Genomic DNA, 57,671 nt, shown 5'->3' with positions numbered 1-57,671 from the left:
AACTCCCGCAATTGCTCCAATTGTTCCTCCAATTGCAGAACCTGTTCCGGCACCTTCAGCTGCTTTTGTTCCTAGTTCAGAATGATCATCCTTGTCTGAATAATGTTTTTTTCTGGTTTCGTCAGACATGATAAGGTTTATTTCATCCTTAGTATATCCTCTTTCACTTAAATTAGCATACGCTCTTTCTATGCTGTCACGATCTGAAAACATTCCTGTTAAAACTTCACGTTTTGTTCCGTCGGGATTATGTAAATTTTCCATTTTTATATAGTTTTAGTTTGTGAATTTATTTTCACTTAAACAAAGCTCGGAAAACAGAAATAATATTATTTACACAATTTTTTCAAATCATTACATAATGAAATTCAGACTTTTGTAAAATAGAGGGTGCTTATATAGTATTACTTTAATTTAAAGAAAAGAATAGTGAGTTGAGGATAACAAAAAAAAAGGCCACAATAAAAATATGTTTTATTGTGGCCTTTTATAATGAAAAATAAGATTTTGTCTTACTAATTTACTGAAATCAATTTCACATCAAAAATAAGAACAGATCCTCCGGGAATACCTCTGTCGTCAAAAGGGCCATAACCTAAATGGGAAGGAACAAGTAGAGACCCGCTTCCGCCCGTTTTAAAATAGGGAATTCCTTCTCTCCAGCCTTGAATTACCTGATTTAAACCAAAAGACACTCCTTCTGCTTTACTTTGATCAAAAATAGTTCCATTAGAATAGTAACCTTTGTAAGCCACTGTTACATTAGAGCTTGCAGTTGGTTGAGCTCCTTCTCCGGGCTCGTTGATGATATAATACAAACCAGAATCAGTTCTTTGAGCTGTTAGTTTATTTTTGGCAATATAATCAACTATTTCTTTTTCGTTTTCAACAGTGTAATCTGTTTTTTTAGGTTCGTCGTTAGAATTGCAAGAGATAAAAAGGGTTAATGCAAGTAATGATGTTACGATGTATTTCATGATATTTTAATAATGTATTTTTTAATAGGTTAATATAATAAAATGTATTTTTTGTTTCGCAGAGATTCACAAAGAAAAAACAAAGATTCACAAAAAAAAAATTAGTGTAACTCTGCGTTTTCTTTGTGAATCTCTGTGTAATAATTCTATCCTTCAATTTTAGCAGAAAGCTCAAACCAGCGTTCTTCTTTCTGGTCTATTTTATTAATGATATTTTGTAGTTCATTTGCTTTTTTCTCGATATCAGCATCAGCAACCTTTCCGTCAGAAAATAACTGTTCGATTTTAGTTTTATCAATTTCCAGATCCTTAATTTCTCGTTCAAGTTTTTGATATTCTTTTTGTTCGTTGAAAGTTAAGTTCCCAGTCGGGTTATTTTGTTTCCAATCTTTCTTTTCGGCCTTGTTTTCTTCTTTTTGAGCAACATCAGCACTATCTTCATAAGCTCTAAAATCAGAATAATTTCCAGGGAAACTTTCAATTTCACCTTTTCCTCTAAAGATAAATAAGTGATCTACAATTTTATCCATGAAATAACGGTCGTGCGAAACAACAAGTAAACATCCTGGATAATCCAAAAGAAAACTTTCCAGAACATTAAGCGTTACAATATCCAAATCGTTTGTAGGCTCATCCAGAATTAAGAAGTTCGGATTCTGAATCAAAACGGTACATAAATACAAACGTTTCAATTCTCCACCGCTTAATTTTTCGACAAAATCATATTGTTTTTTAGCATCGAAAAGAAAACGTTCCAATAATTGTGAAGCCGAAATCATTCTGCCTTTTGCGAGCGGAATAAATTCTCCGTATTCTTTTATAATATCAATGACGCGCTGATTTGGTTTCGGATTGATTCCGCTTTGCGTATAATAGCCCACTTTTATCGTTTCACCTTTTACAACACGTCCACTGTCAAGCGGAATTGTTCCTGTAAGAAGATTTAAAAAAGTCGATTTTCCGGTTCCGTTTTTACCAATAATTCCGATACGTTCTCCACGTTGAAAATCGAAACTAAAGTTGTCCAGAATAACATGATCCTTGAATTTTTTTGAAATTTTGTGAAGCTCGATAATCTTGCTTCCCATACGTTCCATATTAATTTCAAGCTCTACTTTGTTTTCAAGACGACGACTTTGTGCTTTTTCCTTAATCAAATAAAAATCATCCTGACGCGATTTAGACTTTGTAGTTCTCGCTTTTGGCTGACGGCGCATCCATTCTAATTCTTTTACGAATAAGTTTTTGGCTTTGTCAACACTGGCATTTTCAGAAGTAATTCTCTCCTCTTTTTTCTCTAAATAATAAGAGTAATTTCCTTTGTACTGGTATAGTTTTCCGTTGTCTAATTCGATAATTTCATTACAAACACGCTCCAAAAAGAAACGGTCGTGCGTAACCATAAACAACGTGATGTTTTCTTTGGCAAAATAACTTTCCAGCCATTCGATCATTTCAAGATCCAGGTGATTCGTTGGCTCATCCAAAATCAATAAATCCGGGCGGTTGATTAAGATAATAGCCAATGAAAGACGTTTTTTTTGTCCACCCGAAAGATTTTTTACTTTAAGTTTAAAATCTTCCAGTTTCAATTTGAATAAAATCTGTTTGTATTGCGTTTCAAAATCCCACGCGTTGTGCTGATCCATTCCGTCAAAGGCTTTTTGGTAAGCTTCTTCATCGTCTGGGTTTTCAAGTGCTTTTTCGTAGGCTTCGATTACTTTTAAAGTTTCATTGTCTGAAGCAAAAATACTTTCTTCAATAGTTAACTCTTCCTGTAGATTATTATCCTGAGAAAGAAAAGCCATACGGATTCCTTTTCTCAAAACAACCTGACCTGTATCGGGCTCATCCAGACCATTAATAATACTCATAATGGTGGTTTTTCCCGAACCGTTTTTAGCGATAAAAGCGATTTTTTGGTCTTTATTGATTCCGAATGAGATGTTGTCAAAAAGCGTTCTTTCGCCAAAAGACTTCGATATATTTTCTACAGATAAGTAATTCACTTTATGAAATATGAGTTATAAATTATAAGTTATGAAGGTTTTACAAAACACAACTTTTTTGCAAAAGTAAGCTATTATATTGCTATTTGCGAATTATTTATGGAGATAGGAATTCAGAATCGGACTTAAATCAAAATAATGGATTTGTTGATGAACATTCAAAACAGGTTTTCGAACCAAAGCTTCATTAGTTAAATAATAATGCAAACCATCAGTGGTACTAATTCCTTCTATTTGATGAAAAGAAAGACCAATGTTAATTCTTCGTTTATTTCCGGACAAAAAAGCATGATCTTTAAAATCGTACAATAAATATAAAAATGGCTTTCCGAGTTTAGAGTAGCCACAAAGCACAATTAGCTTTTTTTCTTCTAAATAAGTTGCACCGGTTACCAGACCTTTTGTATCGAGGGTTTCCTTAAATTGTGCAATATGATTTCCGGATTGATTCGGTAAAACATAAATATTGGTTTTGGATGATTTCCATTGCTTGGTAAATAAGTAAATACTGTCTTTAGAAACGATAAAAGCTTCACAGTCAAAATCGTTAGTGTTTGTTTTTTTTGGAGATAAATCAGTCTGATCAATATATTTAAAAGCAATAGTTTCAATAATGGGATTTCCTTCTAAAAATGATTTTTTCTCTATTTTAAGAATGTTTAAATCAGTTCTGTTTCCTGAAGCATTATTTCCAAAATCGCCGATGTACAAATAAGAACTGTCCTGTGCGATTTCTTCCCAATCGTGATTTATTACTTTATGGAGAACGATTTTCTTTTTAATTATTCCTAGGGAATCTAATCCGTAAATCGTTTTGTCATGATCGTCATTGTGTGTCCATAGAAAGTTGTCAAAATGTATAAGCCCTGAGGTTTCTTTGATGGAATCGCTTAAACGAATTGAATGTTGAGGTTTTAAATTCAAAGAAATATATTGACAATTTCCATTATTTATAGTTGCGTTAGGATTGTAGTTTTTCGATAGAGGGTCTGTACAACCAGAGATTTGGGCTTGTAAGGGGTTAAGAGTCAGAAAGAAAAAGAAAAGGAGTTTTTCCATGTGTATTTTTGACTTGTTTATTGAATTTCAAAAGTAAGTTAAAAAGAAAAAATAAAGGCAATTTAAGAATTAAAGCTGCGTTTATCTTTATTCAAAATTTGTTTAACAAAATATTTCACTTTTTTTTGACGCACGATTTTAATTAGTAAATTATCACGTTTTAAAAGCATAAAAATAAGACATTTCTTGTTTTTGGATTTTTTGCATATATTTTAAGCTATTATTTTTGCAAAAATATAGATGAATTCTTTCAGGAGGACTCGTATCTGTTTGATTTTGAGTTTTATAGTGTATCTAGTTAATTTTGAAATAATTAGTTCCTAAAATTGTCTTAAAAGTCTAAAAATTGTCAATATATTTGCACCCAAATTGAATTTTTCTGATTTCTGGTAATGGGAGTTGGAAAGGCGAAGCCGTGCTTTGAAATTAAATGTTAAATTGAAGAAAAGTAAAAATGGACAAGAAAATTAAAATTTATATAGCAGGACATAACGGAATGGTTGGTAGCGCTATTTGGAGAACTTTGTCTGAGCAGGGTTTTACTAATTTACTTGGAGTTTCCAGTAAAGAATTAGATTTACGGGATCAAAAGGCAGTCCGTGAATTTATTGCCAGAGAAAATCCAGATGTTATTATAGATGCTGCTGCACGCGTTGGCGGAATTTTAGCCAATAATGATTATCCGTATCAGTTTATAATGGAGAATATGCAGATTCAGAATAACTTGATTGATTCCGCATTACAAAACAATATTGATAAATTTATTTTTCTAGGAAGCTCTTGTATCTATCCAAAATTAGCTCCTCAGCCTTTAAAAGAAGATTATCTTTTAACAGATACTCTTGAGCCAACAAACGAATGGTACGCTATTGCAAAAATTACTGGAGTAAAAACTTGTCAAGCTATCAGAAAACAATTTGGTAAAGATTATGTAAGTCTGATGCCAACCAATTTGTATGGTACCTATGATAATTTTGATTTAAATACGTCGCACGTTTTACCGGCTATGATCAGAAAATTTCATGAGGCAAAAGAAAATAACAATGCACCCGTAACACTTTGGGGCAGCGGAACTCCAATGCGCGAATTTTTATTTGTTGATGATATGGCTAAAGCAGTTGTTTTTGCTTTAGAAAATAAACTGCCGGATTATTTGTACAATGTAGGAACAGGACAGGATTTGACAATAAAAGAACTTGCTGAAACCATTCAAAAAATTACCGGGCATAAAGGAGAAATAATCTGGGATGCGAGCAAACCAGACGGAACTCCAAGAAAATTAATGGATGTGTCTAAGATGCATGAATTAGGGTGGAAACATCAAATACAGCTTGAAGAAGGCATTCAAAAAACGTATGACTGGTTTTTACAAAATATAGAAAAATTCAAACAAGTTAAAATGTAGAGAAATGAGAATTTTAGTTAGAAAGAAAGCCTTAGCTTGCTTCTCCGCTCAACTCAAAACTTATAACTTATAACTCAAAACTCAAAAAATGAGCACAAAAAAAGTAGCGCTTGTAACAGGAATTACAGGTCAGGACGGATCATATTTAGCCGAATTATTATTAGAAAAAGGATATCAGGTACATGGAGTAAAAAGACGTGCTTCTTCTTTTAACACACAAAGAATTGATCATATTTACCAAGATCAACATGAATCAAATGTAGATTTTAAGTTGCATTATGGAGATTTGACAGATTCAACTAATATTATTAGAATCATTCAGGAAGTACAACCGGATGAAATTTATAATCTGGGAGCTATGTCTCATGTTAAAGTATCTTTTGATTCTCCTGAATATGTTGCAAATGTTGACGGGTTAGGGACTTTAAGAATTTTAGAAGCAGTAAGAATCTTAGGCTTAGAAAAAAAGACGAGAGTTTATCAGGCTTCCACTTCAGAACTGTATGGAGGTTTGGCAGAAAATAAAAATGCAAAAGGTTTTTATGATGAAAACTCGCCATTTTACCCACGTTCACCATATGGTGCGGCTAAAATTTATGGTTTCTGGATAACAAAAAATTACCGTGAAGCTTATAATATGTTTGCATGTAACGGAATTTTATTTAATCACGAGTCTCCAAGACGCGGTGAGACTTTTGTAACCCGTAAAATTACCATGGCAACAGCTTCCATTGCAAAAGGGAAACAGGACTGCCTTTACCTGGGAAATCTTAACTCACAAAGAGATTGGGGACATGCTAAAGATTACGTAGAAGCAATGTGGAGAATTTTACAGCAAGATGTCGCAGAAGACTATGTAATAGCTACAGGTGTGACTACTTATATTAGAGATTTTGTAACGATGGCTTTTGCGGAGGTAGGAATGGAATTGACTTTTGAAGGAGAAAATGAAAGTGAAGTAGCTAAAATTGCAGCCTGTAACAATCCTTTATACCAGTTAGAAATAGGAAAGGTTGTAGTACGAGTAGATCCTGAATATTACCGTCCTACAGAAGTAGATCTTTTAATTGGGGATCCTACAAAGTCTAAAACACAATTGGGATGGGAGCCTAAATATGATTTGGCTGCTTTGGTGAAAGAGATGGTGGAGAGTGATTTGAAATTGTTTAATTAAAATTATAACTTGAATAAAGGATTCTACTTTAGAATTATTTGAGTATTAATAAAAATACTTTTGATTTCTTTATACTAAATATTTAGACAAATTAAATAGTAAATAAGATATGTTGGAGGTAGTAATGAATCATAAATGTTAAATTCGACAGGTAATAAACGTATAGCAAAAAATACATTAATTCTATATATTAGGATGTTTTTTACAATGGGTGTAAGTTTATATACATCTAGAGTGGTGTTAAATGCTTTGGGAATAGAAGATTATGGGGTTTATAGTATTGTGGGAGGGATTGTAACATTGTTTAGTTTTTTTAATAGTGCAATGACATCATCTACTCAGCGTTTTTTAGCTTTTGATATTGGAAAAAATGATTTAGAACAATTAAAAAAAACTTTTAATGCTACGCTAAATATTCACATCGCTATAGCTTTATTTGTATTAATATTGGCAGAAACAATTGGGTTGTGGTTTGTAAATAATAAATTGAATTTGCCATTAGATAGGCTAATTGCTGCAAATTGGGTCTACCAGTTCTCTATTTTAACATTTTTGTTAGGGATTCTGCAAGTGCCTTACGATGCATTGATTGTTGCTCATGAAAAAATGAATATCTATGCGTATATGAGTTTTGCTGAAGCTGGTTTAAAACTACTAATTGTTTATTTATTAGTTGTCTTTGTTTTTGATAAATTAATCTTGTATGCAGTTTTATTATTTGTTGTAACATTTATAGTAAGATCTGGACACAAGTATTATTGTAAAAGAAATTATAAGGAAAGTAAATATCAGTTTTATTATGATAAAACATATTACAAAGTACTATTGTCCTATTCCGGATGGAATTTATTTGGAAACATAGCCGGAGTAGCGAGAGGGCAAGGTGTAAATATTTTATTAAATTTGTTTTTTGGAACCGTCTTAAATGCTGCTTATGGAATTACCATGCAATTACAAGTCGCTGTACAAACCTTTGTCAATAATTTTCAGATGGCTGTAAATCCACAAATAATAAAAAATTATGCTGCAGGAAACATTGATCAGTGTAATAAATTGATTTTCCAAAGTTCTAAATTATCTTATTTTTTAATGTTAATTATTGTTTGCCCCGTAATATTTAATATTGATTTTATACTTAAAATCTGGCTAAAAACTCCTCCGGATTTTACTTCTAAATTTATAATACTTTGCTTGATAAATTTATTAATTGATTGTATTTCTGGACCAATAATGACAGGTGTGCAGGCAACTGGAAATATTAAATTTTACCAAATTATTGTTGGAACTTTAGTTTTTTTAAATCTTCCCATTTCTTTTTTTTTGTTAAAAATATATAAAAATCCAGAGCTGGTTTTTTTTACAAGTATTTTAATCTCTATTTTTTCATTGATATTTAGATTGTTTTTTTATAAAAAATATTTACAAATATCTATTTCGAGTTTTTTAAAGCAAGTAGTCTTAAAGTTATTTTTAGTCAGTTTTTTATCAATAATTATTATTTTTATGTTTAATAAATATATTTTTTTAGAAAATGAATTTATTTTGGCCTTAACAAAATTAGTTGTGATAATATTTATCATTATAATAATTATATTTTTATTAGGTATTAATAATGATGAAAGATTTTTTATCTTTAATACTATCTCAAAAAAAAAAAATGAACCAAAAGTATAGTGTCTTAGATGTTGTTAAACAAGATTTGTGCACTGGCTGCGGAGTATGTGTCTCAGAATCAAAATCAACACTTAAAATGGGATGGGATAAATATGGTTTTTTGGTCCCACAAAAAATAGATGCTTTCATAAATTATGAAAGCATAAAAGTCTGTCCGTTTAATCCTTATCCTGATGAAGAGGTTTGTGACGAAGATAAATTAGCTGTGACTTTCCTAAAAGACGCTTCTAATTATGGGCCTCATATAGGTCGTTTTGAAAATACTTATGTTGGATTTGCTAATGAATATAGAGAGACATCTTCTTCAGGAGGAATTGCAACTTATATTTTCAAGCAATTATTAGAGGATAAAATTGTGGATCATTTATTTATTGTAAAAGAGGTAGAAGGTAGTTATAAATATCAGTTTTTTAGTGATGTTAATGACATAATAAAAATTTCGAAAACAAGATATATTCCAGTAACTCTTGAGGAATTATTTAATATAATTAATCAAGTTGAAGGGAAAATTGGTGTATCTGGGGTTGCTTGTTTTATTAAAGCAATACGCCTAAAGCAGCATTATAATCCACAATTAAAGGAAAAAATACCATTTTTAGTTGGCATTATCTGTGGGGGACTTAAGAGTAGATTTTTTACGGATTTTCTTGCTAAAAAGGCAGGTATTATTTCAAATTATTCAAATCAAGAGTATCGAATCAAAGATGTTAAAAGCACATCATCTAATTATTCTTTTGGAGCATATGATTCGGAAAACGAATTTCACCAAATGAAAATGAGTACTGTTGGTGATATGTGGGGAACAGGTTTGTTTAAATCTAATGCTTGTGATTTTTGTTCTGATGTTCTTACTGAATTAGCTGATATATCATTAGGTGATGCATGGTTAGATGAATACAAATTAGATGGGCTTGGAAATTCTATAGTTATTTCTCGTTCAAAAAAAGCAGATTATATTATACAAGAAGGGATTTATAAACGAGAATTAAATTTGCAGATTTTAGATGAAAGTTTAATAATAAAATCTCAGAAAAGTAGTTTTATTCATAGACAGGATGCTTTAAAATTTAGGGTTGATGTTTTTTCGCGAAAAAGAAAATTGATTCCATTTGTAAGAAAAAGAATTTTTAAAGAAATAGATTTAATTACAAAGATAATCCAAATATTACGAATGAAAACACGTAAAAAAAGTCTAATCATATGGAAAAATTATCAGTCTTCTATTTTGTTTGATGAAAAAATGAGTAATCATCTGTTTACGTTAAAAATGATGACAAAGGTAAGTCATAAAGTTAGAGCACTTAAAGCAAAATTTAGAATTTAAATTTTAAGCTCCAGGAAATAACAAAGTATTAATATTGTATTAGGATTTGAGCGTATCTTAGATAATCTTTATAAATTAAAAAATATTAATTTATAAACAAATAGAATTAATACTATTTTCCTGAATACAATAATATAATAATTCAATATACTATAATGAAAGTTGGAATTCTAACACTGCCTTTACATAAAAATTACGGTGGAATATTACAAGCATATGCTTTGCAAAATTATTTGCAAAAAAATGGATTTGAAGTTGTATTGATTGATAGACAATGGAATGTCAGTTTTTTAAGCTTAATTAAAAAAAACGTAAAGAAGAAATTATTAATCAATTCGCACCTTGTTTCGCAAGAAATCGTTAAAAACACAACTTACTTCATAGATAAATACTTTGTTCCTAAAACTGAAATTTTAGATTCAGAGAAAAAATTAAGTAAAATTGTTACTAAACTAAATTTAGACGCTATTATAGTTGGAAGTGATCAAGTGTGGAGACTAGAATATACAGGTGATACTGCTATGAATTTTTTTCTTGATTTTGTTAAAAAAACAAAAACAAAAAAAATCTCTTATGCAGCATCTTTCGGAGAAGATGTTTGGGAACATGAGCCTGAGATAACTAATGAGGTCAAAAGTTTATTGAATAAATTTGTTGCCGTTTCTGTACGGGAAGATAGTTCAATAGAACTTTGTAAAAATCATTTTAAAGTGGATGTTAAACATCATATTGATCCTACAATGTTATTAACCAAACAGGATTACGATAAATTGATTGCGATAGAAAATGAACCCAAAAGTAAAGGAAACGTTTTAATATATATGTTGGATATTAATAGTGATCGAAAAAAAACGATTGATGCTGTAGTAGATCGTATTGGAGGATCAGCATTTTCGGTGAATGTTAAGTCTACAAATATTAATGATAAAGTTGAAGACCGGACATATCCAACAGTAACTTCTTGGTTGAGAGGTTTTCAGGATGCTGAATTTGTTGTTACTGATTCGTTTCATGGTTGTGTTTTTTCTATTATTTTTAACAAACCTTTTATTGGGTATGGAAATGTAGGTCGAGGTTTATCTCGTTTTAACTCACTATTTAGGATGTTTGGTCTTGAGAATAGATTGATTTTAAAATATAGTGATTTAAATCAGGATCTAATTTTGGAAAAAATTGATTGGAATACAATCAATTCTAAACTAGAATTATTTCGCAAAGATTCTTTGGAATATTTTAAACAAAATATTAAATAATTTCTTAATGAGTTCTCCATTAATATCTGTAATAATTCCTCTATATAATAAAGAGGATTCTATTTTGGACACTGTTAAATCCGTTTTAAATCAAACTTTTCAAGATTTTGAATTATTGATTGTTGACGACGGCTCCACTGATAAAAGTCTCACGTTATTATCCAATTATAAAGATAGCCGTATTACTATAATATCTAAAGAAAATGGAGGTGTTTCTGCAGCAAGAAATTATGGAGTAGAAGCTTCAAATGCAGAGTATGTTTTTTTTTTAGATGCAGATGACATTATAACCAAAGATTGTTTATCTCTATTTTTTGAAATGCTAAAGAAAAAGCCGGGGATTTCTTTTTTTGTAGCAAATTTTAAAAAAACATTTGAGGATGGTAAGGAAGAGATTTATTCAAAATTAAAAATAGAGGGTATTGTTAAAGACCCCATCAAGAATCTGTGGAAGAAAAATATTTTTCCGAGGACAGGATCAATGCTTATTAAAAAAGAATGTTTTTCTAATATTGGAGGGGCTTTTAAGACGGAAATCAGTATATACGAGGACTTAGAATTAATTTTAAGGCTTATGAATAATTATCAAGTATATTATTCTCCAAAGGTAGTTTTATTATATCAGTGTGAATATAATACCCTAAGTAAAAGTATCGGATTACTTTCAAAAGAATGGATTTATTACCTGAAAGACATCGGAGTAGGTTTTTACGAAAAAATGATTACTGCTGAAAATGTTTATAATATTTATCAAAAATGCAAAAGTCAGAAAGATTATGAATCAATGAAATTTATTAAAGTCAAATTCCGTAGATATTTTATTTATATTTTATTATCTATTTTTGACAGAAAAAAAATGAATATTTTAAATAAATTTCGTAGTTGGTTATAGGCTCCTCATTCTAATATTTATTTTAAAGTAATTTAGAATTTCAAAAAATTTAGTGTAATCTAATGAAACAATTTAGAAACTAGGAATGATTCATTTATTAAAAAAAATTTGCAAATATTTTTATCAAAAAATAAAATATAAAAATTTAGTGAAGTTTGATTTATCGGTAAAGATTGGTCGAAAATCCAATTTTGAGGGTATGAATAAGCTTTATCCTGAATGTTCTTTTAATGGCGATTTAGGTTATGGTTCTTACATAGGGCCAAAATCAAATTTGAATGCTAAAATTGGGAGATTCACTTCAATTGCACCTAATGTCAATATAAACGGAGGGATTCATCCTTATTCCTATCCCTATGTTTCTACAAGTCCTGTATTTGTATCTTTACGAAAACAAAATGGATGCACTTTTACTAAAGTTCAGCGTTTTGATGAATTCCGATTTGCTGATAAAGAAAAAAGATTTGCTGTAATTATTGGGAGTGACTGTTGGATTGGTGAAAATGTATTTATTGTAGGAGGTACGACTATTGGTGATGGTGCTGTAATTCTAGCAGGAGCTGTTGTTACAAAAGATGTACCTGCTTTTGCTATTTATGGCGGTGTGCCCGCTAAGTTAATAAGGTATCGATATGATGAGGATACAATAAAATTTCTTTTGGATTTTAAATGGTGGAATAAAGATGAATCTTGGTTTAAAAGTAATATAGAATTAATGTCAAATATTGAAATGCTGAAAAGTATAATAAATAATAATTTAACCTGATGGAAATTTTAAAATTATTAATATTTAATGAATTATTTAAAGAAGAGATTATCTAGGTATACAAAGTCATTGCATTATATTATTTATGCTTTTTATTTTCCACGTGATATTATATTTTGTTTATATAAATTGGGCTACTGGAATAAAACATGGAGATTTAGAAGTTTGCCGTTAATTCAAAAGCATAATTCTGCCAAAATTGTTATTGGCAAAGATTTTATTGCGTGTAGTAATCCAAAATATAATTCTATAGGAGTTTTTCAAAAAGTTATTTTAAAAGCACTTTCACCTCAAGGTATTATAACAATAGGAGATAATGTAGGTGTTTCAGGAGCAACAATTTCTGGAAGAAATATTACTATAGGTAATAATGTTTTGATAGGAAGTGGTGTTTTAATTACAGATGGAGATGCACATCCAATACATCCATATTTGAGGCATAAATCGGAGTATATTAAATTTGCTCCAATTACCATTGAAGATGATGTATTTATTGGTGCAAGAGCAATTATACTAAAGGGTGTCACAATTGGGAAAGGTTCAGTAATTGGCGCAGGATCAGTAGTGGCAACTAATATTCCTTCTATGTCTATTTTTGCGGGAAATCCAGCAAAATTAATTAGTAAGATTAAAGATGTAAGTTTTTATGAATAAAGCTTAATAAAAATAGTTACAAATTATTTACATGCTGTACTTTATTAATAATCCAACTAGGTCAAATTTATCACAAAGAAATTTAGTGATAAAATCATTACCTGTTATGATTTACTTTTTGTTATTCTTTATTGTAAATCCTTTTTTTGCAATAATATTGCTGTTTGTCTATTTATTATTTAGCAAAGAAAATAATATTATACTTAGTGCATTTGCTTGTTTTCTAACGGCTCTTTTTAATGGATTGGTTAATTCTACTAAAGTGCCCGAAAATGATTTAGTTTGGTATTTGTCTGGTTATCTAGATGCTGGTAAAATGCCTTTTTTACAATATATTTTTTCATTTGGCCTTACAGGAACAGGTAAGGAATTGGGATTTTCAACGTTTAATTATTTTTTATATTTAATTGCCGGAGATAATACCAAGTTGTATATTATTCTGTATAGTTTTTTTGCTTACAGTTTTTTGAATTTAGCAGTTTTGAAATTTGGAAAATCATTAAATATTCCTAAAGCATATGTGGTAACAGCAGTTTTTGTAATGGCTTTTACACCTTTCGTATTTACAATGTCTGCTCAATTACTGAGGCAGTTTCTCGCAGCATCTTTATTAATGTATATTTTAGTTAATAAATTGTTTTATGGTAAAAATTCTATTTTATTAATTCTTTGCATGATATTTTGCCATTCTTCTGCTATTTTTTTTGTGCCCTATCTCTTTATGCCTTTCCTAAAGAAAACTTTTTCTGTTAAAACTCTTCTTTTACTTTGTGGAATCTTTGGTATACAAATTATTGCAAGTATAGGGGCATCATTATTTAGTGGTATACCTTTACTAAAGTATGCTTTTGATAGAGCTAGTAAGAATACAGTATTTGAATTGGAACCGTTAACTCCGGCTAAAATTATCACGGTCGTTGTAATAACTATCTTGCCTTTTTATTTTATTTATTATCTGAAGCCTCTATTTAAAAATAATAAGGGGTTAGTTCATTTTTTTAACATACTTGCCATTTTAAGTTTGTTCATTTTGGCGAATTTGAGTCAGGCTGAATTATCCAGTAGATTCAATTTTTATCTTTGGCCATTTTTTCCATTCATATTTTTAATTTATGCGTGGTATTTTAAATTTGGTCCTATTCAATTACAGTCCATTATTATTTTTCTACTAGCAACTTACATCTATTATTTAGATGCTGGGACCTGGACATATAGATTAGGAAATGGTATTTTCTCCAACACTTTTTTAAATTATTTATAATCTTTATGCTTAATATTGCTGTTATTTTAACTTGTTACAACCGTAAAGAAAAAACGCTGGAATCCTTAAATGCTTTATTTGATCAAGAAGCTCTGGAGCTTCTATTTAAAATTGACGTTTTCCTAGTGGATGATGGTTCTACTGATGGTACAGCTACAGCAATAAAGGCTAATTTTCCTTTTGTATCTATCATCCAGGGTAATGGTAATCTTTTTTGGAATCAAGGAATGAGACTGGCATGGGATACAGCTAGTAAAACAAAAGATTATGATTTTTATTTTTGGTTGAATGACGATACAATTTTAGACAAAAATGCTCTATTAAATTTGTATGATACTTATCAAGAAGCTAAATTAATTGTAGAAAAGGATTTGATAATAACGGCAGCCTGTAGAGCGAAAGTGAATAGTGACACCTTTTCTTATGGTGGTAGGACTGAACAGGGGCCTGTTTATCCTAATGGAGGATTGCAATTTTGTAAATATATAAATGGTAATGCTGTTTTAATACCGAAAACTGTTTTTGAAGAATTAGGTAATTTATCTAATGATTATACTCATGGTATGGGAGATTATGATTATGGTTTACGCGCCCTGAAAGCTAATTTTAATTTGTATACGACTAAAACATATATAGCCATGTGTTCCCCTAATGAAGGAATTCCGGGATGGTGTAATCCTAGTGTACCTTTAAAAAAACGTTGGCAATTATTACATTCTCCAAGGGGATTAAATATTAAAGAATACATTAAGTTTAGAAAAAATTTTTGGGGAGTCAAGTGGATAATTTTTGCTATTAAAGCATACGTGAAAATGATCAATCCAAAATTATATCAAAAAATAGTAAAATAACAAATGACAGAATTAGCACCAATAGTCCTCTTTACATACAAACGTGTCGATACCTTAATAAAGACGATCGAAGCTCTGCAAAGAAATCATCTTGCTTTAGGGTCTGATCTTTATATATTTTCTGACGCAGCAAAAGGTATTCATGATCAGGAGATGGTTTCTGAAGTGAGAAAATATATTCATTCCATTAGTGGTTTTAAAACTATTAAAATTTATGAATCAAATATAAATAAAGGTCTTGCAAGTTCTATTATAAATGGAGTGAGTGAGGTAATGAAGAAGTATGAAAAGGTCATAGTACTTGAAGATGATCTTGTTACAAGTTCTAATTTTTTGGATTTTATGAATACCTCATTAGTATCTTATGAAAGTAATCAAAAGGTATTCTCCATTTCGGGTTACGGGCTACATGTTCGGTTACCTGAAAATTATGAATATGATGTATATTTTACACCTCGCGGGATGTCTTGGGGATGGGCAACATGGAGAAATAGATGGGAAGGTGTGGATTGGGAATTGAAAGATTTTAAAAATTTTGTTTCTAGTAAGACCGAAAGAAGGCGATTTGCTATTGGGGGATCGGATCTTAATGATATGCTTCAAAGGCAGGTGGATGGCAAAATTGATTCATGGGCTATTCGTTGGTATTTTGATCAGTTTAAAAAAAAGCAACTTACACTTTATCCTATTAAATCTAAAGTTAAAAATTTAGGTTTTGATGAAATGGCTACTCATACAAATGCTTATAATAGATATAAAATTTTATTTGATGATAGTAATAAGCGGGAGTATTTATTTGAAACTGATGTGAAAATTAATCCAGTAATTTTTAAATCTTTTAAAAGTTATTTTGGCTTCTTTTCAAGAATATTTTATGGAAGAATTGTATCTCCAATATTTAGGAAAAAACAATTTTTTTTAACATATTTTAATAAAAAGAACTTAAAGTAATAAATATATATTATTAACTTAAGTTAAATTGTTTAAAATGAGGATTTAGGGTAATATTGGATCATTAAATCTTATAAGTAATAAAATAAAAATGCTTAAAACTGCCTGTACTGTTTCTTTAAAGGATTATAATATTTATAATGCAGAATTACTGAAATATGAAATAAACGATAAAATATTAATTAATACAATTAATCAATATTCCTATTGTATAGCTGAGAAGGATGCCGAATTTAAAAAGGCACTTCAGAATTCAGATATTTTGTTACCAGATGGAGTTGGAATTGTAAGTGCTATTAAATTTTTGTACAACAAGAATATTAAAAAAATTGCGGGTGCAGATATTCATCATTATCTTTTACAGGATCTGGATAAAAAAAAGGGAAAGTGTTTTTATTTAGGCTCTTCAGAAACTACCCTTAATAAAATTGCAGAACGAATTTCTAAAGAGTTTCCTAATATTCAAGTAGATTTCTTTTCACCTCCTTATAAAACAGAATTTTCTGAAATTGAAAATAACGAAATGATTGAAAAGGTAAATGCTTTTATGCCAGACGTTTTATTTGTTGGAATGACGGCTCCAAAGCAGGAAAAATGGTCTTACAAGCATAAAAATATGCTTGATGCTAAAATAATTTGTTCAATAGGCGCCGTATTTGATTTTTATGCAGGTACTATTATCCGACCTAATAAATTTTGGGTTGACTTATCGTTAGAATGGTTTATAAGGTTGCTCAAAGAACCTAAAAGAATGTGGAGAAGGTATTTATATTTTGGTCCCGTTTTTATTAAATTAATTTTAAAGGAAAAATTTAAAAACTAATTTTAAAGTATAAATGAATCTAAGTCATAATTCTTTTTTTGTCGTAATCTAAGTGAAAATATGAAGGTTTTACAAAAATTATCTCAATATCATTTTTCTCGTTATTTCAAACTTCTTTTTGTAGTTTGGGATGTTGTGTTGTTAAATACCGCTATTGTGTTTTCAGCAATATTAAGATTTGGTAGCATAGATAAACTGTTTTTAAAAGAAGTTGAGACAGTTTCACTATTGGCTAATTTAATTTGGATAGGTTTATTGCTTTATAAAGATTCTTATCGAATTATTAGAATAGAGCGAATAGAATCTATTGTAAGAAGAACAATAAAAAAAATAATCGTCCATGCAGCCATAACTGCTATTTTTGTCGTTTTTCTAAAATATTCTGATATATCCAGACTTAGATTGGTGTTTTTTTATATTGTTTTCTTTTGTCTACTGGTGATTTCCCGTTATTTATCCATGAAAATATTAAAGTACATTAGAAAAAAAGGTTTTAATTTTCGAAAATTTATTATAATTGGAGCTAACGATACTGGTGAAAGAATGCGTAAAATCTTAGCAAAAGATCTGACCTATGGCTATCGTTTTTTAGGCTTTTTTGATGAAAAAGTAGATCCTTTTGCTTTTATATCTTCTCCTGTTGTGGGAGGATTTGATGCTATAGAAGAATACATTATTAATGAGGAAGTTGATGAAATGTATGTAGCTTTACATATTGATAATATTGCAGTTATTAATAAATTAATCCATGTTTGTGAACATCATATGGTGCGCATAAAATTTATTCCTGACTTTCAATTGTATACCAAATCTAGTAAGGTCGAAATTTCATTCTATGAAAATACACCCGTACTAATGTTTAGGCGAGAGCCTTTGGAGTTTACAGTAAATCGTTTAGTAAAAAAGACATTTGATATTTGTTTTTCTTTTGCCGTTATAATTTTGGTTTTTCCATGGCTGTTTCCGATTTTAATGTTAATTATAAAGATTGAATCTCCAGGACCTGTTTTTTTTATACAAGAGCGTTCAGGGCGCGACAACATAAGTTTTAATTGTCTAAAATTTAGAAGTATGCGTCTGAATGGAGTCGCCGATCAAAAACAAGCTAAAAAGGGCGATAGTCGAGTAACAAAATTTGGTGCGTTTATGCGTAAAACGAGTATTGATGAATTGCCACAATTTTTCAATGTTTTTTATGGGCATATGTCTGTGGTTGGCCCTCGACCACACATGGTCAATCATACCAGACAATACACTGAATTGATTAATAATTATTTAGTGCGACAATACGCAAAACCTGGTATTACAGGGTGGGCTCAGGTTAATGGTTATAGAGGCGAGACAAAGGAATTAATTGATATGAAAAATAGAGTAGAATATGATATTTGGTACATTGAAAACTGGAGTTTATTATTAGATATAAAAATAATTATCAAAACTATTTTTAATGTATTTAAAGGGGAAGAAAATGCCTATTAATTTGGTGCAAGAATGTTTTGTTTGTATAGTTTATTAAATGTAAATAAATACACTTTTAAAAATTTAAAAAAATAATGGCATAAGGTATCTTAATTCCTATATTTGCCTGTAAAATTGTAGACCTAATGAAATTGAATTTTTCTTTGATTATAAAAATAACTAGTTTTTTATCACTTTTATTTTTGTGTTTTTCTTGTGCATCAAAACGAAATATAGTGTACTATCAAAACATTGATAAAACTAACATACAGAATAACGCAAATTTTTACGAAATTAAAATCCAACCAGATGATTTGTTAATGATAATAGTTTCAGCAGAGGATCCTGAAGTAGCTAAGCCATTTAATTTAAGTACGGTAGTTGTTGGAAATTCAAGCCGACTTGACTTAGCGACAGGACAACAAACCATTCAATCTTATTTAGTAGATAGTAATGGGATGATTGAATTTCCTATAATTGGTAAACTTCATGTTGGAGGACTTACCAGAAGTGAAGTACTTAAGTTATTACAAGATAAGATAGGTATCTATATTAAAAAGCCTATCATTAATCTTCGTATTATGAATTTTAAAATTTCGTTGCAGGGAGAAGTTAATCTACCAGGAACATATTCAGTCGAATCAGAAAGAATTACATTAATTGAAGCTTTAAGTATGGCTAAAGATTTAACAATATACGGAAAAAGAAATAATATCTTGGTCATCAGGGAGGTAAATGGTGTAAAATCCTACAGCAGGGTTGATATTACTAGTGCTGATTTCATTAATTCACCGTTTTATTATCTTGCACAAAATGATGTGGTCTATGTACAACCTAATAATGTAAAGGTAAATGCTTCTGCAGTAGGCCCTAATACTTCTGTGATAATATCGGCTATTTCGATCTTGATATCGCTTTGTGTCCTGCTTTTTAAATAATACTTATAAATATAAACAATGCAAGATTTTTATAATGATGTTGAAGACGAAATCAGTGAAGTAAACCTTCGTGAATTGTTAAATAAATATTTAATCCACTGGAAATGGTTTGTGTTAAGTATTTTAATAGGCTTGTCTTTAACCTTTTTGTATTTACGTTATACTACGCCGAGTTATGAAGCTACTACTTCTATCTTAGTAAAAGATGAAAAAAAGGGAGGTATGCTTTCGGAATTATCTGCTTTTTCAGATTTAGGACTAAGTGGGGGATCTGTAAATAATGTCGATAACGAGATAGAGATTCTAAAGTCGAGAACGTTAGCAGAATCTACTGTGGAAAAACTCAATTTGAATGTTAGTCTATTTGTTGAGGGTAATGTTGTAGATCGTGATATTTATGGAATAGCTCCTATAAATGTTCGTTTTGTTAATAAGAGCGAGTTATTGATTGAGGCGAATGTAATTTTAAACTTAGATTTATTGCCTAATAATAAATTTAGTTTAGAGAATGTAATAGATGATAAGTCTACCGTTCAAAATGTTATTTTATCAGATGAAAAGCAGTTTAGTTTTGGGAAAAAAATACCTACCAGATTTGGAATATTAATTATCGATAAAACAGAATATTACGGAGGAAATGATTTTGAAAATGATAAATCAATTAAAATAGTAATTAGTCCTATTGAGAATGTCACTGCGGGTGTTAGAGATAGGTTGAAAATTGAGGCCATAAGCAAGACTAGCAGTGTAGTAAATGTTTCTATATCAGATCCTGTGAAAAAAAAGGCAGAGGATTTTCTCGATAATATGATACAGATCTATAACGAAAATGCAGCAGAAGATAAAAATTACATTTCTGAAAATACTTCTAAATTTATTGCTGGTCGATTAGCGCTAATAGCGCAGGAATTAGACGGTGTTGAGCAGGATGTAGAAAGCTTCAAGAAGGCGAATAAATTAACCGATATTGAATCTGAAGCAAAACTTTTTATTGAAGGTTCAAGTGAGTATGATAAAAAAGGAGTGGAAACTGAAATTCAGCTGAGTGTTGTTTCTTCTATGTTGGATTTCATGAAAAAGAGTACAAATTCAGATTTACTTCCTTCTAACATGATTACGGATAACGGAGATGCTTCCGGGCTTATCAGTTCGTATAATCAATTGGTATTAGATCGCAATAGAATTTTAAAGTCGGCAACAGTTGAAAATCCATCAGTAGTGAAACTAGATCAGCAGATTTCGTCGCTTAAATCTAATGTAGCTGCCAGTTTAAGACGTATGCAGGCTAATCTGCAAATTCAAAATCGTGATATAAAAAGCCAGGAAGGGATCTTGAATAGTAAAATTGGAAAAATTCCGGTTCAGGAGCGTCAGTTTAGGGTAATTGCCAGGCAGCAAAAAGTAAAAGAAGAATTGTATTTATACTTGCTTCAAAAACGGGAAGAAACGGCTATTTCATTAGCGGCGACAGAACCAAATGCACGCGTTATTGATGCAGCGAAGGCAGATAAAGATCCTGTTAGTCCAAAGAAGAAGATAATTTATCTGGCAGGAATGTTATTGGGTTTATTAGTTCCGTTCGGAATTATTTATGCTAATGATTTATTAGATACTAAAATTAAGAGTAAGTTAGATTTAGAAGGGAAAACACAAATTCCTTTTATAGGTGATGTGCCAACTTCAGAAGATATTGCTGAGTTAATAAAATCGGAGAGTCGAACCAGTTCGGCAGAAGCAATACGTATTGTTAGAACCAATCTGGAGTTTATGCTGAATAAAGTCCCTGAGGGAATAGCGAAGACTATATTTGTGACTTCGACTTTTCCATCAGAAGGTAAAACATTTATATCAGTAAATCTTGCAGCTACTTTTGCTTTGTCAGGACGAAGAGTTTTATTAATTGGTGCGGATATTAGAAACCCAAAATTTGGTGAATATATTGATGTTCCTAGTTTAGGTTTAACGAATTATTTATCAGCAAATGATAAAAATGTTCAGGACTATATTATCAAACATAATGGTTATGAGAATTTCTTTATTCTGCCTTCAGGTGTAATTCCGCCAAACCCGGCTGAATTATTAATGGGCAAAAAAGTAGATCAGCTTTTTGCAGAGCTTAAAAAAGAATATGACTACATTATTGTGGATACTGCTGCGGTAAGCTTGGTTACAGATACGATATTAATTGCTAAAAATGCAGATACTTTTGTATATGTAATGCGTGCTAATGTATTAGAGAAACGTATGCTAGGCATTGCCAATACTTTCTATAAGGAAAAGAAATTACCTAATATGTGTATAGTTCTTAATGATACCGACTCTACAAAAGGCTATGGTTATGGCTATGGTTATGGTGTAAGGGAAGAGAAAAAAGCGTGGTATAAGAAGTTATTGTCGAAATAGACAAAAGAATAGGAAGCATAAAAAAAGGGATCAATTAGTAATTGATCCCTTTTTTTATGCTTTTATAAAATTAAAATTTAAAAAACTGATTGTTAGCGATAATTTCTTTTAAGGCTGGAACATTCGAGTTCTCAATCTTTATTTTTTGCTTAAAGGAGGCAATATGGTTATTATGATGCACATCAGTACCAACAAAATCATACATCCCTTTTTTAAGAAGCTCCTCAGCTACTTTAGTAATTTCGCTTCCATAATAACCAACCACTGCGAGTAGATTTAATTGAAACAGGCATCCGGCTTTTTTTAGCTTATGATATTCATTGAAGTTTTTATGATAGAACAAATATCTTTCAGGGTGCGCTAAAACCGGAATATAACCTGCTACCTGTAAATCAAAAAGGATTTTGTACAATTGAACAGGGGCATTCATATAGGACATTTCAACCAGAACGTAATTGTCTTTTAAGGTCAATAATTTTTCATTCTGAAAATGGGTTTCAAACCAATCATCCATGAAATATTCTGCAGCAGCCTGAAATGGTATTTTGATATTTTCTCCTTCTAATAAGAGTTTTGTTTCTGCGTGTTTAGCGATAATGGCCTCTGGAGAGTTATTCCAAATGTAATGGCTGATATGCGGTGTGGTAATAAATTGAGATACGCCCATTTCCTGAAAACATTTGGCAAGTTTACTTGTGTCTCCTATTGTTTTGGCACCATCATCAATTCCTGGTAACAAATGTGAATGAATATCGACATAATTTCCAGTCAGAAGGTCCTTTAAGTACGGTTTTGATTTTAAGAATGATAACATGCTGCAAAAATAAAGAATTTGATAGGATTTTTAAGGGTAAATTGTAATGATTTTATGGTAGATCATCAGGAGGGATTTATTATCAAATTCAAAATTTGATATTTAGTCTATTATTCTATATTTGTTACTATTAATAACGTAGTATTTTATGAGAGTTAAAGAGAACTTGTATAATAAGAGGATTATTTCAATTGATGCTTTGCGAGGAATTACCATTTTTGTAATGATTTTTGTAAATGAGCTAGCCAGTGTTAAAAACGTTCCGCAATGGATGAAGCACATGCCGGCAGATGCGGATGCCATGACTTTTGTAGATCTTGTTTTTCCATCTTTCTTATTTATTGTAGGAATGTCTGTTCCCTTTGCATTTAATGCAAGATTGCTTAAAGGTGATAGCACCAAAACAATCTGGAGTCATACTTTAAAACGGGCAGTGGCATTAATTATTATTGGTGTTTTTATGGTAAATGCAGAGTATGGTTATGATGCTTCAAAAATGCTGATTGCACCTGCTATTTGGGGACTTTTAGTTTATGCAATGCCTATTCCTATCTGGAACAAATATCCTAAAGATTTTCCTATTTGGTTAAAAAACACATTGCAATATGGCGGAATGTTAGTTTTGATAGGGCTTTACTTTTTATATGTTCAGGATACTGGAGATATCGGAATGACTCCGAAATGGTGGGGAATTTTAGGGCTGATAGGTTGGGCTTACCTTTTTTCAGTAGTTTATTATTGGCTGGTTTCCGGAAGATTGTGGGCGATGATTACTTTTTTAATATTTTGTATAGCAGCAAATTCGATGAATTTAATGGAAGGATTTCTAATACAGCAATCTTCTCTACTTAGTTTTATAGCGGGACATTTGACCCACGCTTCTTTAGTTTCTGCAGGTATAATTATTTCGCTATTATTTTTTGATCAAAAAGTTGCGCCTAAAATCAATTGGTCTATAATTGGTTTTGCGGTTTTCTTTTTTGCTGCGGGCTTTTTTCTTCGTCCTTATTTTGGAATTTCAAAAATAAAAGGAACACCATCATGGACGATGATTTCAGCTGGAATTTGTACAGTCTTGTTTTACTTTCTTTATTGGTTAATGGAAATCAAAAAACAAACAAAATGGAGCAATTTCTTCATGCCCGCAGCAGCAAATCCTCTATTGATTTATATCTTACCAGGTGTGATTTATTATTTCAATTTAGCTTTCAAAATAGAAATTATACCTGAATATTTGAGAGAAGGAGTTCCGGGAATTATTTGGAGTTTAGTCTTTTCAACAATTATGTTGTTCGTGATGAAAATCTGTAATAAGTATAAAATTCAATTGCATCTGTGAGGAAGTTGTTTTTAATTCAGGTTTCAGGTTCTGGAAAACCTGAAATCTGAAACAATTTTATCTAATACGTTTAAAAGAGATTGGTCCTTCTCTTTTTTTATTATCTACAAAAGTGCCTTCCAGTGTATTTCCGTCTTCAGATAATTGTAAAGTATGGATGCCTTTTGTTGCCCAGCCTTCAATTGGTAACGTAACAGAAACGGTATAAATAATGGTATTTCCTTTTCTTGTTCCTGTTCCGCTTTCTACAAACTTTTGTCCTTTCCATTCTAAATAATGCGAAAAAATTACTTTCCCATTTTGTTCAGATATAATCGCAACTGCATTTTGAACACCAGTATTAATGTCTTCCCAAACACCATTGATGTCAATTTTTTTAGCAGTTCCTTTTTTTTGGCTAAACCCAAAGTTGGAGATCATTACTAAAAAGAAAAAAGAAAGGAAAAGTTTAGTATTCATTTTGATATTAGTTTTTAATTACAACAGATTTTATTTCCAGTGTCGCACCAGAAACCGGATTATAATTCACAAAATTAAATTTGCATAAATTATTGATATTTAAAAGTTTTCCATCAGTTAATCCGTCTTGTTTAAAGTTTTTCCATGGAATTTTTAATGTAGTAAATTTATTTGGAGAAGCCGGCAGGTCAACTCTCGGATGCGATCCTCCGTGAACACAGCCAGTTCCTTCTTTATTTCCTTCGCGGGCTTGTAATTTTATAATTTGCGTCGCTTTATAAGTAATAGTTACAAATCCTGAATTTTTGGATAGGCTTTTCGGGATAGCATCATTTGTTTCTGATGGCGTAATGGTAACATTTAATTCGATTGCTCCAACGGGATTATCTTTTGCGGTAACTTTAACTATGCCCATTTTCAAACGAGCTGAATTAATGATTTCCTGATTTTCGTTGACAGGCCCGGCGATAAACCATGTATTCGATTTTACAAGATCGATATTTTTTTCGATTATATTTTGATTGTCAAAATTTGAAGTCAAAAAGAGTATTGCTGTAAATAAAAAAGACAAACGAATCATAGTCAAAGCTTATTTTAAAAATTATTCTATCTGTCAAATATACTTTTTCTAAACGATTTTGATTTCTTTCTTTAATTATTTTCAAAATAATGTATTTGTCTTAATAAAATTTTAAATTTGTAAGAATGCATTTCTAAAAGCTTTTTAATGAATAGTTTAAAAATCAAATTTATCTGGTTTGTTTTTTTTATTTCGCCATTTTGTTATTCGCAAAATGATAGTACGGCTGTGGAGAGCAGAGATATTTTAGATGTCATTCGCAAGATTTTCAAAAAGGATGATTCAATAAGTAAGCAAAGAAAATTGGCATTTTCATTATTGCCCGTTCCAGTTGGTGCTAATAACTCAAATGGTTTGGTAGTTTCTTTTTTAACCACTTTTTATTTAGATGAGAATCATGAGACAACCAATATGTCACAGGTTTCTTTTTCACCTTATTTTAGTTTTAATAAACAATTTGTATTTCCAATTCAGTCCTATATTTATACAAAAGAAAATAAATGGAATTTTATAGGAGATTATCGTTATCTCATTTATCCGCAGCTTACTTACGGATTGGGAAATCATAATACTACAGATGAAATGTCAAATTTAGATTACCAACAATGGCGTTTTTATCAATTTGTGACCCGTAAAGTAGTTGGGAATTATCGATTGGGAATTGGGTTTCTGTACGATAACTATCAAAACATCTCTGAAGAATCTTACATTGATGAAGAAACGGACTATGTGAAATATATGAACGGAGATTTTTCAGATGAAACTTCTTTTGGTTTTGCTTTTCAGGGTCTGTATGATTCCAGAAAAAATATCATTAATCCGGAAGAAGGCTTGTACGTTGAAGCCGATTTAAGAATAAACACAAGTGGTGTCGACGGAAATAAATGGCAATCTTTATATTTTGATGCCCGAAAATACCATTCTTTCAGTAAAACGAAACATCGGGTTTGGGCTTCACGTGCCTTTTACTGGTCAACTTTTGGCGGTAAACCCCATTATCTTGATTTACCGAGTATAGGCTGGGATCGTGACGGAAAAACCGGTAGAGGTTTTACTAAAAATAGATATCGCAGCAATGCCTTGATCTATTTGGAAACAGAATACAGAACGGATATCACCAGAAATGGTTTTTTTGGAGCGGTATTTTTTGGTAATATTTCATCGGTTTCACAGTTAGATACCTATAAATTTGATAAATGGCATCCGGCTATTGGAACCGGAATCCGAATTAAATGGAACAAAAAAAATAACAGTAATCTGGCCTTAGATTACGGAGTCAGTAAAAACGATTGGTCTTTGCGATTGGGATTAACAGAAAATTTCTAACTTTCCAAAAAATCAACAGTCCAATTTTTCATGCAATTATCAGTAATTATCCTTAATTATAATGTGCGTTACTTTCTGGAACAATGCGTTTTAAGTGTTCAGGAAGCAATCAGTGCGTTGGACGCAGAAATTATTGTCATCGATAATAATTCAACTGATGATAGCTGTTTGATGATACTGGAACGTTTTCCTTCTGTAAAATTGATTCAAAACAAAGAAAATTACGGTTTCCCAAAAGGAAATAATATTGGTGTTTCTGGGGCAAAAGGAAAATACATTTGCATTCTAAATCCGGATACAGTTGTGGCGGAAGATACTTTTACTAAAATTTTGGCTTTCGCCGAAGAGCAAAAAAATCTTGGAATTATTGGCTGTAAATTAATTGATGGAACAGGTGATTTTCTACCGGAAAGCAAACGAGGAGTTCCAACACCCTGGGTTGCTTTTACAAAGATTTTCGGTTTATATAAAGTTTTTCCAAAATTGAAGCTTTTTAATCAGTATTATGCCCAACATATAGATGTGAACGAAACCGGAAAAGTAGAAATTCTGGTTGGTGCTTTTATGTTTATGCAACGCGATTTGTACCTCGAAATTGGTGGTTTTGATGAAGATTGTTTTATGTATGCAGATGATATCGATTTGTCGTACCGTGCATTGCAAAAGCAAAAGTCAAATTATTATTTTCACGAAACTACAGTAATACATTATAAGGGAGAAAGTACAATTAAAGACGAAAAATACATGAATCGTTTTCAAGAGGCAATGAATTTCTTTTATCAAAAGCATTTTAAGAAATCATGGTTTTTTAGCTTTTTCATTAAAATTGGAATTGTAGTTTTTTCATTTGTTAAAATGTTTCAGGGAAAACCAAAAACAAAATTGGCACCTGAAACGTATATTTTTTACTCTTCAAATGAAATTTTGTCTGAAAAATTGCCTTTAATTTTAAAAAATAAAGTGCAGTTTTTCGATTTCAAAAAAGAAAAAATGGTAAATTCGTGCCTTGTTTTGAGGGCTGGTAAGACGGAGATAATTTTGGATAATCACTATGTTTCATTCAAAAAATGTATCAAAATCATAGAAACTCTTAAAGATAAGAACATTACTTTTAAGATTTTCCCCAAAAATGCAAATTTTATTATTGGAAGCGATTCGCGAAACGATAGAGGGCAAATTATAAAAATCGAGTAAAAAATTATATTAAATGTAATTTATATATAAAATATTCAGTAATTTCGCAATCGGAAAATCAAAATCACCCTTGAGGTTAACAATATGGCAAGATTTGAATTAAAGCTTCCTAAAATGGGAGAAAGTGTCGCTGAAGCAACTATTACCAACTGGTTGAAAGAAGTAGGAGACAAAATTGAGGCTGATGAGGCTGTACTGGAAATTGCAACTGATAAAGTTGACAGTGAAGTGCCGAGCGAAGTGTCAGGAATCTTAGTTGAACAATTATTTGGTAAAGATGATTTGGTTCAAGTAGGACAGACTATTGCAATTATTGAAACTGAAGGTGATGTTCCGGCTGCTGTTGTGGTTGAGGAAACTACTACTCCAACAGAAGTTGCGGAAATCGAAAAAACAATAGAAGCAGCTCAGGAAACTGTGGCAGCGCCGCAAGATTTTTCAGGATCTGACAAATTCTTTTCTCCTTTGGTGAAAAATATTGCGAAAGAAGAAGGGATTTCAATTGCTGAACTTGATAGTATTCAGGGTTCAGGAAAAGATGGCCGCGTTACAAAAGAAGATATTTTAAAATATATAGAAGATCGTAAATCTGGTGTCGTAACTCCAAAGGTTGCTGAACCTGCAAAAACGGTTGAACCAGTAAAAGCTGCAGAACCAGTTGTTCAAAAAAGCCAGCAAGCTGTTCCGGTTTCTGTAAATGGAGGTGATGAAATTATCGAAATGGACAGAATGCGTAAACTGATTTCAGGATACATGGTAGCTTCTGTGCAAACTTCAGCTCACGTACAATCTTTTATTGAGGTTGATGTAACGAATATTGTAAAATGGAGAGAGAAAGTTAAAACGGCTTTCGAAAAAAGAGAAGGTGAGAAGCTGACTTTTACTCCAATTATGATGGAAGCGGTTGCAAAAGCATTGAAAGATTTCCCTGGAATGAATATTTCTGTTGATGGCGATTATATCATCAAAAAGAAAAATATAAATTTAGGAATGGCAGCAGCTTTACCAAACGGAAACTTAATTGTACCTGTAATTAAAAATGCAGATCAGTTGAATCTTGTTGGAATGGCAAAAGCGGTTAACGATCTAGGAAATCGTGCAAAAGCTGGAAAATTAAAACCAGACGATACACAAGGCGGAACTTACACGGTAACAAACGTTGGTACTTTTGGGAGTGTTTTCGGAACGCCAATTATTAATCAGCCGCAAGTTGGTATTTTAGCACTTGGTGCAATTCGTAAAGTGCCGGCAGTTATCGAAACTCCGGAAGGTGATTTTATCGGAATCCGTCAAAAAATGTTCTTATCGCACTCTTACGATCACAGAGTTGTTGATGGTGCTTTAGGAGGAAGTTTTGTAAAAAGAGTGGCTGAGTACTTAGAAGCTTTTGATGTAGACAGAGATTTCTAAATCAATTAATAAATAAAATGAAACCCGGAAAATTTTTAAATTTTCCGGGTTTTTTCGTTTTGAAAAAAGATGAGACTAATTTAAATACGTGAGGAAAATAATCTTTTTATAAATTGAAATCACACATAAATGTCCCTTTTGACTAAAAAAAATAAAAAATAAGAGGTAGAAATTCCGCTTTAAAAATTACATTTGTAATCTTATAAAAACTAAAAATGGAACTGAAACTCAACAAACCAATCTGCTTTTTTGATCTTGAAACAACCGGAATTGACATCGGAAAAGATCGAATCGTAGAGATTTCAATATTCAAAGTTTTTCCAAACGGAAATAAAGAAAGTAAAACTTGGTTGGTGAACCCGACAATTCCAATTCCACCGCAAACAACCGCTGTTCATGGTATTACAGATGAAAAAGTAGCTAATGAGCCTACTTTTAATGAGTTGGCGCCACAAATCCATAATATGATTAAGGATAGTGATTTAGGAGGTTTTAATTCAGACCGTTTTGATATTCCGTTATTGGCGGAGGAATTATTGCGCGCCGGAGTTGATTTTGATATGAAAAACAAAGTTTCTGTCGATGTACAGACTATTTTTCATAAAATGGAGGAGCGTACTTTGAGTGCAGCCTTGAAATTTTACTGCGGAAAAAGTTTAGAAAATGCCCATTCTGCAGAAGCAGATACAATGGCAACTTACGAAATTCTAAAAGCACAATTGGATCGTTATCCAGATTTGGAAAATGATATGAAATCATTATCTGAATTTACAACCAGAAAAAAAATTGCTGATTTTGCCGGAATGATTGCTTTTGATGCAGACAACGAGGAAATTTTTACTTTCGGAAAACACAAGGGAGCAAAAGTCGATAAGGTTTTAGAAACAGAGCCTGGATATTTTAGCTGGATTCAAAATGCTGATTTTCCGTTGTATACAAAAAAGGTTTTGACGGCCATTAAATTAAGAAAGTTAAATACGAAATAAAGGTTCTAAGGTACTGAGGTTCTAAGATGCTAAGTTTTATACGCATAGTTTCTTAGAACCTTAGTATCTTAGTGTCTTAGCAACTTATAAAATAATGAAAATTATCTGTATCGGTAGAAATTATACCAATCATATCGAAGAATTAAAAAACGAGCGTCCAACAGAGCCGGTGATTTTTATGAAACCAGATTCGGCGGTTTTATTAAAGCAACATCCGTTTGTAATCCCCGAATTTTCTGAAGAAATTCATCACGAAATAGAGATCATTGTTAAAATTAATAAAGTAGGAAAGTATATCGAGCCTAAGTTTGCGCATAAATATTACGACGAAATTAGTGTGGGTATCGATTTTACTGCCAGAGATTTACAAGATAAATTGAAAGCAAAAGGGTTGCCATGGGAAAAAGCAAAAGCATTTGATGGTTCTGCTGTCATTGGAGATTTTTTACCAAAAACCAATTTTGTTTCAATGGAAAACCTTAGTTTTGAGTTAACAAATAATTCTCAAACCGTTCAAAAAGGTAATACAGCTCTTATGCTCTGGAAAATTGATGAGCTAATTGCATATGTGTCACAATATTTTACGCTTAAAATAGGAGATATTATATTTACAGGTACACCTGCAGGGGTTGCATCTGTTAAACCAAACGATGTTTTGGAAGGCTTTTTAGAAGAGAAAAAATTATTTAGAATACAGGTAAAGTAATGGCTTTAAAATACAACCTTTCGAAAGTATATGCACTTTCAGATAATGATCCGGAATTTGTAAATGAAATTCTTAAATTATTTGTAACTGAAGTTCCCGAAGATTTGAAACAAATCAAAGAGGGAATTAAAAAGAAGGATCATAAATACGCCTATGCCTATGCGCATAAAATAAAACCTACTTTAGATTTAATTGGTTTAAATGTAGCTTTTGAAGAAATTTTGCAGGTCGAAGCCTGGACAAAAGCTGAAGGTAAGAAAAAAGAAATTATTGAAACCTTCAAAAGCATAAGAATACAAGTTAAAGAAGCGATTAAGGAAATCAAAAAAGACTTTGACGTATAATTTGGACGTGCCCCTATTTTTGCCCTTTTTTAATTAGGTTAAAAATAGGGTCGGGTCATCCACTATATCTTTTGTTTTAGAAAATTTTCGTTTAACGACTTCTTGTTGTTTGTTACAAAAAGATGCCGTTTCTGCCCCTCACGCAAATCGTTCTCGCAACAACCTACTTTCTAATAATGACTTACGATCTGGTAAGTATAAAAATACATTTACATGAAAGCAACCATAATTACAATTGGAGACGAAATTCTAATTGGCCAAATCGTTGATACTAATTCTGGCTTTATTGCTAAATCACTGGATAGAATTGGAGTCGAAATACATGAGATGATTTCGATAAGCGATGATAAAAAACATATTTTAGATACGTTTGCACAATTGCAAAACAAAGTTGATGTTGTGATTATTACGGGGGGGTTAGGTCCAACAAAAGACGATGTAACAAAAAAAACTTTCTGCGAATATTTTGACGATGAATTGGTGGTAAATCCTGAAGTTTTAGCTCATGTAACGCAATTGATTGAAGGTTTTTACAAGCGACCAATTTCACAACTTAATAAAGATCAGGCTTTAGTGCCGTCAAAATGTACGGTATTGCATAACCAAGTGGGTACCGCACCCGGAATGTGGATGAAGAAAGAAAATACGGTTTTTATTTCACTTCCCGGAGTTCCTTACGAGATGAAATATTTGGTCGAAGAAGAGATAATTCCAAAGATTGTTCGCGAATACAAGCGTCCCTATATCATTCATAAAACCATTTTGACCTATGGACAAGGGGAGAGTATGGTGGCAGAGCGTATCGAAGATTGGGAAAATAATCTGCCGGATTTTATCAAATTAGCCTATTTGCCAAATCCGGGAAGAGTGCGTTTGCGATTAACCGGAAGAGGAACTAATAAGGAAGAATTAGAAGCGGCAATCGAAGAAAATGTAAAATCTTTAGATGCGATAATTCACGATATTATAGTAGGTTATGAAGAAAATGAAACAATTGAAACGGTAATTGGAAAAATATTAACGAAACAAAATAAAACAATTTCGACAGCTGAAAGTTTTACAGGCGGAAAAATTGCGTCGCTTTTAGCGGCCGTTCCGGGAGCTTCAAATTATTTCAAAGGGAGTGTCATTTCGTATGCGACGGAGGCTAAGGTTAATGTTCTCGGTGTCTCGCAGGATTTGGTTGATCAATTTTCGGTAGTTAGTGCTGAAGTTGCCTCGGCTATGGCTTTGAATGTGAAAGAGATACTCAAAACAGACTATGCAATTGCGACAACTGGGAACGCCGGACCATCAAAAGGTGACTCAGATGCTGAAATTGGAGCTGTTTTTATCGCTTTGGCTACACCAACTGATATAATTGTGGAAGAATTTAACTTTGGCCAACCACGTGAAAAAGTGATAGATAGAGCGACGATTAAGAGTTTAGAAATATTACAGAAAGAAATTTTAAAAAATGTGCATTAATTTTTTGCTACAATGGTTTATTTTTCTTTTCTTTGCACCCTGATTTTGAATAACGATAAAAGATAAGTATAATGTCAAGAGTTTGTGACCTTACAGGTAAAAGAGCGATGGTAGGAAATAACGTTTCTCACGCTATGAACAAAACTAAGAGAAAGTTTTCTGTAAACTTAGTTAAAAAGCGTTTTTATCTTCCAGAAGAAGATAGATGGATTACTCTTAGAGTAGCAGCATCTACGATAAAAACAATTAATAAAAATGGAATTTCTGCAGTTTTGAAAAAAGCGCAGTCAGAAGGATTTATCAAATAATCTTTTCCTAAATAAATATATAGCAAGATGGCAAAGAAAGGTAATAGAATCCAGGTAATTTTAGAATGTACTGAGCACAAGACTTCTGGTGTTCCAGGAACTTCTAGATACATTACAACTAAGAACAAAAAAAATACTCCGGATAGATTAGAGATTAAAAAATTTAATCCAATCTTGAAACGTGTAACTGTTCACAAAGAAATTAAGTAATAATTAGAGATTTTTGTAAATCTCAATGGTTTTGCCATTCGAGTTTTATAAAAGCTTCAAATAACATTTGAATCATGGCAAAGAAAACCGTAGCATCGTTACAAACATCTTCTAAGAGATTATCAAAAGCCATCAAAATGGTAAAATCTCCTAAAACTGGTGCATATACATTCGTAGAATCTATTATGGCTCCTGAAGAAGTTGATGAATTCTTGAAAAAGAAATAATTACAATCACATTATATAGAAAAGCTACTTTCATTCGGAAGTAGCTTTTTTATTTTTTATATTTGTCTAAAATTTAAAGAAGCTCGCCTAATTTTAGGTTTCTTTAAATATTAAGGATTATTTAGATGGTAAAATCATATAATCTAAAAACTAACAACCTATAAAAAATGAGTTTTTTTAAAAAATTATTCTCCACTGATAAAAAAGAGACTTTAGACAAAGGTCTTGAAAAATCAAAAACTACTTTTTTCTCAAAGTTAAGCAAAGCCGTTGCTGGAAAATCAAAAGTCGATGACGACGTTTTAGATAATCTGGAAGAAATTCTGGTTGCTTCAGATGTTGGTGTAAATACCACTTTGAAAATTATTTCAAGAATCGAAAAACGTGTTGCCGAAGATAAATATTTAGGAACAGATGAATTAAACCAGATTCTTCGTGACGAAATAGGTGCTTTGTTATCTGAAACCAATAGAGGTGAAGCAACTGAATTCGAAATTCCGAAAGATAAAAAACCGTATGTTTTAATGGTTGTTGGTGTTAATGGGGTTGGTAAAACGACTACCATTGGTAAACTGGCATATCAGTTTAAAAAGGCGGGTTATAAAGTGGTTTTAGGTGCTGCTGATACCTTTCGTGCCGCGGCAATTGATCAGTTGCAAGTTTGGGCAGATCGCGTTGATGTGCCTATTGTAAGACAAAACATGGGAAGTGATCCTGCTTCTGTAGCTTTTGATACCTTACAGTCTGCCGTTGCTCAAAATGCAGATGTTGTTATTATTGATACAGCGGGGCGTCTTCATAATAAAATCAATTTAATGAACGAGCTTACAAAAGTAAAACGCGTAATGCAGAAAGTCGTTGCCGATGCTCCTCATGATGTTCTTTTAGTTTTAGATGGTTCAACTGGTCAAAATGCTTTTGAGCAGGCTAAGCAATTTACTGCTGCTACTGAAGTGACTTCATTAGCTGTAACTAAATTGGATGGAACTGCAAAAGGTGGTGTTGTAATTGGTATTTCGGATCAGTTTCAGATTCCGGTAAAATATATTGGAATTGGTGAAGGAATTGAAGATTTGCAAGTCTTTAATAAATACGAATTTGTAGATAGTTTTTTTAAATAATATTTTAGATAATTCAATGAGTTTTTCTTCTTTAAAAAATATAACACCTGTTACTTTTTATTTTGCAAGTGTTGTGTGTTTTGTTTTAGCCAATGTTCTAAAAGATAAAAGTCTTTCTTTTTACTACATTCTATTGGTTCTAGGTTTAGGTTTATTTTTTGCTGGTATGATTAAAAGAATCCGTACTAAGAAATAAGTATTACTATGAAGTGCTATTTTCTTATTTTGTTTGTCTGTTTAATTTCTTGTACAAATAGGAATAATGAAAATAGTCCGGAAAAAATAGCAATTCAAAAAGTTATTGTAATTCAGCCTTTGGGTAATTTTGAATCAGAACAAGCAAATAAAGTTCTTTCTGAAATCAGAATTGTTAATCCAAATGTGGTTTTGAGGGGAGTTATACCTTTTCCTGGCAATTCCTATTATAAACCCAGAAACAGATATCGCGCTGACAGTATTATTAAAAGTCTTAAAAATAATATCGGCAAAGATTCAGTAATTGTTGGATTGTCACATTCTGATATCAGTACAACTAAAAATGGAATCAAAGATTGGGGTGTAATGGGATTGGGATACCGTCCCGGAAAAGCCTGTGTGGTTTCTGATTTTAGATTGTCTGTAAAAAATAAGAATGAACAGTTTTATAAATTAGTTTTACATGAATTGGGTCATACAGCAGGTTTACCTCATTGCAAAGTCAAATCGTGTTTAATGCGTGATGCTGAAGGAGGAAACCCACTGAATGAAGAAATAGGGTTTTGTGAAAATTGCAACAAGTTTTTAAAAAGCAAAGGTTGGCAATTGAAATAATAAGGCTTACGTTGTTCTATTTGTACAAAGCACTAATTTTTTCCCATAAAGTTTCATCAAAATCAGATAACGCTAAGTTTTCTCCGTCAGCAGCATCTCCCATTCTGATGATGACCATATTTTTGCTGGGTACAACATATATTTTTTGATCATTTTTACCCAAAGCCATAAACATATCGTTTGGCGCTGTTGGAATCACACTTCCTGGAAAAGTAAGTTGTGATTGTGATAAATGATAAGAAGTTTTCCCGTTTAACCACCATAAATAACCATAACCTAAATTAATATTTTGTGAAGTTGTAGTGGCTTCGTTAAAATAGGTTTCGTTTAAAATTTGATTGCTTTCCCATTTTCCTTTATTGAGCATTAATAGACCGAAACGTGCCATGCTTCTGGAGTTACTGGTATAAACGCTGTTTACACCAAGTTGTACCCAATTACCATTCATTCCTATTTTGTCTCTTAATTTGGCGTTGAAGTAATTCTCCCAGGTTTGACCGCTTGCTTTTGCGACGACATCCTGTAATTTCACGTACACATTATGATAGGCCCAACGTGTTCCTGCATCGGCTTTGTAGATAAGGTTGACTGGCTCTACATCATCTGTGCTGTCATCTAATCCGGATGTCATGGTTAATAAATGTTTGCAGGTAATAAGGTTTTCTTTTGCAAGTGTTTCACTTGTCCAGCCCATTCCGATATATTGTGAGACTTTATTATTAATATTCAGTAAACCTTCTTGTTGTGCAATTCCTGTCATGGTTGAAGTCAATGTTTTTCCGGCACTTGCCCAATACCAATTTTTCGTTGCATCATGTTGATTGAAATATTTTTCTAAAACGATTCGACCATTCACCAGGATAATAAAAGATTTAGAATTTTTCAGTTCGAGATAACCTAAAAGTGGCTGAACTGCATTTTGATTCCATTTTAGATCGGAGATTGATACCGTTTCCCAAGTATTTCCTGTTAAGGGCGGAAAATACATACTTTGTGTTGGAGTAGGTGTCGAATTATTATCTTCTTTGCTGCAGCTTACATACAGTAAGAGAATCAGGATTTTACAAATATTTTTGATCATGGTTTTTTGGTGTTGGTTTTGGGTTTGACCAAAAATATGTAAAATAGTTTAATGGGTTTTGTGTTTTTTTATTTCTTTTGAATGATATAAAGTTAACTTTGTAGTTCACGAAATTTCTTTTGAAAATAGGTGCCCTAGCCCTGATGGGAGGGAAAATCCTTTTGTGGTGGGGTTCACCACAAAAGATTGGAAGGACAGCAGGAAATAGCTCCTTATTTTTCTCCTGAAGTTAGGAACGATTCAGAATAAAAATAGATTGATTTTAATAGAGTAAATATGAAAAACACTTTTGTAATCTTGGTTTTGTCGCTTTTGTTTGTAAGCTGCAAAGAACAAATTAAACCGGCAGATATTGTTAAATTGAATGGTTATTGGGAAATTGAAAAAGTAGTTTTTGAGGAAGGAGAAGTAAAAGATTACGGAATGAATGAGAACTTTGATTTTTTTCAGATTAAAGGAACTAAAGGAACACGAACGAAGGTTATGGCACAGCTTGATGGAACTTTTTTGACCACAAATACATTCGAAAATGTTTCGGTTCGATTTACAGATAAAGGAACTTTTTTGGATTATAAAACAGATTATGCGAAGTGGAGTGAGGAATTAATTTCAGTTTCGGACAAAGAGTTTGTTGTTAAAAACGAGCAGCAAAAGGAATATCATTATAAAAAAGCAGCACCACTAAATATTTTAAAAGATGGCAAAGAGACTAAATAGTCAAAGTACGATTGGGGATGTTTTGAACCAGATTATTCAGGTGAATAAATTACAGCCCGGTATGGATCAGATTGATGTAAAAGAAGCGTGGAGACAGCTGATGGGGAATGGTGTAAATACGTATACTAAAAACGTTGTTTTGAAGGGAAGTACGCTTTATGTTGAACTTGGATCTGCTGTTTTAAGAGAAGAATTGAGCCATGGAAAATCTAAAATCGTTAAGATGATTAATGAGGAATTAAAACGTGAAGTGGTAAAAGAAGTTGTCTTAAGGTAGTTTTCAGTCCCGGTCTCGGTTTTCAGACTTAGATCGTATTTAAGTCAATATAAAAAAAAATCCCGTTTCAAATTTTGAAACGGGATTTTTTATGAAGTTTACTGTCACTGAAAACCGCGACTGAAAACTAAATACTAGAATTGCTCTCTTCCAGCAAAATGAAATGCACCTTCGATAGCAGCATTTTCATCGCTATCAGAACCGTGAACAGCATTTTCTCCAATAGAAGTTGCGTATGCTTTACGAATAGTTCCTTCAGCAGCTTCAGCTGGATTTGTAGCTCCAATTAAAGTTCTGAAATCTTCTACTGCGTTATCTTTTTCTAAAATAGCAGCAACAATTGGTCCGCGTGACATAAATTCAACTAATTCTCCGTAGAAAGGTCTTGCAGCGTGTACAGCATAAAATGCCTGAGCGTCAGCTACAGTTAATTGAGTTAATTTTAATGAAACGATTTTGAAACCTCCATTAGTAATCATTGCTAAGATGTTCCCGATGTGTCCGTTTGCAACAGCATCTGGTTTAATCATTGTAAAAGTTCTATTTGTTGCCATTTTATTGCTTATTTTTAATTTTGTGCAAAAGTATACTTTTTTTATGAATTGATTTTAATAAATTCATAATTAAAACATCGTGAAATGATGTTTTAGCAAGGAAAACTGTAAAATGTGAGTTGTAAAATGTAAAATATTGATATTAAATGTATTTCTAAATAAGAAAGACGCACTATACTGTGCGTCTCTACATATATTTTGGGAGAATATTTTAAACTTTGAAAATGAGTTTCTTTTTGTAGAATATCCACAATATAAAGGTCCAGATTGCAACATAAACCAATGCTCCTGCTAAAGAAGCTGTCATTGGATTGCTAAAGAATGGCGCTATCCCGAAACTGTATAAATAATTTAAAAGATTGATCTTCTCTGTTGGATTATGTGGATTCTGGAATTCAATCATCACTAATGCTTGCGGAATGATTTGCGAGGTAAAAAAAACAATCATAGGATTTACACCCCAAATTAAAAAAGGTTTGAAACCTTTTTTAAAATTTGCTATGTCAATTACATAATATAATATTGCTAAAAATGTAGTTGCTAGACCTGTAGTGTATAAAACGTAACTGCTTGTCCAAAGTGATTTGTTAATTGGGAAAATGGTATTCCATGCCAGGCCGCATATAATAAGGACTACACCAATTATGGCCATTGTTTGGGCTTTTTTAGTTTTACCTATATCTCGTAATAATATTTGACCAATCAATAAACCGATAATCCCGTTTAAAATTGATGGAATAGTACTTAAAATACCTTCAGGATCCCATGTTACAGTTCCGCGATACATATGTCCTTCAAGAAAGACACTATCTAGCCAGGAAGCTAGGTTGGTTCCTTTTTTCAGATTTGCAGCTCCAATTCCGGGAACAGGTATTAAAGTCATGATAGCCCAATAGCCTAATAATAAAACAACTCCAGTTATGATCTGTGTTTTTTGAGTGGTTTTTAGATGTAAAAGAGAAACAACAAAATATACTATTGCGATTCGTTGTAAAACTCCTGGAAGACGTACGTCGTGATAAGCTTCTATGCCGCTATAAGCTAAAAAGAGATAAATAATTAGAATGGAGAAAGCCAGAATGTTTTTGACTTTCGAACTAAAACTACCCATTAAAGCATAGCCAACAGCAATAGTAATGGCTAAACGTCCAACTAAAAGCGGAATTCCTTCAAGACCGAAAAGTTGTATTTTTCCAAAGAAATTAAAGAATATTCCAAGGCAGAGCATTCGTAAGGAACGAACGAGTATTTTATTGAAAGTGGTTCCGTCATAAATTTTATCCGGCATTGCCAAAGGAACAGCAACTCCCATTATAAAGATAAAAAATGGAAATACTAAATCGGTTGGCGTGCAGCCGTGCCATTCGGCGTGTAAAAGTGGTGGGAAAACATTGCCCCAATCTCCGGGGTTGTTTACAATAGTCATTAATAAAATAGTTAATCCTCTGAAGACATCTAGTGAAATCAAGCGCTCTCTGGTCATAGTTTTTGGTAAAAGGTTAAATTTTGTTTTTTAAAGTTACTATTTGGTTTAGAGAGGCAATAATTTCAGAAGAGGCGGTTATTTATTCTGATGACTATTACTTTATTGTTTGTTCGTTTTATATTGTTATAATATTAAAATTCGTTTCTAATGGTTTTAATTTTTGAATTAAAAGCGGAATCAATTGTTCTCCTTTTTCTAGATAAAACTCCGAAAAATTAGTCTGACGTTCTTGTAAACTTTGATTTGGGAAAAGTTCACATTGTAAATCAATAACACGTTGTAATTCGTTATCTAGTTTTCTTTTTTGTGCTTTTAATAATCTTTTTTCCAGGTTTTCTAATCCTTTTTTCTGTTTTACTTCCTGTGCTTTTACAGCTCCGGTAAATGATTTATCGGTTTGTTGTGCGAGCTCATAAAGATATTCAAATTGTTTTTCTAATGTTTCTTTTTGAGAAGTTAAATCAATTGGAAAAGCAGATAATTTATGTGTAATAGCATTGACTAAATTCGCAGGTTTTGTAAATAGATCTGCCCAGCTTAGTTCTAATTTATCAGCTTTTTTAGCTTGTTTTTCGGTGTTTAAAAGCACTGAATTACGAACTAAAAGCATTGGAAAAGCAATGTTTACAGCATCAAAAAAGGACTTTAATTCTAACCAATACGCAATTTCCCCGCCTCCGCCAATGTAACATAAATTAGGTAAAATGATTTCCTGATACAACGGACGCATAATTACATTTGGACTAAATTTCTCTGGATTACTTTCTAATAATTTGAAGATTTCTTCTTTAGAAAAGGATATTTTAGTGTTGTTAACGTAGTACTTATCATTCTCAAAAATGATTCTTTCTCTTACATCATCTTCAATATAAAACAAATTGATTTCGCGTGGATTTACCTGAACGGTGTAATCTCCAAATTTCGAAATAGTTTCCTCAACTGTTTTGAAAGAGGTCTGTTGTTCTAGTTCTTCTTTTACAAAAGGAATAAAGGCATGTTTTAAATTGGCGTCATCAGCATCTAAAATCACTAAACCATAATTAGCAAATAATTTATCTGCTAAAAAGCGCGTTGCATCGGCTAGGTTTTCATGTTTTAAATAAGCTTCTTCAAATAGTTTTTTTAGAACGCTGGCATTTGTACTGGAACCTAATTCAAGAGAATAAATTTCGAAAAACTCTGCTAAACCTTCTGTCGAAAGTCTTCCAACCGGACCTGTACTTTCTTTGTTCCAACGGAATTTTTTCCCTTTAAAATTAAAATAATTAATCTCTTCAAAATCGTGATCTTCGGTTGCCATCCAATAAATTGGGACAAAATTGTGTGTTGGGTATTTCGACTTTAATTCTTTCGTTAGATTAATCGTGGAAATGATTTTGTATAAGAAATATAAAGGCCCGCTAAATAAATTTAGCTGATGCCCGGTAGTAATGGTAAAAGTATTTTGATGTGCTAAAAGCTCGATATTTTGCTTGGTCAAGTCAGATATTTCGATGTTTTGATATTGCTTTTTTAGTGTTTCGACTAAAGGAATTCGGTTTGCATTATCAAAATTGCTCTGTTTTTCAGCTATTTGTTTTTCAAAATTTTCCAGTGTTGGAAAATGATTGTAAAAGGAGTTTAATTCGGGTTTTTGATCTAAATAATCTTGTATCAATTTAGAGAAATATCCTGAGGTTTGGTAGCTGATACAGTCGGTGGGCATAATTTTCGATTTATTTTTGATAGCTGTAAATTTAATGAAAATATATACTTAAAAGTGTTTTTAACGAATGCTTAAGATTTGATTTTTAGTTTTTAGTTTAAAATATTTGTAATCAGGATTTTAAGTTGCGCTTTGAGCTTATGTGGGTACAAGATTATTTGGCAGGGATTAAAACAACAGATTTGGGTTTTTTGTTAAAATTTTGAGAGTAATAGGAAACTGTTGTTTGTAAATGTGTGTTTTTAATAATGAAACTATATTTTTGCAGACAAATGTTTGTTATGTTAAATGAGTCGATTCATTTTTATACTGGCATTTTTCAAAAAAAAACTTTATCAACCACAATGAAAAATAACCCAAATCAGGAGAACTCCCTTCGACATGTTCTTTTTGGTTCGTTAATTGGAACCACAATTGAATTTTTTGATTTTTATATTTACGCCAATGCTGCAGTATTGGTTTTTCCACAATTATTTTTTCCGGGAGCGAGCAGTACAAATTCTACATTAGAATCTTTAGCTACATTTTCAATAGCTTTTCTTGCCAGACCTTTGGGGTCCGCTGTGTTTGGTCATTATGGAGATAAAATTGGTCGTAAAGTCACATTAGTTGTGGCCTTATTAACGATGGGATTATCCACAATTGCAATAGGATTTTTACCAGGATATGCCAGTATCGGAATCGCGGCACCCATTTTATTGATGTTATGTCGATTTGGACAAGGAGTTGGTCTAGGAGGAGAATGGGGAGGAGCCGTTTTATTAGCTATCGAAAATGCGCCACCACATAAACGTGCATGGTACGGAATGTTTCCACAATTGGGAGCGCCAATCGGATTGTTACTTTCAGGCGGTACTTTTTTAATATTAACTGATAGTATGACCAGTGAAGCCTTTATGGATTATGGGTGGAGAATTCCATTTCTGGCTAGTTCGCTGTTAGTAATTGTTGGATTTTATATTCGTCTAAAAATTAGTGAAACTCCTGCTTTTGAGAATTCTAAAGAAGAGCAGAAAGAAGTTAGAATTCCGTTTTTAACTTTGTTGAAATCATACAAGAATCAATTGATTTTTGGAACATTATCAGCTGTGACGACCTTTTTGGTTTTTTATTTAATGACGGTTTTTACATTGAGTTGGGCCACTTCTGACTTAGGTTTTACAAAAAGAGATGCGTTGCTAATACAATTGCTTTCGGTTTTGTTTTTTGCCTTTTTTATTCCAATTTCTGCTTTGGTTGCTGATAAAATTGGCCGACGAAAAATATTAATTATTACTACAGCTGCCATTGCCGTTTTCGGATTTTTCTTCTCGTACTTTCTTAATTCAGGAAATCCGGTTTTAGTAACCGCTTTTGTTTGTATGGGAATGTCTTTGATGGGATTTACTTATGGGCCTTTAGGGACTTTCTTATCAGAATTGTTTCCTACCACAGTTCGTTATTCTGGTGCTTCTTTGACATTTAATCTGGCTGGAATTTTAGGAGCTGCATTTGCACCTATGATTGCGATCTGGTTGGCGAGTACTTACGGATTAAGCTATGTAGGATTTTATTTGACCGCTGCTGCTTTAATTTCGTTAGTCTCATTTTTAGTGATTTCTAAGAAAGTGCATCAATTTTAAAATCAACTCTTAAACCCTTATAGAATGGGCAACAATTTAAATTGTTGTCCATTTTTTTTGTGGATTAGAAAAGTATTTAGATATTTGTCTAAATATATAAATGATGAACGATATTTTTAAAGCATTAAATGACGCCACCCGAAGAGAGATTCTGGAACTACTGAAAGAGAAAGACTTATCTGCGGGAGAAATTGCTGATGCTTTTAATATTTCAAAACCGAGTATCTCGCATCACTTAGATATTTTAAAACGTGCCGATTTAATTACTTCTGAAAAAAATGGGCAATTCATCATTTACTCCATTAATACCACCATTATGGAAGATGTCTTGCAATGGATACTAACCTTTAAAAAATAAAAAATGAATTTAGAATTGAAAAAGGAACTTCCAATAATTGGAATTGTTCTTACTCCTTTTGTCTATTTAGCTATTATTTGGAACAGCCTTCCTGAAAAAGTTCCTGTACATTGGAATTACAAAGGAGAAATTGACAGGTGGGGAGATAAGTTTTCACTTATTATTATACTGTTTTTATTGCCAGTTCTAATTTATGTGCTAATGACGGTTATTCCACTAATAGATCCTAAAAACAGGATTTCTTTAATGGGAGGGAAATTTTATCAATTGAAATTTATTTTAGTCCTTTTTATGTCTCTTATTGCTTTGCTTGTTCTTTACACAGCCAAAGAAAAGTCAATAAATAACCCGAATCTGGTTTTTGCATTATTAGGGACATTCTTTATAATTCTAGGGAATTATTTTAAAGTAATTCAGCCTAATTATTTTATCGGAATACGTACACCCTGGACATTGGAAAATGGTGAAGTATGGAAAGCCACACATTTGTTTGCTGGTAAACTTTGGGTTGCCGGCGGGTTGATTCTGGTACTGGGTGGACTGCTTCTGAGTAATGCATTTGCCAACGCATTTGTTTTTGTTATAATTATTATGGCACTAATTCCTGTACTTTATTCTTTTATCAAGTTTAAGGAAATTCAAAAAAGAGATCAAAAATCAATTTAATTTTATTCAATAATTTTTAAATCAAATGAAAAAAGCAATACTTATTATAATAACAATTTTAGCTTCCTCTTTAGCAATAGGGCAAGAAATTGAAGGTCAATGGAATGGTCTTTTGAAAGTTCCGGGAGCTCAGCTAAGAATTGTTGCCAATATTAGTAAAACAGAAACTGGATATGTTTCTACTGTGGATAGTCCGGATCAAAATGCGAACGGAATTCTGGTGGCAGCAACAACTTTTGAAAATTCTATTTTAAAATTAGAAATTCCTGTAATTAATGGTTCGTATGAAGGAACTCTGAATAAAGACAATATTATTGTTGGTAAACTTACCCAAAATGGACAATCTTTTGAAGTTAATTTGTCTAAAGAAATTGTTCAAAAGCAAGTTTTTTCAAGGCCGCAAGAACCTAAAAAGCCATATCCGTATTATACTGAAGATGTAAAATTTCTCAACAAAACGGCTAATATTACTTTGGCAGGAACATTATCACTCCCTAAAAAAGAAGGAAATTTTCCAACTGTAATTTTAATCACAGGAAGTGGAGCGGAAAATAGAGATGAAGAAATATTTGGACATAAACCATTCTTAGTTTTATCTGATTATTTGACTAAAAAAGGAATTGCAGTTTTGCGTTTAGATGATCGTGGAGTTGGCGAATCTACAGGTAATACTAATACATCTACTACAGTAGATTTTGCAAGTGATATACAGGCAGGAGTTGATTATTTAAAAACCCGTACTGAAATCAATAAAAAGAAAATTGGTTTAATTGGGCATAGCGAAGGTGGTTTAATAGCTCCAATGGTAGCAGGAAATTCAAAGGACATTAATTTTATTGTTTTACTGGCCGGACCGGGACTTCGTGGTGATAAAATATTGCTTTTGCAAAATGAATTGATAAAAAGACAAAGCGGAATGCCTGAAGTTGAAATTCAAAAAGAGAAAGAAATCTTTAAAGGTGCCTACGATCTTATTATTGCCTCTACTGTAAATGATGGAAACTTAAAAAATAATATCAGTAGTTATTTAAAAACACAATATAATGATCCGTCAAAGGATGCTGATGTGGAATTAATAATAGCACAAGTTACAAATACCTGGTGGTATAATTTTATAAAGCTAGACCCGGTTCCCTTTTTAGAAAAAGTAAAATGTCCTGTTTTAGCATTGAATGGAAGCAAAGATTTACAAGTTCCTGCTGAAGTTAATTTGGAGGCTATTAAAAAGACTCTTATAAATAGTGGTAATAAGAAAGTAACAACAAAAATATTACCAAATTTGAATCATTTATTTCAGGAATGTCAAACAGGTGCACCAAGCGAATATGAAACAATTGAACAAACGTTTTCTCCAATTGCATTAGAAGAAATTTCAAATTGGCTTTTGGTACAAACGAAATAAAAGTGATTATAAATAAGAAAGCCTTTAATTTTTTAAAGGCTTTCTTATTTATAATTCTTATCGTTTCAAACTAAAATGTCCTCTAAATTCTGTTCCGTTTAATCTTGTAACAGTAAACCAATAATCTGCTGTTGGTTCCTGCGTTCCTAAATAAGTTCCATCCCAAGCCATGTCCTTATGAAGTTCTTTAATGAATTTTCCGTAGCGATCAAATATTCTTATTGCGGTGTTAGGAGCTAAATAAGCAAAATCAATTGTCCAGGTGTCGTGAAAGGTGTCTCCGTTTGGTGTAAAGAATTTTGAATAAGGAAGTTCGTCAACAAAATTAATACAGTCGCCGTTCGTTGCTTCAAGAATTTGAATTGTAATCGGAATTCTATCACTTTCGCAACTGTTTATCGTTTGAGAAGCATAATAGGTAATTCCGTTTTCGAGAGGAGTTGATGCAGATAAACTAATATAAGAAGACGCATTCTCAAACCAATTTATGTTTTCTCCTTTAATATCTATATCACTAATTAAAGCATTCTTTTGAATACAAAATCTTTGTGGCGAATCTGCGATTGGGTTTTGTGTATCTTGAATTTCCACCTTAATAGCAAATCTTTTACTTTCGCAACTGTTTAAGGTTTGACTTACGTAATAAGTAGCATTTTGCAATAAAGTTGCCTCCGGTAAATTAGATCCATTTATTGCCGAGTTGTACCATTTAAGGTTAGTTCCAATAATACCAATAGAAGCAAGTGTTGCGTTTTCATCAATACAAAATTGTTTAGAAGTACTTCCTGTTGGTAATGCTGTATCATAAACACGAACTAAAATTGGAGTTCTGTCACTTTCACATCCCACAGTTTGTGAGACATAGTATGTTTTATTGTCTTCTAGTAAAGTAGTATTTGGTAAAACAGCAGCAGAAAAACTGGTATCATACCATTTTAGATTCTGTCCTGTTATTTGGATGTTATCTAGTGTTGCGTTTTCGGTTTTACAGAATTCTGTTTGTCCAGATAATATAGGAGCAGATGGTGTATTTACAATTGAAACAGTTATTCCAAATCTTGGACTTTCACAAGCATTGACAGTTTGCGAAGCATAATAGGTTTTTCCATCAACAAGACTTGTAGTTTCTGGTAACAGAGAGCTACCGTTTAATGCGTCATACCATTTTATTGAATTTCCTGTAACATCAAGATTTGCAATCGTTGGATTTTGTGCTGAACAAAAAGGCTGATTTGCACTTCCTGTTGGAGGAAGCGTATTTTGAATGTTTATTGTCACAGGGGTTCTTTCACTTTCGCAACCGTTTATGGTTTGTGAAGCGTAATAAGTTATTCCATTTTGAAGTAATGTTGTATTTGGTAAAAGTGTCCCAGTTGATTGAGCATTGTACCATTTTATACTTTGCCCCACGATTTCAATATCGTCTAAAGTCGCATTTTGTTGGATGCAAAAGGCTTGGGGCGTAATCGTAGTTGGAACTGGCTGGCTTGTTATAGTAACAGTTTGATTTTGCTGTGAAATATTGCCATTCCCGTCATCATATTTCCATACAATGGTATAAGTTCCGGGTAAATTATAGGATAAGGGATTTGAAGTAGAACCAGTAATTGCACCGGCACATGCGTCTGTTGCAGTCGGAATTACAGTTATTGTGGTATGGCAATCACCAGTTATTGGTGAAAGACTTGCTACATCAGGTATAGGACCTTCAATATCTCCAATAACAACATTGACTTTTTTGGTGTCATCACAACCGCTAGTTCCTGTAATTAGGCAGTTATATTCTCCGCTATTAAGTGTAGTTGCATTTATAATTGTCGGATTTTGATCTGTTGATGTAAAACCGTTTGGTCCAGTCCATGAATAATTGGTTCCTCCTGAAGCTTTAAGCTCTAATGTTCTTCCAGTACAGACTGGAGAATTGCTGGAAGCTGATGGATTAGAAAGACACTCTTGAAATTTTATCAAAAAAGCATCCCCTGTATTAAATGTATAACTATTAGTATCGGGATATAGATTTGGTTGAAATGTATTTAATGTGGCAATATTAGTTTTACTTTGTGTGGTTCCCGCCAGATATATGTTTGAATTATTTTCTACTTCTGTTAGCAATGCATTATCTGCCATTTCTCCACCAACATAAGTCGCCCATTCTCTTTGACCATTAGTGTTGAATTTTACCAAATAGGAATCTGTTCCCGTATTTTTAAATTCTTGATAACTATCAATTGTGGATTGAAAACCATTTTCAGCTCTTCCAGTGAAATAAATAGTACCATTTGCTTTTACAGATCCACCCAGTACTTCAGGAAAGAAATAACTTCCCCAGATTTTTCGACCATCAGGATTTAGCTTAAAAATACAGCCGCTTCTTCTTAATGTATTTTCAGTAAAATTTTCTTGAAATACACCTGTAGTGCTAATATTTAAATCGCTTTCTGTTTCTCCAAAACAGTAAAGATTATTTTCATAATCTATTCCTAGATTATGAAAATAATCTAATTTATTTCCTCCAATATATGTTCCGAAAATACGATTTCCGTCAACATCAAACTTAACTAAAAAACCATCCATCTGAGAACTTGAAATGCTTTGTTGGTAAGAAAGAGGTGTCGAAATGTTATTATTGCTGTCAGTTATTCCCAAAAAATAAATGTTACCATTGGAATCTAATTGAGAATCAGTAATTAAGTCATCTCCATTTCCTCCTATATAAGTGCCCCATTGGCGTACTCCGCTAGAATCAAATTTTGCAATAAATGCATCTGAAGAAGCTGAACCACTAGGTAATGGACTAATAATTAATAATGGTTGAAAAGAATTTTCAGTAGCAATATTTTTATCGCTTTTTGTTTCTCCAGAAACGAAAATGGATTCATCTGTATTAATAGTTAAGCCATTGATTATATCATAACCTTCCTCACCATAATAAGTTGCCCATTGAAGTATTCCATTATTGTTAAACTTGGCTAAAAAGCCATCATAAGAATTCCATTGTGTAGATCCTGGATTTGATTGATGACTTCCAACAGTTGAAATATTGGTCCTACTCAAAGTTGTTCCCGCAATATAAATATTATTAAGACTGGATAATTTAATTTTATTTATTAAGTCCGCATGAGTGCCTCCAAAAAATGTTCCCCAAACTCTAGTTCCATCAGAATTAAATTTAGCAAAAAACGCATCATAATCCCAAGTAGATAAATTTGTAGTTTGATATGCACCTGATGATGCTATATTATTATCACTATAAGTAATACCTGCCAAATAAACAAAACCATCTTTAGTTGTAATTGCAGTAGAGGATTCAATATTTTCTCCTCCATAGTAAGTCCCCCAAAGTCTCGTTGGCACCGGATCAATTACAATCGTCTTTCCATCAACTGAATGAGCTGAATCAAACCCGTAGACATCCTTCTTAATCTTTCTATACCCAACCGCAATTTCCTTTTTACTTGATCCATCTTCGATCCAGCTCGCAGGCAATGTTTCTTCCATTTTTCCAAAACGGACATTTATTTGGATTTTGTTATCAACCAAATCAGTTTCAGCACCACTAAATTTTAATTGAATATCAGAGATTTTTCCTTTTGGATGAACTACAAAATTATATTCAACCGTTTTTTGCGGATCTTTCGGAATTGAAAATACAACATCAACATTGGGATAGATATTTTTGTAAGTAATTTGTTTGTATTGGTGAACACCTGTAATTCCCTCAGGCTTATTAGGAACATTGTAATAATTGTCAAAATCATTTGATTTCTGATCCGTAATAAATTCAACTTTAGAATTGGAGTTTAAAAAGTCAATATCAATTCGATGAAAAGTGTATTCAAGATTAAAGTCAGGCTGTTCTTCTTTTTGATTTTTTGGAAGGTTCGAAGAAAGTTCTCTTTCATTTCTTGGATTTTTTGAAGGTGTTTTTTTGACTTCATAAACATCATACGAAAATCCATTTTTCTTTAACTGGACATTTAGTCCATTAGAATTTAAGAGATATTTTACCGATATATTTGGTTTTCCTTTTTGATCAATAATCTGACCTTTATTTTCTTTAAAACCAATAGATTGGTTTTTACTTTGTGAAAAAGTTTGAATAGTAATTATTAAAAAAAACAAAAGTAATGTATGCTTCATTTGAAAAATTTGGATTGCAACAAATGTAATTAAATATCTACAAAATAAAACTAAAATTACCCTCGTCAATCTTTTCCTAGAAAGTCTCTAAATATCCCTTATTTTTGCAAAAACATTTCTTTTGAAAACAAAGCTTTTTATTATCACGCCTCCTTTTACACAGCTGAATACGCCATACCCGGCAACAGCTTATATAAAAGGATTTCTAAACACCAAAAATATCGAATCGGTTCAGGCTGATTTGGGTATTGATGTGATTTTGGAATTGTTTTCGAAGAAAGGACTTATAGATTTGTTTGATGTTTCAGGTTTCAAGTTTCAGGTTTCAGGTTTTGAAATCTCCGATAATTCAAAACGTATTTTTGCTTTACAAGATGAATACATCAAAACTATTGATGCCGTAATTCAGTTTTTGCAGGGAAAAAATCCAACACTAGCATTACAGATTTGTCAGGAAGATTTTTTACCAGAAGCTTCTCGTTTTGCTCAATTGGAAGAATTGGATTGGGCATTCGGAACAATGGGAACACAGGATAAAGCAAAACATTTAGCAACTTTATACCTGGAAGATATTTCGGATTTTATTGTAGAATGTGTTGATGAAAATTTTGGCTTTAGCCGATATGCCGAACGTTTAGGCCGAAGTGCGAATTCTTTTGATCAACTTTATGAAGCTTTACAGCAAGAACCAACCTATATAGATTCAATTTTAATTTCACTTTTGAAAGCTAAGATTGAAGCGGTAAAACCAACATTATTTTTAATTTCTGTTCCCTTTCCGGGGAATTTATATAGCGCGTTTCGTTGCGCACAATGGGTAAAACAAAATTATCCTGAAATTAAGATTTCAATGGGTGGCGGTTTCCCAAATACCGAATTGCGTTCCCTTTCTGATAAACGTGTTTTTGAGTTCTTCGATTTTATTACTTTGGATGACGGAGAAGTTCCAATTGAAGAATTAATTTTCAATTTAGAAAATCCAAACTCTGATTCCTATAAAAGAACTTTTCTTTTGGAAAATGGAGAAGTGGTCTACAAAAACAATTCTCTAAAACACGATTATAAACAAGCACAGGTGGGAACTCCGGATTATTCTGATTTGCCTTTGGATAAATACATTTCGGTTATCGAAATCGTAAATCCAATGCACAGAATGTGGAGCGACGGCCGTTGGAACAAACTCACGATGGCACACGGCTGTTATTGGGGAAAATGTACTTTCTGTGATATTTCATTAGATTATATCAAAGTTTACGAACCAGTTGCGGCCAATTTGTTGTGTGACAGAATGGAGGAAATGATGCTTCAAACGGGTCAAAATGGTTTTCATTTTGTTGATGAAGCAGCACCGCCAGCTTTGATGCGTGCATTAGCATTAGAAATTTTACGTAGAAAATTAGCCGTAACCTGGTGGACAAATATTCGTTTTGAGAAAAGCTTTTCGAAAGATTTATGTTTGCTCTTAAAAGCTTCTGGTTGTATTGCCGTTTCAGGTGGTTTAGAAGTAGCTTCAGACCGATTATTAAAATTAATTGACAAAGGCGTTACAGTTGAACAAGTAGCAAAAGTAACCCGCAATTTTACGGAAGCCGGAATCATGGTTCACGCGTATTTAATGTACGGATATCCAACGCAAACCATCCAGGAAACAGTTGACAGTCTCGAAATGGTGCGTCAATTGTTTGAAGCCGGAATTCTGCAGTCTGGTTTTTGGCATCAATTTGCAATGACTGCTCATAGCCCTGTTGGCTTGTATCCAGAGAAATTTGGCGTTACAAAAGCAACAGAAGCCATTGGAACTTTCGCTAATAACGATATTGATTACACAGATTCTACAGGAATCAACCACGATAAATTCAGTTTCGGATTAAAGAAATCCCTTTTTAATTTCATGCATGGAATCTGTTTCGACTACGAACTGCAAGATTGGTTCGATTTTAAAATCCCAAAAACTAAAATTGATCCCGATTTTATCTTTAATGCCCTTGAAGAAGGTAATGATTTCAATACAAAACCAAATGCAAAAGTAGTTTGGCTTGGCGGAAAACCTTCAGTAGAACATTTCACAAAATCAAAAAAAGGAAATTCCTGGGAAATGATGAGTTTTACTTTTCATGATAAAAAGGAAAGTTTCAACCTTCAGACCAATAAAAATGAAGGTGAATGGCTAGTCGAAATTTTGAGTAAAATCTCGATTTCAAACGCTAAGAATTATACTTTTCAGGAAGTAAAAACTGATTTTGAAACGCAATTGGATGATTTCGAATTGTTTTGGTATTCAAAGCCAATTAATACTTTACGAGAGTTTGGGTTGTTAGTATTATAATTTATTTTAGGATTTTTCTTATTTTTATTAAAAAAAGAATCTTACTAAATTATGCTATTTCAAGAAGGCTTTCATACTTACTATATTTATATTTTAACGAATAAACCTAAATCTGTTTTCTATACAGGAGTTACTAATAATTTACGGAAAAGATTAAGTCAGCATCAGGAGAATATTTTATTAAAGAATAAAACATTTGCCTCAAAGTATAATGTTGAATTTTTATTGTATTATGAAAAGTTTACTTGGATTCATGAAGCAATTGCTAGAGAAAAGGAAATTAAGGGCTGGAGAAGAGAGAAAAAAATAGAATTAATAAAGACAATTAATCCTGACTTTGAGTTTTTGAATTACTTATTTGAATAGGATTACGGAGCTACTTGCGGGGATTCCTCGTTCCTCGGAATGACATACTTTGTGGTTACTTTGTCAATAATTTAAATCAAGTGTTTACGTCCAGTTTGTCATTCCGAGGAACGAGGAATCCCCGCGAGTAACTCGACAAAGGTTATCAAAATTTACATTATCCGTCCAGTATGTCATTCCAACGGAGAAGGACACGAGCGATAGCGAACTAGCGAAGTAATCCCCGCAAGTAACTCGCCAAAGATTAGCAAGCAAAGAGTATAAAAATTCAATACTCCACAAAAGTCCCATCAGCAGGAACAGCCGTTTTAGACAAAAGATCATTTTCTAATAAAGCATTTTTCAACTGCTCTCTAGTTGTAGGACAATGATTCAAAGCTTCTAAATGATTCGCAAAAACTTTCCCAGGTGCCAATGCCGTGAACTTCAAAATATCGTTCATTCGCATTAATAAAGGCTGGCCAATATCCAATCTCGCCGTTCCGCAGGCAACGGTTGAAATGTCTGGTTTGAATTCAACCAAAACTTTTTGTACATGTTCCGTGAAAACGGTATCTGAACTTATATAAATAGATTTTTCATTGGCCAATTCAATAAAAAAGCCCATTACATTTCCCATGAATTTTGCGATAAATCCGTAACCATGAATGGCAGGAATTCCAGTTATTTTTCCGTCCAGAAAAGGTTGAGGTTCCCAATACTTTAAAGTTTGAGCGATGTTTAAACCTCTTTTAGTTAATTCTTTTTCAATTTGCACACTGCAGATTACCGGAATGCTTTTTCGTCTTAAAAAAACTTCGCCAGCTTTATCGATGTGATCCGGATGTAAATGTGTAATAAGGCAATGAGTTACCTTGCTTAAAATTTCCCGACTGTTTTTTGGCAAAGAAACCAAAGGATTTCTATGAGGGCTATAACGAAAGATGGTAAAGGGCGGAATCGTTTTTCTTTTTCCAAGCATCGGGTCAACTAAAATCACATGTTGCTCCGTTTCAATAACTAAAGTAGCGTTACGTAAATGATGTAATTTCATATCGTGGAAAATTAGAACTTAAAAATACAAAGATTTTTCAAATTTAATTTACAGATTATTCTTTATTTTTAAAAGAATTGTTATTATTTACGATTCAAAATTTTCAGCTTCAAGTAATTATATGATCGAAAATCTGAATCCAATTCCATGCAGATTTTCTATCGAGATTCCGTTTTCATTTGCCAGGATTTTGCGCAGTCGCGAAATAAAAACATCCAGACTTCTTCCCATAAAATAATCATCGGTTCCCCACAGTGAGGTCAAAATCTGTTCTCTTTTTAAAACCGAATTTTTATTATCGAGAAATAACTTCAATAATTCAGCTTCGCGTTGCGTGAGACCAATTTTTTCATTTTCATTAAAAAGAATAAAATTTTTGGTATCAAACTGGTATTTTCCAATTTCATAAACCGCTTTTTCAACCGGAATATTTTTCTGCGAGCGCTTTAAGAAAATTTCGATTTTCAAAAGTAATTCTTCAATACTAAATGGCTTAACCAAATAATCATCAGCACCCAAACGTAATCCTTTAATACGATCTTCTTTTAAAGTTTTGGCAGAAAGAAAAATAATCGGAATGTCGGTATTGGCTTTTCTAATTTCAGTTGCTAATTCAAAACCATCCATTTTCGGCATCATAATATCGAATATACAGATGTCAAAACTTTCTTTTTTAAAGGTTTCCAAACCCAGTTTTCCGTCGGGACAATGAATAACTTCGTAGTTATTTTGTTCCAGATTGTCTTTGGTTAAAAACGCTAAGGTTTCATCGTCTTCGGTATAAAGTATTCTGAATTGTTTCATTTTTTATAAGGAATTGACAAAGTTATAGTGATGCCTTTTTCGGAGTTATTTTCGGCTTTTATTTTCCAGTTTTGAAGATTGCAGATTTCTTTGACGTAATATAATCCAAGTCCAAAGCCATTTACTTCATTACTTTTTTCATTTTGAGCGCGATAAAACTTATCAAAGATAAGTGAAATGTTTTTAGGAGAAATTCCGATTCCATTATCAATAAAAGCGAGTTTCAAAATTTGATTTTCTACTGAAATCCGAATCGTAATATCAGGTTTTTCAGAACAATATTTTACAGCATTGTCAAGCAAATTGTAAACTAAATTGCTAAAATGAAAAACATCTGTTTCAATATAATATTCTGCTGAAGTACTATCGATTTTAATTGTGGCTTCAGGATATTTCATCTGAATATTTTCAATCGTTTCTTCAATAATCGGAACAATTAAGAGCGTTTCTTTTTTTAGTTCCAAAGGCGAATAATCTGCTTTCGAAATATTTAAAATCTGTTCAATATGACTGTTGAGTTTATTGCTTTGATTGATTATAATATCCGTATAAGTATGAAGTTTCTTATCTTCTTTAATTGGATTTTGTTCAATCAAATATTTGGAAGCAATTAAAATGGATGACAACGGTGTTTTGAATTCATGCGTCATATTATTGATGAAATCCCTTTGCAATTCAGAATATTTCTTTTGCTGTAAAAGCGTAAAAATAGAATAGACATAAATCAATAAAATCAAAATTAATGCAATCGAAAGGATAAACCAGAAACGCATCGAACTGAATAAATAAGTGGTTTCATTAGGGAAACGAACTGCAAAATAATAAACAAGATCTTTATGTTTTGGAAAGGAAACTGCTTTTTTTGCTTTTCCTTTTTCAGAGGATGAAATGTATTTTCCGTAAACCATTTCGTCGCTTTGGCAATTGTACACCGCATATTCAAAATCGGTTGTAATATGCATTTTCTTGAATTCTGATCTTAAATAGAATTCCAAAATATCTGGCTCAAAAGCATTTTCGATGTTTACGATATAATAATCATTAGAAATTTTTCGAACAGGATTTTGACACGATGGTTCATGATCTTTTCCATCGTATAATTTTCTGGCTACTTCCAGTAAAGCAATATTGGCCTTTTGACTTAGTTTTTTTTGTTCCAATGTAAAAGCCTCTTTGGTCCAAAGCAATTGCGCCACCAATATGCTGATAATGGCGATCAATCCTAAGAGGATAATACTATTAAGTTTATTTATTTTCAAGAAAAGTGTGTTTTTTAGAATGTAATATTAATGAAAATTATAGTGAAAAAAAGCGATTAACAAGTCGTTAACAAAGATTTGAAACCGGTTAACAGCGATTTGCTTTTGTCTGAAGTACTTTTGAAATATAAATTTAGAACTAATAACCATTAAATATAATAACTATGAAAATTATGAAAATCTCAATGTTGGCTTTGGCTTTAGGCCTAATGTCTTTTTCAGCAATTGTACCTGCAAAAGTAATTGCTTCTAAGATTGAAACAACGGCTGCAACAATTGCCTGGAAAGCTGAAACAATTGATGTAGGACAAATTCCACAAGGAACGCCAAAAGCAATTGTGTATGAATTTAAAAACACAGGAAAAACAGCAGTTGTAATTACAAATGTGCAAGGATCTTGCGGTTGTACTGCAACAGATTATACTAAAGAACCAATTTTACCTGGTAAAACAGCTAAAGTTACAGCTACTTATAATGCAGCAAACAAAGGTGCTTTTACAAAAACAGTAACGGTTACAACAAGTGCCGAAACGACTCCAAAAATTCTTACCCTTAAAGGAACGGTAATCTAAAATAAAGGTTGATTTATAAAGGGAAAAACTCCAAATATGTAATGTATTTGGAGTTTTTTTTATGCCTTTTACCGAAGCTGAATTAAGACGGAAATTTTGCTTTGTAAAGGCAATATTATTTTTCCCGGAAACGGTTTGTTTTCATTAAAACTTTTTTATTTTTATTAAAAATATTATTATGAAAATTTTCTATTCGCCTGTCGTTGTTATTGTTCTGTTTTTAGTTTTTTCATGTAATTCTAAGTCAGAAAAAAAAGATGATTTAAAGAAGACTTCAGAAAAAGTAGTGCCGGAATTAAAACTTCATATTGACAGCGTTGCTGTTTCTAAATTTTATGAATCTTATCCGAAGTTGGTTAAATTCCAAACTAAGGTTTTAGATTTATACAAAGAAAAAAAATCTACTCAATTGTGGTTGGACAATAAAGGCGTTGTGGAATTTGGAAATACGTTATTCAATAAATACAAAGGATTGGAAACAGAAGGTTTGAGTGCCAATTTTCCGTACAACGAAAAAATCAATGCTGTTTTTGATAATATTGCTGAAAATAAATTGTCAAAGATTGATACCGATTTGATGATTTCAAACTTGTATTTTTATTATGTTCAGAAAATCTCTGGTGCAGATGAAAAAACAGTAGCAAAATTAGAATGGCTTTTACCCAGAAAGAAACTTGATTATAAAGTTTTTTCAGATTCAATTCATGAGAAGGCCACCATCAGCGATGACAAGAAGAGCAAAATGTTCAGTCAATATTACAAGCTTCGCGATGCACTGCATCAATACAGAGAAATAGAGAAAAAAGGAGGATGGAAAACTGTTGAGGTTGGCGAGGATTTTAAAAACTTTAAAATTGGAGATTCTGTTGGCGCTATTGGTCAAATTAGAGAAAGACTTTATATTACCGGAGAGCTAAAAGAAAATGACAAAAGTAATGTGTGTGATAGTACTTTGATAAAAGCAATAAAAAACTACGAAATACATCACGGATTAACACCAAAAAATATAATTTTAAAAGAACATATCGACGAGTTAAATATTCCGGTTTCAGACCGAATCAAAACGATTATTGCCAATATGGAACGTTGTAGATGGATTGATCCGCAACTGGAAAAAGGTAAAGAATACATCGAAGTTAATATTCCGGAGTTTAGATTGTATTTGATTCGCGATCATGAAATTGCTTTTGTATCACCAGTTGTGGTTGGAAAAGCGATGACCAAAACCGTTATTTTCAGCGGAATGATGAATAATATTGTTTTTAGTCCGTATTGGAATGTTCCCACAAGTATTATCAACAAAGAAATCAAACCCGGAATGGCCAAAAACAAGAATTATTTGGCGCAGAAAAACCTGGAATGGAACAATGGTGCCGTTCGTCAGGTACCAGGGAAAAATAATTCACTTGGTTTGGTGAAGTTTTTATTTCCGAATTCAAATAACATTTATCTACATGACACGCCTGCAAAAAGTTTATTCGAAAGAGAAAACAGAGCTTTTAGCCACGGTTGCGTTCGCGTAGGGAAACCAAGAGAATTGGCTATTGAACTTTTAAAACAAGATCCAACCTGGACTCCAGCAAGAATTGATAAAGCAATGCACGCAGGAAAAGAAAATTGGGTGAGTTTAAAAAAGAAAGTTCCCGTATATATCGGTTACTTTACTGCTTGGGTAGACCGTAAAGGCGAACTAAATTTCTACAAAGACGTATATCAAAGAGATGAAAGTCTGATCAAATTATTGACAGAGGAGTAAAAGATTATCCAAAAAATTTCACGCAGATTTGGCAGATTTGAGCAGATTTAATTAGATTTTTTTAAGCTTTCACATAAATAAATCTGCGCACATCTGCTTAAATCTTTTTAAATCTGCGTGAAAAAAAAATTAGTTGAAATTCGTGTAATTCGTGGCTAAAAAAACTTATTTGCTCAAAACATCAATACATTTATAAAAACGATTGGTATAATGTTCTGTATCAAGAGAAGTAATCGTAACGCTGTTTACTTTTCCGGATGAAGCATGAATAAATTTAGATTGCATTCCGTTCGCTTCGCAGATAATACCGAGATGGCCAATAATCGTATTGTCTTTGTATCCGTAAAAAACTAAAATATCTCCCACCTTAAAAT

The 57,671-nt window shown here is 32.1% G+C and carries 54 protein-coding genes (2 of these 54 only partly in view); 38 read left to right on the top strand and 16 right to left on the bottom strand.

Annotation, left to right across the window (positions count from 1 at the left end):
- The 4 genes from BUA98_RS12995 to BUA98_RS12980 all read right to left on the bottom strand — a co-directional run.
- Nucleotides 1-264, bottom strand: the start of a protein-coding gene (locus tag BUA98_RS12995) for a hypothetical protein (RefSeq protein ID WP_072973133.1). 279 nt of this gene lie to the left of the window's left edge; the window shows 264 of its 543 coding nt (coding positions 1-264); its start codon is at nt 262-264; the stop codon falls past the left edge of the window.
- A 251-nt stretch (nt 265-515) separates the two neighbouring features.
- Nucleotides 516-977, bottom strand: coding sequence for an FKBP-type peptidyl-prolyl cis-trans isomerase (locus BUA98_RS12990; RefSeq protein ID WP_072973131.1), 462 nt, complete (start codon nt 975-977; stop codon nt 516-518).
- A gap of 146 nt (nt 978-1,123) precedes the next feature.
- Complete coding sequence (locus BUA98_RS12985) at nt 1,124-2,986, bottom strand: ABC-F family ATP-binding cassette domain-containing protein (protein ID WP_072973129.1); 1,863 nt, start codon at nt 2,984-2,986, stop codon at nt 1,124-1,126.
- Nucleotides 2,987-3,079: 93 nt separating this feature from the next.
- Complete coding sequence (locus BUA98_RS12980) at nt 3,080-4,045, bottom strand: hypothetical protein (RefSeq protein ID WP_072973127.1); 966 nt, start codon at nt 4,043-4,045, stop codon at nt 3,080-3,082.
- Between the two features lie 454 nt (nt 4,046-4,499).
- Here BUA98_RS12980 and BUA98_RS12975 point away from each other — a divergent pair, with 454 nt between their 5' ends.
- The 15 genes from BUA98_RS12975 to BUA98_RS12905 all read left to right on the top strand — a co-directional run bounded on the left by BUA98_RS12975 (nt 4,500) and on the right by BUA98_RS12905 (nt 21,872).
- The gene (locus tag BUA98_RS12975; protein ID WP_072973125.1) at nt 4,500-5,450 is read left to right on the top strand and encodes a GDP-L-fucose synthase family protein; all 951 of its coding nucleotides are present in this window, start codon (nt 4,500-4,502) and stop codon (nt 5,448-5,450) included.
- Nucleotides 5,451-5,538: 88 nt separating this feature from the next.
- Nucleotides 5,539-6,624, top strand: coding sequence for a GDP-mannose 4,6-dehydratase (gene gmd, locus BUA98_RS12970; RefSeq protein ID WP_072973113.1), 1,086 nt, complete (start codon nt 5,539-5,541; stop codon nt 6,622-6,624).
- A 207-nt stretch (nt 6,625-6,831) separates the two neighbouring features.
- Nucleotides 6,832-8,298, top strand: a complete 1,467-nt coding sequence (locus BUA98_RS12965) for a lipopolysaccharide biosynthesis protein (protein ID WP_244279204.1) — start codon at nt 6,832-6,834, stop codon at nt 8,296-8,298.
- Nucleotides 8,282-9,622, top strand: coding sequence for a Coenzyme F420 hydrogenase/dehydrogenase, beta subunit C-terminal domain (locus tag BUA98_RS12960; protein WP_072973313.1), 1,341 nt, complete (start codon nt 8,282-8,284; stop codon nt 9,620-9,622). Before BUA98_RS12965 ends, BUA98_RS12960 begins: the two co-directional genes overlap by 17 nt.
- 155 nt (nt 9,623-9,777) lie before the next feature.
- Nucleotides 9,778-10,875: a polysaccharide pyruvyl transferase family protein gene (locus tag BUA98_RS12955; RefSeq protein WP_072973109.1), complete on the top strand. Its 1,098-nt coding sequence runs from the start codon at nt 9,778-9,780 to the stop codon at nt 10,873-10,875.
- A gap of 7 nt (nt 10,876-10,882) precedes the next feature.
- Nucleotides 10,883-11,767: a glycosyltransferase family 2 protein gene (locus BUA98_RS12950; protein WP_072973106.1), complete on the top strand. Its 885-nt coding sequence runs from the start codon at nt 10,883-10,885 to the stop codon at nt 11,765-11,767.
- 85 nt (nt 11,768-11,852) lie between these two features.
- Nucleotides 11,853-12,533, top strand: coding sequence for a CatB-related O-acetyltransferase (locus BUA98_RS12945; protein ID WP_072973103.1), 681 nt, complete (start codon nt 11,853-11,855; stop codon nt 12,531-12,533).
- 27 nt (nt 12,534-12,560) lie between these two features.
- Complete coding sequence (locus BUA98_RS12940; RefSeq protein ID WP_072973100.1) at nt 12,561-13,187, top strand: acyltransferase; 627 nt, start codon at nt 12,561-12,563, stop codon at nt 13,185-13,187.
- Nucleotides 13,188-13,272: 85 nt separating this feature from the next.
- The gene (locus tag BUA98_RS12935; RefSeq protein ID WP_159433466.1) at nt 13,273-14,448 is read left to right on the top strand and encodes an EpsG family protein; all 1,176 of its coding nucleotides are present in this window, start codon (nt 13,273-13,275) and stop codon (nt 14,446-14,448) included.
- 5 nt (nt 14,449-14,453) lie between these two features.
- Nucleotides 14,454-15,299: a glycosyltransferase family 2 protein gene (locus BUA98_RS12930; RefSeq protein WP_072973086.1), complete on the top strand. Its 846-nt coding sequence runs from the start codon at nt 14,454-14,456 to the stop codon at nt 15,297-15,299.
- Nucleotides 15,300-15,302: 3 nt separating this feature from the next.
- Nucleotides 15,303-16,250, top strand: coding sequence for a glycosyltransferase family protein (locus BUA98_RS12925; protein ID WP_072973084.1), 948 nt, complete (start codon nt 15,303-15,305; stop codon nt 16,248-16,250).
- Nucleotides 16,251-16,341: 91 nt separating this feature from the next.
- A complete protein-coding gene (locus BUA98_RS12920) occupies nt 16,342-17,073 on the top strand; it encodes a WecB/TagA/CpsF family glycosyltransferase (protein ID WP_072973082.1) in 732 nt (243 codons plus the stop codon).
- A 60-nt stretch (nt 17,074-17,133) separates the two neighbouring features.
- A complete protein-coding gene (locus tag BUA98_RS12915) occupies nt 17,134-18,552 on the top strand; it encodes an undecaprenyl-phosphate glucose phosphotransferase (protein ID WP_072973080.1) in 1,419 nt (472 codons plus the stop codon).
- A gap of 125 nt (nt 18,553-18,677) precedes the next feature.
- Nucleotides 18,678-19,469: a polysaccharide biosynthesis/export family protein gene (locus tag BUA98_RS12910; protein ID WP_072973078.1), complete on the top strand. Its 792-nt coding sequence runs from the start codon at nt 18,678-18,680 to the stop codon at nt 19,467-19,469.
- Nucleotides 19,470-19,487: 18 nt separating this feature from the next.
- On the top strand, nt 19,488-21,872 hold the full coding sequence (locus tag BUA98_RS12905) for a GumC family protein (protein WP_072973077.1): 2,385 nt from the start codon (nt 19,488-19,490) through the stop codon (nt 21,870-21,872).
- Between the two features lie 70 nt (nt 21,873-21,942).
- Here BUA98_RS12905 and BUA98_RS12900 read toward each other — a convergent pair whose 3' ends face one another.
- The gene (locus BUA98_RS12900; protein ID WP_072973075.1) at nt 21,943-22,686 is read right to left on the bottom strand and encodes a tyrosine-protein phosphatase; all 744 of its coding nucleotides are present in this window, start codon (nt 22,684-22,686) and stop codon (nt 21,943-21,945) included.
- Between the two features lie 148 nt (nt 22,687-22,834).
- Between BUA98_RS12900 and BUA98_RS12895 the strand changes: the two genes are divergently transcribed.
- On the top strand, nt 22,835-24,025 hold the full coding sequence (locus tag BUA98_RS12895) for a DUF5009 domain-containing protein (RefSeq protein ID WP_072973073.1): 1,191 nt from the start codon (nt 22,835-22,837) through the stop codon (nt 24,023-24,025).
- Nucleotides 24,026-24,082: 57 nt separating this feature from the next.
- Here BUA98_RS12895 and BUA98_RS12890 read toward each other — a convergent pair whose 3' ends face one another.
- Entirely contained in the window at nt 24,083-24,484 is a 402-nt protein-coding gene (locus BUA98_RS12890) for a hypothetical protein (RefSeq protein ID WP_072973063.1), read from the bottom strand.
- 7 nt (nt 24,485-24,491) lie between these two features.
- A complete protein-coding gene (locus BUA98_RS12885) occupies nt 24,492-25,064 on the bottom strand; it encodes a hypothetical protein (RefSeq protein ID WP_072973061.1) in 573 nt (190 codons plus the stop codon).
- A 147-nt stretch (nt 25,065-25,211) separates the two neighbouring features.
- On the opposite strand from BUA98_RS12885, the gene BUA98_RS12880 reads away from it, so the two are divergent.
- The 12 genes from BUA98_RS12880 to BUA98_RS12820 all read left to right on the top strand — a co-directional run bounded on the left by BUA98_RS12880 (nt 25,212) and on the right by BUA98_RS12820 (nt 35,173).
- On the top strand, nt 25,212-26,390 hold the full coding sequence (locus BUA98_RS12880) for an outer membrane protein assembly factor (protein ID WP_244279203.1): 1,179 nt from the start codon (nt 25,212-25,214) through the stop codon (nt 26,388-26,390).
- 30 nt (nt 26,391-26,420) lie between these two features.
- Nucleotides 26,421-27,584, top strand: a complete 1,164-nt coding sequence (locus BUA98_RS12875) for a glycosyltransferase family 2 protein (RefSeq protein WP_072973059.1) — start codon at nt 26,421-26,423, stop codon at nt 27,582-27,584.
- Between the two features lie 84 nt (nt 27,585-27,668).
- On the top strand, nt 27,669-28,994 hold the full coding sequence (locus tag BUA98_RS12870; RefSeq protein ID WP_072973056.1) for a dihydrolipoamide acetyltransferase family protein: 1,326 nt from the start codon (nt 27,669-27,671) through the stop codon (nt 28,992-28,994).
- Nucleotides 28,995-29,209: 215 nt separating this feature from the next.
- Nucleotides 29,210-29,980, top strand: a complete 771-nt coding sequence (locus BUA98_RS12865; protein ID WP_072973054.1) for a 3'-5' exonuclease — start codon at nt 29,210-29,212, stop codon at nt 29,978-29,980.
- A gap of 94 nt (nt 29,981-30,074) precedes the next feature.
- A complete protein-coding gene (locus BUA98_RS12860) occupies nt 30,075-30,686 on the top strand; it encodes a fumarylacetoacetate hydrolase family protein (protein WP_072973052.1) in 612 nt (203 codons plus the stop codon).
- Nucleotides 30,686-31,030 carry an Hpt domain-containing protein gene (locus tag BUA98_RS12855; RefSeq protein WP_072973050.1) on the top strand — a complete coding sequence of 115 codons (345 nt, stop codon included), beginning with the start codon at nt 30,686-30,688 and terminating at the stop codon, nt 31,028-31,030. The genes BUA98_RS12860 and BUA98_RS12855 overlap by 1 nt, the downstream gene beginning before the upstream one ends.
- 213 nt (nt 31,031-31,243) lie before the next feature.
- On the top strand, nt 31,244-32,497 hold the full coding sequence (locus BUA98_RS12850) for a CinA family nicotinamide mononucleotide deamidase-related protein (protein ID WP_072973048.1): 1,254 nt from the start codon (nt 31,244-31,246) through the stop codon (nt 32,495-32,497).
- Between the two features lie 71 nt (nt 32,498-32,568).
- Entirely contained in the window at nt 32,569-32,805 is a 237-nt protein-coding gene (rpmB, locus tag BUA98_RS12845; RefSeq protein ID WP_007805815.1) for a 50S ribosomal protein L28, read from the top strand.
- Between the two features lie 27 nt (nt 32,806-32,832).
- Complete coding sequence (gene rpmG / locus BUA98_RS12840; protein WP_008253902.1) at nt 32,833-33,015, top strand: 50S ribosomal protein L33; 183 nt, start codon at nt 32,833-32,835, stop codon at nt 33,013-33,015.
- 74 nt (nt 33,016-33,089) lie between these two features.
- On the top strand, nt 33,090-33,242 hold the full coding sequence (locus BUA98_RS12835; RefSeq protein ID WP_008468081.1) for a DUF4295 domain-containing protein: 153 nt from the start codon (nt 33,090-33,092) through the stop codon (nt 33,240-33,242).
- Between the two features lie 167 nt (nt 33,243-33,409).
- Nucleotides 33,410-34,363 (top strand): signal recognition particle-docking protein FtsY, encoded by a 954-nt coding sequence (ftsY, locus tag BUA98_RS12830; RefSeq protein WP_072973046.1) that lies wholly within the window; start codon nt 33,410-33,412, stop codon nt 34,361-34,363.
- A gap of 204 nt (nt 34,364-34,567) precedes the next feature.
- On the top strand, nt 34,568-35,173 hold the full coding sequence (locus BUA98_RS12820) for a Zn-dependent protease (RefSeq protein WP_072973042.1): 606 nt from the start codon (nt 34,568-34,570) through the stop codon (nt 35,171-35,173).
- A 16-nt stretch (nt 35,174-35,189) separates the two neighbouring features.
- Here BUA98_RS12820 and BUA98_RS12815 read toward each other — a convergent pair whose 3' ends face one another.
- Nucleotides 35,190-36,254: a serine hydrolase domain-containing protein gene (locus tag BUA98_RS12815; protein ID WP_072973040.1), complete on the bottom strand. Its 1,065-nt coding sequence runs from the start codon at nt 36,252-36,254 to the stop codon at nt 35,190-35,192.
- A gap of 276 nt (nt 36,255-36,530) precedes the next feature.
- On the opposite strand from BUA98_RS12815, the gene BUA98_RS12810 reads away from it, so the two are divergent.
- Together BUA98_RS12810 and BUA98_RS12805 are read left to right on the top strand one after the other, a co-directional pair.
- Nucleotides 36,531-36,971: a hypothetical protein gene (locus BUA98_RS12810; RefSeq protein WP_072973038.1), complete on the top strand. Its 441-nt coding sequence runs from the start codon at nt 36,531-36,533 to the stop codon at nt 36,969-36,971.
- On the top strand, nt 36,952-37,248 hold the full coding sequence (locus BUA98_RS12805; RefSeq protein ID WP_072973036.1) for a DciA family protein: 297 nt from the start codon (nt 36,952-36,954) through the stop codon (nt 37,246-37,248). The genes BUA98_RS12810 and BUA98_RS12805 overlap by 20 nt, the downstream gene beginning before the upstream one ends.
- A gap of 134 nt (nt 37,249-37,382) precedes the next feature.
- On the opposite strand, the gene BUA98_RS12800 is transcribed toward BUA98_RS12805, so the two are convergent.
- From BUA98_RS12800 to bshC, 3 genes are all read right to left on the bottom strand, one after another.
- Nucleotides 37,383-37,802 carry a nucleoside-diphosphate kinase gene (locus tag BUA98_RS12800; protein ID WP_026984871.1) on the bottom strand — a complete coding sequence of 140 codons (420 nt, stop codon included), beginning with the start codon at nt 37,800-37,802 and terminating at the stop codon, nt 37,383-37,385.
- Nucleotides 37,803-38,013: 211 nt separating this feature from the next.
- On the bottom strand, nt 38,014-39,285 hold the full coding sequence (locus BUA98_RS12795) for an acyltransferase family protein (RefSeq protein WP_072973033.1): 1,272 nt from the start codon (nt 39,283-39,285) through the stop codon (nt 38,014-38,016).
- A 118-nt stretch (nt 39,286-39,403) separates the two neighbouring features.
- A complete protein-coding gene (gene bshC / locus BUA98_RS12790) occupies nt 39,404-40,993 on the bottom strand; it encodes a bacillithiol biosynthesis cysteine-adding enzyme BshC (RefSeq protein ID WP_072973028.1) in 1,590 nt (529 codons plus the stop codon).
- 344 nt (nt 40,994-41,337) lie between these two features.
- Here bshC and BUA98_RS12785 point away from each other — a divergent pair, with 344 nt between their 5' ends.
- From BUA98_RS12785 to BUA98_RS12770, 4 genes are all read left to right on the top strand, one after another.
- Nucleotides 41,338-42,615: an MFS transporter gene (locus BUA98_RS12785; protein WP_072973310.1), complete on the top strand. Its 1,278-nt coding sequence runs from the start codon at nt 41,338-41,340 to the stop codon at nt 42,613-42,615.
- A 103-nt stretch (nt 42,616-42,718) separates the two neighbouring features.
- The gene (locus BUA98_RS12780; protein WP_026984867.1) at nt 42,719-42,973 is read left to right on the top strand and encodes an autorepressor SdpR family transcription factor; all 255 of its coding nucleotides are present in this window, start codon (nt 42,719-42,721) and stop codon (nt 42,971-42,973) included.
- Between the two features lie 3 nt (nt 42,974-42,976).
- Nucleotides 42,977-43,639 (top strand): SdpI family protein, encoded by a 663-nt coding sequence (locus BUA98_RS12775; RefSeq protein ID WP_072973027.1) that lies wholly within the window; start codon nt 42,977-42,979, stop codon nt 43,637-43,639.
- Between the two features lie 25 nt (nt 43,640-43,664).
- The gene (locus BUA98_RS12770; protein WP_072973026.1) at nt 43,665-45,041 is read left to right on the top strand and encodes an alpha/beta hydrolase family protein; all 1,377 of its coding nucleotides are present in this window, start codon (nt 43,665-43,667) and stop codon (nt 45,039-45,041) included.
- A 57-nt stretch (nt 45,042-45,098) separates the two neighbouring features.
- On the opposite strand, the gene BUA98_RS12765 is transcribed toward BUA98_RS12770, so the two are convergent.
- A complete protein-coding gene (locus BUA98_RS12765) occupies nt 45,099-49,181 on the bottom strand; it encodes a DUF7948 domain-containing protein (RefSeq protein ID WP_072973025.1) in 4,083 nt (1,360 codons plus the stop codon).
- A 121-nt stretch (nt 49,182-49,302) separates the two neighbouring features.
- On the opposite strand from BUA98_RS12765, the gene BUA98_RS12760 reads away from it, so the two are divergent.
- Nucleotides 49,303-51,507 carry a B12-binding domain-containing radical SAM protein gene (locus BUA98_RS12760; RefSeq protein ID WP_072973024.1) on the top strand — a complete coding sequence of 735 codons (2,205 nt, stop codon included), beginning with the start codon at nt 49,303-49,305 and terminating at the stop codon, nt 51,505-51,507.
- Nucleotides 51,508-51,558: 51 nt separating this feature from the next.
- The gene (locus tag BUA98_RS12755) at nt 51,559-51,873 is read left to right on the top strand and encodes a GIY-YIG nuclease family protein (RefSeq protein WP_072973023.1); all 315 of its coding nucleotides are present in this window, start codon (nt 51,559-51,561) and stop codon (nt 51,871-51,873) included.
- 268 nt (nt 51,874-52,141) lie between these two features.
- On the opposite strand, the gene BUA98_RS12750 is transcribed toward BUA98_RS12755, so the two are convergent.
- The 3 genes from BUA98_RS12750 to BUA98_RS12740 all read right to left on the bottom strand — a co-directional run bounded on the left by BUA98_RS12750 (nt 52,142) and on the right by BUA98_RS12740 (nt 54,969).
- Nucleotides 52,142-52,906: an MBL fold metallo-hydrolase gene (locus tag BUA98_RS12750; RefSeq protein WP_072973022.1), complete on the bottom strand. Its 765-nt coding sequence runs from the start codon at nt 52,904-52,906 to the stop codon at nt 52,142-52,144.
- Nucleotides 52,907-53,023: 117 nt separating this feature from the next.
- Entirely contained in the window at nt 53,024-53,710 is a 687-nt protein-coding gene (locus BUA98_RS12745) for a response regulator transcription factor (protein ID WP_072973021.1), read from the bottom strand.
- Nucleotides 53,707-54,969: a sensor histidine kinase gene (locus BUA98_RS12740; RefSeq protein WP_072973020.1), complete on the bottom strand. Its 1,263-nt coding sequence runs from the start codon at nt 54,967-54,969 to the stop codon at nt 53,707-53,709. The genes BUA98_RS12745 and BUA98_RS12740 overlap by 4 nt, the downstream gene beginning before the upstream one ends.
- A gap of 164 nt (nt 54,970-55,133) precedes the next feature.
- On the opposite strand from BUA98_RS12740, the gene BUA98_RS12735 reads away from it, so the two are divergent.
- Together BUA98_RS12735 and BUA98_RS12730 are read left to right on the top strand one after the other, a co-directional pair.
- Complete coding sequence (locus tag BUA98_RS12735; RefSeq protein WP_072973019.1) at nt 55,134-55,541, top strand: DUF1573 domain-containing protein; 408 nt, start codon at nt 55,134-55,136, stop codon at nt 55,539-55,541.
- Between the two features lie 178 nt (nt 55,542-55,719).
- On the top strand, nt 55,720-57,297 hold the full coding sequence (locus tag BUA98_RS12730) for a L,D-transpeptidase family protein (protein WP_072973018.1): 1,578 nt from the start codon (nt 55,720-55,722) through the stop codon (nt 57,295-57,297).
- A gap of 165 nt (nt 57,298-57,462) precedes the next feature.
- On the opposite strand, the gene BUA98_RS12725 is transcribed toward BUA98_RS12730, so the two are convergent.
- Nucleotides 57,463-57,671, bottom strand: partial view of a C40 family peptidase gene (locus BUA98_RS12725; protein WP_072973017.1) — the end only. Its footprint extends 304 nt past the window's final position; 209 of the gene's 513 nt are visible here — the last part of the coding sequence; the start codon falls outside the window, past its right edge; the stop codon is at nt 57,463-57,465.

This window comes from Flavobacterium saccharophilum, from assembly GCF_900142735.1.
Taxonomy (GTDB): domain Bacteria; phylum Bacteroidota; class Bacteroidia; order Flavobacteriales; family Flavobacteriaceae; genus Flavobacterium; species Flavobacterium saccharophilum.
The sequence above is the reverse complement of the archived record's forward strand: the minus strand, read 5'-3'. Positions and strand labels throughout refer to the sequence as shown.

Bases quoted from the DNA above. Each gene is read 5' to 3' on its own strand.
- BUA98_RS12990 (WP_072973131.1), bottom strand. From the start codon at position 977: ATGAAATACATCGTAACATCATTACTTGCATTAACCCTTTTTATCTCT.
- BUA98_RS12980 (WP_072973127.1), bottom strand. From the start codon at position 4,045: ATGGAAAAACTCCTTTTCTTTTTCTTTCTGACTCTTAACCCCTTACAA.
- BUA98_RS12975 (WP_072973125.1), top strand. From the start codon at position 4,500: ATGGACAAGAAAATTAAAATTTATATAGCAGGACATAACGGAATGGTT.
- gmd (WP_072973113.1), top strand. From the start codon at position 5,539: ATGAGCACAAAAAAAGTAGCGCTTGTAACAGGAATTACAGGTCAGGAC.
- BUA98_RS12965 (WP_244279204.1), top strand. From the start codon at position 6,832: ATGGGTGTAAGTTTATATACATCTAGAGTGGTGTTAAATGCTTTGGGA.
- BUA98_RS12960 (WP_072973313.1), top strand. From the start codon at position 8,282: ATGAACCAAAAGTATAGTGTCTTAGATGTTGTTAAACAAGATTTGTGC.
- BUA98_RS12955 (WP_072973109.1), top strand. From the start codon at position 9,778: ATGAAAGTTGGAATTCTAACACTGCCTTTACATAAAAATTACGGTGGA.
- BUA98_RS12950 (WP_072973106.1), top strand. From the start codon at position 10,883: ATGAGTTCTCCATTAATATCTGTAATAATTCCTCTATATAATAAAGAG.
- BUA98_RS12945 (WP_072973103.1), top strand. From the start codon at position 11,853: ATGATTCATTTATTAAAAAAAATTTGCAAATATTTTTATCAAAAAATA.
- BUA98_RS12940 (WP_072973100.1), top strand. From the start codon at position 12,561: ATGAATTATTTAAAGAAGAGATTATCTAGGTATACAAAGTCATTGCAT.
- BUA98_RS12930 (WP_072973086.1), top strand. From the start codon at position 14,454: ATGCTTAATATTGCTGTTATTTTAACTTGTTACAACCGTAAAGAAAAA.
- BUA98_RS12925 (WP_072973084.1), top strand. From the start codon at position 15,303: ATGACAGAATTAGCACCAATAGTCCTCTTTACATACAAACGTGTCGAT.
- BUA98_RS12920 (WP_072973082.1), top strand. From the start codon at position 16,342: ATGCTTAAAACTGCCTGTACTGTTTCTTTAAAGGATTATAATATTTAT.
- BUA98_RS12915 (WP_072973080.1), top strand. From the start codon at position 17,134: ATGAAGGTTTTACAAAAATTATCTCAATATCATTTTTCTCGTTATTTC.
- BUA98_RS12910 (WP_072973078.1), top strand. From the start codon at position 18,678: ATGAAATTGAATTTTTCTTTGATTATAAAAATAACTAGTTTTTTATCA.
- BUA98_RS12905 (WP_072973077.1), top strand. From the start codon at position 19,488: ATGCAAGATTTTTATAATGATGTTGAAGACGAAATCAGTGAAGTAAAC.
- BUA98_RS12900 (WP_072973075.1), bottom strand. From the start codon at position 22,686: ATGTTATCATTCTTAAAATCAAAACCGTACTTAAAGGACCTTCTGACT.
- BUA98_RS12895 (WP_072973073.1), top strand. From the start codon at position 22,835: ATGAGAGTTAAAGAGAACTTGTATAATAAGAGGATTATTTCAATTGAT.
- BUA98_RS12890 (WP_072973063.1), bottom strand. From the start codon at position 24,484: ATGAATACTAAACTTTTCCTTTCTTTTTTCTTTTTAGTAATGATCTCC.
- BUA98_RS12885 (WP_072973061.1), bottom strand. From the start codon at position 25,064: ATGATTCGTTTGTCTTTTTTATTTACAGCAATACTCTTTTTGACTTCA.
- BUA98_RS12880 (WP_244279203.1), top strand. From the start codon at position 25,212: ATGAATAGTTTAAAAATCAAATTTATCTGGTTTGTTTTTTTTATTTCG.
- BUA98_RS12875 (WP_072973059.1), top strand. From the start codon at position 26,421: ATGCAATTATCAGTAATTATCCTTAATTATAATGTGCGTTACTTTCTG.
- BUA98_RS12870 (WP_072973056.1), top strand. From the start codon at position 27,669: ATGGCAAGATTTGAATTAAAGCTTCCTAAAATGGGAGAAAGTGTCGCT.
- BUA98_RS12865 (WP_072973054.1), top strand. From the start codon at position 29,210: ATGGAACTGAAACTCAACAAACCAATCTGCTTTTTTGATCTTGAAACA.
- BUA98_RS12860 (WP_072973052.1), top strand. From the start codon at position 30,075: ATGAAAATTATCTGTATCGGTAGAAATTATACCAATCATATCGAAGAA.
- BUA98_RS12855 (WP_072973050.1), top strand. From the start codon at position 30,686: ATGGCTTTAAAATACAACCTTTCGAAAGTATATGCACTTTCAGATAAT.
- BUA98_RS12850 (WP_072973048.1), top strand. From the start codon at position 31,244: ATGAAAGCAACCATAATTACAATTGGAGACGAAATTCTAATTGGCCAA.
- rpmB (WP_007805815.1), top strand. From the start codon at position 32,569: ATGTCAAGAGTTTGTGACCTTACAGGTAAAAGAGCGATGGTAGGAAAT.
- rpmG (WP_008253902.1), top strand. From the start codon at position 32,833: ATGGCAAAGAAAGGTAATAGAATCCAGGTAATTTTAGAATGTACTGAG.
- BUA98_RS12835 (WP_008468081.1), top strand. From the start codon at position 33,090: ATGGCAAAGAAAACCGTAGCATCGTTACAAACATCTTCTAAGAGATTA.
- ftsY (WP_072973046.1), top strand. From the start codon at position 33,410: ATGAGTTTTTTTAAAAAATTATTCTCCACTGATAAAAAAGAGACTTTA.
- BUA98_RS12820 (WP_072973042.1), top strand. From the start codon at position 34,568: ATGAAGTGCTATTTTCTTATTTTGTTTGTCTGTTTAATTTCTTGTACA.
- BUA98_RS12815 (WP_072973040.1), bottom strand. From the start codon at position 36,254: ATGATCAAAAATATTTGTAAAATCCTGATTCTCTTACTGTATGTAAGC.
- BUA98_RS12810 (WP_072973038.1), top strand. From the start codon at position 36,531: ATGAAAAACACTTTTGTAATCTTGGTTTTGTCGCTTTTGTTTGTAAGC.
- BUA98_RS12805 (WP_072973036.1), top strand. From the start codon at position 36,952: ATGGCAAAGAGACTAAATAGTCAAAGTACGATTGGGGATGTTTTGAAC.
- BUA98_RS12800 (WP_026984871.1), bottom strand. From the start codon at position 37,802: ATGGCAACAAATAGAACTTTTACAATGATTAAACCAGATGCTGTTGCA.
- BUA98_RS12795 (WP_072973033.1), bottom strand. From the start codon at position 39,285: ATGACCAGAGAGCGCTTGATTTCACTAGATGTCTTCAGAGGATTAACT.
- bshC (WP_072973028.1), bottom strand. From the start codon at position 40,993: ATGCCCACCGACTGTATCAGCTACCAAACCTCAGGATATTTCTCTAAA.
- BUA98_RS12785 (WP_072973310.1), top strand. From the start codon at position 41,338: ATGAAAAATAACCCAAATCAGGAGAACTCCCTTCGACATGTTCTTTTT.
- BUA98_RS12780 (WP_026984867.1), top strand. From the start codon at position 42,719: ATGAACGATATTTTTAAAGCATTAAATGACGCCACCCGAAGAGAGATT.
- BUA98_RS12775 (WP_072973027.1), top strand. From the start codon at position 42,977: ATGAATTTAGAATTGAAAAAGGAACTTCCAATAATTGGAATTGTTCTT.
- BUA98_RS12770 (WP_072973026.1), top strand. From the start codon at position 43,665: ATGAAAAAAGCAATACTTATTATAATAACAATTTTAGCTTCCTCTTTA.
- BUA98_RS12765 (WP_072973025.1), bottom strand. From the start codon at position 49,181: ATGAAGCATACATTACTTTTGTTTTTTTTAATAATTACTATTCAAACT.
- BUA98_RS12755 (WP_072973023.1), top strand. From the start codon at position 51,559: ATGCTATTTCAAGAAGGCTTTCATACTTACTATATTTATATTTTAACG.
- BUA98_RS12750 (WP_072973022.1), bottom strand. From the start codon at position 52,906: ATGAAATTACATCATTTACGTAACGCTACTTTAGTTATTGAAACGGAG.
- BUA98_RS12745 (WP_072973021.1), bottom strand. From the start codon at position 53,710: ATGAAACAATTCAGAATACTTTATACCGAAGACGATGAAACCTTAGCG.
- BUA98_RS12735 (WP_072973019.1), top strand. From the start codon at position 55,134: ATGAAAATTATGAAAATCTCAATGTTGGCTTTGGCTTTAGGCCTAATG.
- BUA98_RS12730 (WP_072973018.1), top strand. From the start codon at position 55,720: ATGAAAATTTTCTATTCGCCTGTCGTTGTTATTGTTCTGTTTTTAGTT.